This window comes from Saccharothrix syringae, assembly GCF_009498035.1.
Taxonomy (GTDB): Bacteria; Actinomycetota; Actinomycetes; order Mycobacteriales; family Pseudonocardiaceae; genus Actinosynnema; species Actinosynnema syringae.
Genome location: NZ_CP034550.1, coordinates 2,561,679 through 2,619,349 on the forward strand (window position 1 = coordinate 2,561,679; position 57,671 = coordinate 2,619,349).

Annotated in this window: 43 protein-coding genes (2 of these 43 cut by a window edge); 22 read left to right on the plus strand and 21 right to left on the minus strand. The window is 72.8% G+C overall.

Annotation, left to right across the window (positions count from 1 at the left end; all coding sequences use genetic code 11):
* Window positions 1-653 carry the 3' portion of a lytic polysaccharide monooxygenase gene (locus EKG83_RS12080; protein WP_033427190.1) on the plus strand. Its footprint begins 643 nt before the window's first position, so the window shows 653 of its 1,296 coding nt (coding positions 644-1,296); its start codon lies off the left edge, out of view; it ends in the stop codon at window positions 651-653.
* Entirely contained in the window at window positions 638-1,225 is a 588-nt protein-coding gene (locus EKG83_RS12085; RefSeq protein ID WP_033427191.1) for a hypothetical protein, read from the plus strand. Before EKG83_RS12080 ends, EKG83_RS12085 begins: the two co-directional genes overlap by 16 nt.
* 24 nt (window positions 1,226-1,249) lie before the next feature.
* Here EKG83_RS12085 and EKG83_RS12090 read toward each other — a convergent pair whose 3' ends face one another.
* From EKG83_RS12090 to EKG83_RS12105, 4 genes are all read right to left on the minus strand, one after another.
* The gene (locus EKG83_RS12090; protein ID WP_033427192.1) at window positions 1,250-2,290 is read right to left on the minus strand and encodes a LacI family DNA-binding transcriptional regulator; all 1,041 of its coding nucleotides are present in this window, start codon (window positions 2,288-2,290) and stop codon (window positions 1,250-1,252) included.
* 245 nt (window positions 2,291-2,535) lie between these two features.
* The gene (locus tag EKG83_RS12095) at window positions 2,536-3,354 is read right to left on the minus strand and encodes a carbohydrate ABC transporter permease (protein ID WP_033427193.1); all 819 of its coding nucleotides are present in this window, start codon (window positions 3,352-3,354) and stop codon (window positions 2,536-2,538) included.
* Window positions 3,351-4,205, minus strand: coding sequence for a carbohydrate ABC transporter permease (locus EKG83_RS12100; RefSeq protein ID WP_033427194.1), 855 nt, complete (start codon window positions 4,203-4,205; stop codon window positions 3,351-3,353). Before EKG83_RS12100 ends, EKG83_RS12095 begins: the two co-directional genes overlap by 4 nt.
* Entirely contained in the window at window positions 4,205-5,383 is a 1,179-nt protein-coding gene (locus EKG83_RS12105) for an extracellular solute-binding protein (RefSeq protein WP_211268968.1), read from the minus strand. The genes EKG83_RS12100 and EKG83_RS12105 overlap by 1 nt, the downstream gene beginning before the upstream one ends.
* Before the next feature lie 310 nt (window positions 5,384-5,693).
* On the opposite strand from EKG83_RS12105, the gene EKG83_RS12110 reads away from it, so the two are divergent.
* The gene (locus EKG83_RS12110) at window positions 5,694-6,683 is read left to right on the plus strand and encodes a LacI family DNA-binding transcriptional regulator (RefSeq protein ID WP_033427196.1); all 990 of its coding nucleotides are present in this window, start codon (window positions 5,694-5,696) and stop codon (window positions 6,681-6,683) included.
* Window positions 6,677-8,977, plus strand: a complete 2,301-nt coding sequence (locus tag EKG83_RS12115) for a beta-xylosidase/alpha-l-arabinosidase (RefSeq protein ID WP_033427197.1) — start codon at window positions 6,677-6,679, stop codon at window positions 8,975-8,977. Before EKG83_RS12110 ends, EKG83_RS12115 begins: the two co-directional genes overlap by 7 nt.
* A gap of 159 nt (window positions 8,978-9,136) precedes the next feature.
* Here EKG83_RS12115 and EKG83_RS12120 read toward each other — a convergent pair whose 3' ends face one another.
* Window positions 9,137-10,105 (minus strand): acetylxylan esterase, encoded by a 969-nt coding sequence (locus EKG83_RS12120; protein WP_033427198.1) that lies wholly within the window; start codon window positions 10,103-10,105, stop codon window positions 9,137-9,139.
* A gap of 104 nt (window positions 10,106-10,209) precedes the next feature.
* Between EKG83_RS12120 and EKG83_RS12125 the strand changes: the two genes are divergently transcribed.
* The 5 genes from EKG83_RS12125 to EKG83_RS12145 all read left to right on the plus strand — a co-directional run bounded on the left by EKG83_RS12125 (window position 10,210) and on the right by EKG83_RS12145 (window position 16,162).
* A complete protein-coding gene (locus EKG83_RS12125; protein WP_033427199.1) occupies window positions 10,210-11,229 on the plus strand; it encodes a LacI family DNA-binding transcriptional regulator in 1,020 nt (339 codons plus the stop codon).
* Window positions 11,230-11,684: 455 nt separating this feature from the next.
* Window positions 11,685-13,301, plus strand: coding sequence for a cellulase family glycosylhydrolase (locus tag EKG83_RS12130; protein ID WP_033427200.1), 1,617 nt, complete (start codon window positions 11,685-11,687; stop codon window positions 13,299-13,301).
* 9 nt (window positions 13,302-13,310) lie between these two features.
* Window positions 13,311-14,405, plus strand: a complete 1,095-nt coding sequence (locus tag EKG83_RS12135; RefSeq protein WP_033427201.1) for a cellulose binding domain-containing protein — start codon at window positions 13,311-13,313, stop codon at window positions 14,403-14,405.
* Between the two features lie 114 nt (window positions 14,406-14,519).
* The gene (locus EKG83_RS12140) at window positions 14,520-14,954 is read left to right on the plus strand and encodes a YciI family protein (RefSeq protein WP_228122583.1); all 435 of its coding nucleotides are present in this window, start codon (window positions 14,520-14,522) and stop codon (window positions 14,952-14,954) included.
* 5 nt (window positions 14,955-14,959) lie between these two features.
* Window positions 14,960-16,162, plus strand: a complete 1,203-nt coding sequence (locus EKG83_RS12145) for an RNA polymerase sigma factor (RefSeq protein ID WP_033427346.1) — start codon at window positions 14,960-14,962, stop codon at window positions 16,160-16,162.
* A gap of 212 nt (window positions 16,163-16,374) precedes the next feature.
* Here EKG83_RS12145 and EKG83_RS12150 read toward each other — a convergent pair whose 3' ends face one another.
* Window positions 16,375-19,803: a P-loop NTPase family protein gene (locus EKG83_RS12150; RefSeq protein ID WP_033427202.1), complete on the minus strand. Its 3,429-nt coding sequence runs from the start codon at window positions 19,801-19,803 to the stop codon at window positions 16,375-16,377.
* A gap of 217 nt (window positions 19,804-20,020) precedes the next feature.
* On the opposite strand from EKG83_RS12150, the gene EKG83_RS12155 reads away from it, so the two are divergent.
* The gene (locus tag EKG83_RS12155; protein ID WP_084715827.1) at window positions 20,021-20,479 is read left to right on the plus strand and encodes a cellulose binding domain-containing protein; all 459 of its coding nucleotides are present in this window, start codon (window positions 20,021-20,023) and stop codon (window positions 20,477-20,479) included.
* Between the two features lie 7 nt (window positions 20,480-20,486).
* Here EKG83_RS12155 and EKG83_RS12160 read toward each other — a convergent pair whose 3' ends face one another.
* The gene (locus EKG83_RS12160; RefSeq protein WP_037330294.1) at window positions 20,487-23,639 is read right to left on the minus strand and encodes an AfsR/SARP family transcriptional regulator; all 3,153 of its coding nucleotides are present in this window, start codon (window positions 23,637-23,639) and stop codon (window positions 20,487-20,489) included.
* Window positions 23,640-23,842: 203 nt separating this feature from the next.
* On the opposite strand from EKG83_RS12160, the gene EKG83_RS46815 reads away from it, so the two are divergent.
* Entirely contained in the window at window positions 23,843-24,160 is a 318-nt protein-coding gene (locus EKG83_RS46815; protein WP_051764199.1) for a hypothetical protein, read from the plus strand.
* 82 nt (window positions 24,161-24,242) lie between these two features.
* Here EKG83_RS46815 and EKG83_RS46820 read toward each other — a convergent pair whose 3' ends face one another.
* The 4 genes from EKG83_RS46820 to EKG83_RS12175 are packed head-to-tail and all read right to left on the minus strand — an operon-like array spanning window position 24,243 to window position 26,286.
* Window positions 24,243-24,908 carry a TetR/AcrR family transcriptional regulator gene (locus EKG83_RS46820; protein WP_051764200.1) on the minus strand — a complete coding sequence of 222 codons (666 nt, stop codon included), beginning with the start codon at window positions 24,906-24,908 and terminating at the stop codon, window positions 24,243-24,245.
* Window positions 24,909-24,967: 59 nt separating this feature from the next.
* Entirely contained in the window at window positions 24,968-25,546 is a 579-nt protein-coding gene (locus EKG83_RS46825; RefSeq protein WP_051764207.1) for a TetR/AcrR family transcriptional regulator, read from the minus strand.
* Window positions 25,543-25,806 carry a helix-turn-helix domain-containing protein gene (locus tag EKG83_RS46830; protein ID WP_033427204.1) on the minus strand — a complete coding sequence of 88 codons (264 nt, stop codon included), beginning with the start codon at window positions 25,804-25,806 and terminating at the stop codon, window positions 25,543-25,545. Before EKG83_RS46830 ends, EKG83_RS46825 begins: the two co-directional genes overlap by 4 nt.
* A gap of 54 nt (window positions 25,807-25,860) precedes the next feature.
* Window positions 25,861-26,286, minus strand: a complete 426-nt coding sequence (locus EKG83_RS12175; protein ID WP_170191730.1) for a nuclear transport factor 2 family protein — start codon at window positions 26,284-26,286, stop codon at window positions 25,861-25,863.
* A 354-nt stretch (window positions 26,287-26,640) separates the two neighbouring features.
* Between EKG83_RS12175 and EKG83_RS12180 the strand changes: the two genes are divergently transcribed.
* From EKG83_RS12180 to EKG83_RS12210, 7 genes are all read left to right on the plus strand, one after another.
* Entirely contained in the window at window positions 26,641-27,588 is a 948-nt protein-coding gene (locus tag EKG83_RS12180; RefSeq protein WP_033427206.1) for a hypothetical protein, read from the plus strand.
* 187 nt (window positions 27,589-27,775) lie between these two features.
* Window positions 27,776-29,938, plus strand: coding sequence for a pectinesterase family protein (locus tag EKG83_RS47650; RefSeq protein ID WP_063741225.1), 2,163 nt, complete (start codon window positions 27,776-27,778; stop codon window positions 29,936-29,938).
* A complete protein-coding gene (locus tag EKG83_RS12190) occupies window positions 29,935-30,810 on the plus strand; it encodes a carbohydrate ABC transporter permease (RefSeq protein WP_033427207.1) in 876 nt (291 codons plus the stop codon). The genes EKG83_RS47650 and EKG83_RS12190 overlap by 4 nt, the downstream gene beginning before the upstream one ends.
* Window positions 30,807-31,718: a carbohydrate ABC transporter permease gene (locus EKG83_RS12195; protein WP_033427208.1), complete on the plus strand. Its 912-nt coding sequence runs from the start codon at window positions 30,807-30,809 to the stop codon at window positions 31,716-31,718. Before EKG83_RS12190 ends, EKG83_RS12195 begins: the two co-directional genes overlap by 4 nt.
* An 8-nt stretch (window positions 31,719-31,726) precedes the next feature.
* Window positions 31,727-33,013: an ABC transporter substrate-binding protein gene (locus EKG83_RS12200; RefSeq protein ID WP_033427209.1), complete on the plus strand. Its 1,287-nt coding sequence runs from the start codon at window positions 31,727-31,729 to the stop codon at window positions 33,011-33,013.
* Window positions 33,010-34,161, plus strand: coding sequence for an enolase C-terminal domain-like protein (locus EKG83_RS12205; RefSeq protein WP_033427210.1), 1,152 nt, complete (start codon window positions 33,010-33,012; stop codon window positions 34,159-34,161). The genes EKG83_RS12200 and EKG83_RS12205 overlap by 4 nt, the downstream gene beginning before the upstream one ends.
* Before the next feature lie 81 nt (window positions 34,162-34,242).
* Complete coding sequence (locus EKG83_RS12210) at window positions 34,243-35,187, plus strand: pectate lyase family protein (protein ID WP_033427211.1); 945 nt, start codon at window positions 34,243-34,245, stop codon at window positions 35,185-35,187.
* A gap of 57 nt (window positions 35,188-35,244) precedes the next feature.
* Here EKG83_RS12210 and EKG83_RS12215 read toward each other — a convergent pair whose 3' ends face one another.
* The 6 genes from EKG83_RS12215 to EKG83_RS12240 form a co-directional block, all read right to left on the minus strand.
* Window positions 35,245-36,426, minus strand: a complete 1,182-nt coding sequence (locus tag EKG83_RS12215; RefSeq protein WP_033427212.1) for an alpha/beta hydrolase family protein — start codon at window positions 36,424-36,426, stop codon at window positions 35,245-35,247.
* 97 nt (window positions 36,427-36,523) lie between these two features.
* Window positions 36,524-37,069 (minus strand): hypothetical protein, encoded by a 546-nt coding sequence (locus EKG83_RS12220; protein WP_033427213.1) that lies wholly within the window; start codon window positions 37,067-37,069, stop codon window positions 36,524-36,526.
* 70 nt (window positions 37,070-37,139) lie between these two features.
* Entirely contained in the window at window positions 37,140-37,781 is a 642-nt protein-coding gene (locus EKG83_RS12225) for a hypothetical protein (protein ID WP_153278036.1), read from the minus strand.
* 177 nt (window positions 37,782-37,958) lie between these two features.
* A complete protein-coding gene (locus EKG83_RS12230; RefSeq protein ID WP_033427215.1) occupies window positions 37,959-39,434 on the minus strand; it encodes a ricin-type beta-trefoil lectin domain protein in 1,476 nt (491 codons plus the stop codon).
* Window positions 39,435-39,599: 165 nt separating this feature from the next.
* Window positions 39,600-40,214, minus strand: a complete 615-nt coding sequence (locus EKG83_RS12235) for a lamin tail domain-containing protein (RefSeq protein ID WP_033427216.1) — start codon at window positions 40,212-40,214, stop codon at window positions 39,600-39,602.
* A gap of 108 nt (window positions 40,215-40,322) precedes the next feature.
* Window positions 40,323-44,255, minus strand: coding sequence for a discoidin domain-containing protein (locus EKG83_RS12240; RefSeq protein ID WP_033427217.1), 3,933 nt, complete (start codon window positions 44,253-44,255; stop codon window positions 40,323-40,325).
* A gap of 247 nt (window positions 44,256-44,502) precedes the next feature.
* Between EKG83_RS12240 and EKG83_RS12245 the strand changes: the two genes are divergently transcribed.
* Window positions 44,503-47,097, plus strand: coding sequence for a tetratricopeptide repeat protein (locus EKG83_RS12245; protein ID WP_153278037.1), 2,595 nt, complete (start codon window positions 44,503-44,505; stop codon window positions 47,095-47,097).
* Here the strand turns inward: EKG83_RS12245 and yjfF are convergent.
* From yjfF to EKG83_RS12265, 4 genes are all read right to left on the minus strand, one after another.
* On the minus strand, window positions 47,078-48,094 hold the full coding sequence (yjfF, locus tag EKG83_RS12250) for a galactofuranose ABC transporter, permease protein YjfF (RefSeq protein ID WP_084715834.1): 1,017 nt from the start codon (window positions 48,092-48,094) through the stop codon (window positions 47,078-47,080). The two genes, EKG83_RS12245 and yjfF, sit on opposite strands and share 20 nt — an antisense overlap.
* A complete protein-coding gene (locus tag EKG83_RS12255) occupies window positions 48,091-49,080 on the minus strand; it encodes an ABC transporter permease (RefSeq protein ID WP_051764279.1) in 990 nt (329 codons plus the stop codon). Before EKG83_RS12255 ends, yjfF begins: the two co-directional genes overlap by 4 nt.
* A 110-nt stretch (window positions 49,081-49,190) precedes the next feature.
* Window positions 49,191-50,705 (minus strand): sugar ABC transporter ATP-binding protein, encoded by a 1,515-nt coding sequence (locus tag EKG83_RS12260; RefSeq protein WP_051764280.1) that lies wholly within the window; start codon window positions 50,703-50,705, stop codon window positions 49,191-49,193.
* Window positions 50,706-50,809: 104 nt separating this feature from the next.
* Window positions 50,810-51,790: an ABC transporter substrate-binding protein gene (locus EKG83_RS12265; RefSeq protein WP_033427219.1), complete on the minus strand. Its 981-nt coding sequence runs from the start codon at window positions 51,788-51,790 to the stop codon at window positions 50,810-50,812.
* Window positions 51,791-52,047: 257 nt separating this feature from the next.
* Here EKG83_RS12265 and EKG83_RS12270 point away from each other — a divergent pair, with 257 nt between their 5' ends.
* The 3 genes from EKG83_RS12270 to EKG83_RS12280 all read left to right on the plus strand — a co-directional run.
* The gene (locus tag EKG83_RS12270; RefSeq protein WP_033427220.1) at window positions 52,048-54,270 is read left to right on the plus strand and encodes an immunoglobulin-like domain-containing protein; all 2,223 of its coding nucleotides are present in this window, start codon (window positions 52,048-52,050) and stop codon (window positions 54,268-54,270) included.
* A gap of 426 nt (window positions 54,271-54,696) precedes the next feature.
* A complete protein-coding gene (locus EKG83_RS12275) occupies window positions 54,697-57,183 on the plus strand; it encodes an alpha-L-arabinofuranosidase C-terminal domain-containing protein (RefSeq protein ID WP_033427221.1) in 2,487 nt (828 codons plus the stop codon).
* A gap of 127 nt (window positions 57,184-57,310) precedes the next feature.
* A protein-coding gene (locus EKG83_RS12280; RefSeq protein ID WP_228122585.1) for a family 43 glycosylhydrolase crosses the window boundary here: on the plus strand, window positions 57,311-57,671 show its 5' end (the start). It continues 1,115 nt past the right edge of the window; only the first 361 of its 1,476 coding nucleotides appear in the window; it begins with the start codon at window positions 57,311-57,313; the stop codon falls past the right edge of the window.

Sequence of the window (57,671 nt, forward strand, 5' to 3'; positions counted from 1 at the left end):
ACGTCTTCTTCACCGGCGGCGGCTCCGGCGGCGACACCCAGGCGCCCACCGCGCCCGGCACGCCGACCGCGACCGCCACCGGCAGCTCGGTCTCGCTGAGCTGGACCGCGTCCTCGGACAACGTCGGCGTGTCGACCTACCAGGTGTTCCGCGAGGCGGGCGCGACCGACGTGCCGGTCGCCTCCGGCTCGGCCACCTCGGCCACGGTCACCGGCCTGAGCCCCGACACCGCCTACCAGTTCTACGTGGTGGCGCGGGACGCGGCGGGCAACACCTCGCCCCCGTCGGCGGTGGTCTCGGTGCGCACGACCGGCGGCGGCACCGGCACGCCGGGCGCCTGCTCGGTGAGCTACGCCGTGCCCAGCTCGTGGTCGGGCGGCTTCACCGCGAACGTCTCGGTGCGCAACACCGGCACGACCGCGGTCAACGCGTGGGAGCTCGCCTGGGACGTGCCCTCCGGTCAGGGGGTCGGCCAGGCGTGGTCGGCCCAGGTCACCGTGTCCGGCGGCCGGGCCACCGCGAAGGGCGCGAGCTGGAACCAGAACATCCAGCCGGGCCAGTCGGTGAGCTTCGGGTTCAACGGGACGTCGCAGGGAACGCCCGTCAACCCGACCTCGTTCACCCTCAACGGCGCCACGTGCGCCACGGCCTGATGAACGCCCGGTGCGCGGCCCTGGCCGCGCTGCTGGTGGGGTCGGTCGCCTGCTCGCCCGCGACGACCGGCCCCACCGGTTCGCCCGGTGCCGCGGGCGCCCCCGGCGTCGCGGCGAACGCCCTGGGCCCGCCGCTGGCCACCCCGGCCGACGTGGCCGAGTGGGTCCACGAGCAGACCGGGGAGTGCGACGACCCGCAGCCGCGGACGATGGACGAGTTCGCCGAGTTCGTGGGCCCGCTGCGGACGAGGCTCTACGCGCCCTACGTGGCCGAGTGGGCCACCTGCCGGGCCGGGCCGTACGAGCGGCTGGGGCTGGTGGTGTTCCACCGCGACCGGCTGGGCGACTTCCAGCGGGCCTGGCAGGGCGCGCTGAGCAGCGGCGAGGTCTCCGACGACCCCGACTTCGGGTTCGGCAACGGCTTCGCGCTCAGCGGCACGCTCGGCCTGGAGGTGCTGGGGCTGCACCAGCTCCGGTGCCGACCGCCGGGACCGCAGGACCAGGTGGGCCACACGGTGGCGGCCGAGGCGCCGGGGTGCGCCTACGTCCAGCAACCGGGCCACCACCACTGAGGGAGGGGATGAGGAGGCGGCTCGTCAGCGCGGCGGTGCGGTGCTCTGCCGCACCACAAGCGTGGTGGCAAGCTCGATTCGGCGGTGTTCGGGCTCTTCACCACGTGCCAGCGTGATGGCGAGACGGGTGCCCGCCGCGGCCATGTCCTGCAGCGGCTGCCGGACCGTGGTTAGCGGCGGGCCCACCCACTGGGCGACCGGGAGGTCGTCGAAACCGATGACGCTGAGGTCTTCGGGAACGCGCAGCCCGGCGGCGCGGGCGGCCTCGTAGATGCCCAGCGCCTGCAGGTCGGAGCCCGCGAACACGGCCGTGGGCGGGTCGGGCAGGTCCAGCAGCGGCGCGAACGCGGCCCGGCCGGACTCGACGTGGAAGTCGCCGTAGCGGACCAGGGCCGGGTCCACGGCCAGGCCCGCGGTCTCCAGCGCGGCGCGGTAGCCGTCCACCCGGGCGCGGCTGCACAGCACCCGCTCGGGGCCGCCGATCATGGCGATCCGGCGGTGCCCCAGCTCGATCAGGTGCCGGGTGGCGGTCAGGCCGCCGTTCCAGTTGGTCGCCCCTATGGACGGGGTCTCCAGCTGCGGCTCGCCGATCGGGTCGACCACCACCACCGGGATGTCCCGGGCGCGCAGCTTGGCCAGCTGCTGCGAGGTCAGGTCGGAGAACACCGAGATGACGGCGAGCGGCTTGCGCGCGATCACGCCCTCCAGCCAGCCGTGGCCCGGGGTGAGCCTGCCCTGCGACTCGCTGAGCACGAGCGCCAGGCCCTGCTCGGCGGCCACCTGCTCGGCACCGCGGATGATCTCCAGCGCCCAGGCGCTCTCCAGCTCGTGGAACATCAGTTCCACCAGGTTGGACCGGCGGGACCGCTCGTCCGACCGCCGCTGGTACCCGTGCCGCCGGATGATGGCTTCGACGCGCTCGCGGGTGTGCGGTGCGACGTCCGCGCGGCCGTTCATCACCTTCGAAACTGTCGGTACCGACACCCCCGCCTCGGCGGCGATGTCCGCGATGGTGATCTTGCTTGAGGCGGTCCCGTCCGAGGTGGGCTGGGCTTTGGTCGGCATGCGCCGCAGTCTACGGCAGCGCCGGCCGGATTCGGCTGGTCAATGTGGTGGTGGCGAAGCGGTGTGGCTCACTGTGCGGGACGCCCGCCCGCCGCTCGGGAGCCGAGCGGTCGAAAATGTCGAATGAATTATCGAAACTGTTCACCTCGCGCGTCAGGGGCGTGGCCGTTGGGAGAGGTTGGACGGCCACGCCCCTGGCGCGGGTGCTCCGCGCCGGGCGGAGCGGGCTGGGAAACCCGGTACTGCTACTTGCCGAAACCGGCGGTCAGGCCGCTGAGCAGGAACCGTCGCCCGATCAGGTACACCACGAAGATCGGCAGCACCGACAGCGTCACCGCCGCCAGCAGCGCCGGCACGTTGGTGGTGAACTGACCCCGGAAGTCGTACAAGCCGAGGGTCAGCACGCGCGACGACTCCGACTGCGTGAGCACCAGCGGGAACAGGAAGCCGTTCCACGCGTTGAGCGCCGTGTAGACGCCCACGGTCGTGATCGCCGGCCGGGCCAGCGGCAGCACCAGCGACACCAGCACCCGCAGGGGGCCGGCGCCGTCGATCGCCTGCGCCTCGTACAGCTCGCGGGGCACGTCCCGCAGGCTGTTGGTCAGCACCAGCATGGCCACCGGCAGCGCGAACGCCGCGGTGGGCAGGATGATCGCGGTGAGCGTGTCGTAGAGCCGCATCCGGGTGATCAGCAGGTAGATCGGGATGATCGTGGCCTGGGCCGGGATGGCCAGGCCGATCAGCAGCAGGGTGAACCCGCGCTGCACGAACTTCCCGGTGCTCCGCACCACCGCGTACGCGCACGGCACGGCGACGACCACCACGATCGCCACCGTCGCCACGGTCACGATCACGTTGTTGAGCAGGTACTGGCCGAAACCGCCGGTCAGCACCGTCCCGTAGTTCTCCAGGGTGAGCTTCTCGGGGATGGACCAGGCGCTCTTGCCCAGGTACTCCGACCGGGTGCGCAACGACACCGTGACCAGGTAGACCAGCGGTCCCAGGACGATGACCAGCCACGCCACGGCGAACAGCCCGGCGGGCCAGTTCGGGCGAGTTTTCACGACCCCTCCTGCTGGCTGCTCATCGAGCGGAACCCGCTCCACCGCATGACCGCCACCGACAGCGCCGTGCCCAGCACGACCAGCACGACGGCGATCGTGCTCGCGTAGCCCATCTCGAACCCGCTGAAGCCGGTGATGTACATGTGCAGCGGCAGGATGCGGGTCGCGGTGCCCGGTCCGCCGCCGGTCAGGATCAGCACCGTGTCGAACGTGGTCAGCGAGCCGACCAGCATCAGCACCGACGAGGTGACGATCGTGTACCGCAGCTGCGGCAGCGTGATGTTCCAGAACCGGCCCAGCCTGCCCGCGCCGTCGATGATCGACGCCTCGTACAGCGAGGCCGGGATGGCCCGCGCCGCACCCTGGTAGAGCAGGGTGTGGAACGGGATGTACTGCCACGAGATCACGAACACCACCGTGTAGATCGCGATGTCGGTGTCGCCCAGGAACAGCGGGCCACCGATGAACGCGCCGAAGTTCGGGTCGAGCAGCACCTGCCACAGCAGCGCGATGGCCGCCGTGGACAGCAGCAGGGGCAGGAAGAAGATCGAGCTGAGCACCGCGCGGGACCACTGCTTGCCGGCCGCCCAGACCCCGATCAGCAACGCGATCGGGGTCTGGACGAGCCAGGACACGACCATCAGCAGCAAGGTCCGCCCCACCGAGGCGTGGGCTTCGCCGTCCTGGATCAACCGGGTCCAGTTGTCGACCCCGTTGAACGCGGGCGTGCTCAGGCCGTCCCAGGTGGTGAAGCTCAGGTAGACCACGAGCACCATGGGCAGCGCCGCGAACACGCCGAAGAACGCGAACGCCGGCACGGCGTACCAGCCAGAAGGCCGCTGGGAGGACATCAGCGCGCGGCCACCGCATCGACGAACTGCTGCGGCGAGACCTTGCCCAGGAAGAACTCCTGGAGCTGGGTCAGCATGAAGGTCGCGTCGTCGGCCGGGAGGTCCTGGTCCCAGGAGAGCTGGAAGTTCTTGGAGTCCAGCACCATCTTGTAGACCGAGGTCGCGTACTCGGCGTTCGGGGTCTTCTTCAGCTTCTCCTCGGCGCCCACCACCGGCGGCACGTCGCCGGCGGCGACCAGCGCGTCGATGTAGGACTCCTCGTGCAGCGTGGTGGTGACGAACTTCTTGGCCGCGTCCACGTTCTTCGAGTCCGTGGTCACGGAGTAGAAGTTGCTGACGTTGCCGACCAGGTTCGACACGTCGCCCTTGCCGCCGGGGATCGACGGGAACGCCACCCAGCCCAGGTCGCCGCCCTTGACGAAGTCGGGGCTCTGGTCGAGCTGGTTGGTGTACTCCCACGAGCCCATCAGGTGCATCGCGGCCTTGCCCTGCGCCAGCAGCGTCGAGGCGCCGCCGACGTCGTAGCCGACGGAGGCGAAGTTGTTGCCGAAGCCGCCCCGGTCGATCAGGTCCTTGAGCTTCTGGAACGACTCGACCACCGCCGGGTCCTTCCAGCCCGCCGCGCCGTTGTCGCGGATGTTCTTGAACACCGCGTCGCCCGCGTAGCGGTCGAGCACGTACTCGGCCCACATCAGCTCGGTCCACGCCTGCGAGCCGGCCAGCGCGATGGGCGTGATGCCCTTGGCCTTGAAGGCGTCGACCGCGGCGAGCAGCTGGTCCCAGGTCGCCGGCGCCTGGACGCCCGCCTCGGTGAACAGCTTCTTGTTGTAGAACAGGATCACCGGCTGCATGCCGCGCATGGGCACGCCGTAGTACTTGCCGCCCAGCTTGGCGCCGTCGAGCACGCTCGGGATGAACGCGTCCTTGGCCGCCTTGTTCTCGTCCAGCGCGGCGGTCAGGTCGACGACCTTGCCGGCGTCGACGTACTCCTTGAGGTTGCCACCGCCCCAGTTGAAGAACAGGTCGGGCGCCTGCGGCGAGCCGATGGCGACCCGCAGCCGCTGCTTGTACGGGTCGTTGCCGAACGTCTCCAGCTTGGCCTTGCCACCTCCCGCCTTGAAGGAGTCGATCGACTTCTGCTCGATCGGGTTGAGGACCTGGTCCTCCAGCGCCCACACCCTCAGCTCACCTGCGCCGGACTCGGCCGGGCCGGACGAACCACATGCGGACGTCATTGCTGCCACGGCGACGAGCCCCATCGCGATGAGGGGACGCATCCATGATCGGCGGGACATGAAACCGCCACCCTTCTGCCACGCTGCGGAATTGTTCGTGGCATCGAAACATTTCGAAACATCCACGACTTGCGGAGAACCTAGACGTGTGTCGAACGCGTGTCAAGACTCACTCCGACCTGAGACGCAATCGCGTTTCTGCACGTCAAAGGGTCACTCTTGTGTTTCGATCGAGTTTCGATACTATCGGACCATGCGTCGAGCCACGTTGGCCACGATTGCCGCAGCAGCGGGGGTGTCGCTCCCGACGGTGTCCAAAGTCCTGAACGGGAAGGACGACGTCGGCGCGGAGACCAGGGCTCGCGTGCGGCAGTTGCTCGCCGAGTACGACTACGTGCCCGTGGGGTCCCGCCGGGCCTCCGGGCACATGCTGGTCGACCTCGTGTTCACCGCCCTGGACAGCCCCTGGGCGGTGGAGATCATCCGCGGTGTCGTCGACACCGGGCTGCACGTCGTGGTGTCGTCCACGGACAAGCCCCGCCACCACGCGTCGTGGGCGGCGTCGCTGGTCGAGGCCAGGCGCGCGGGCGCGCTCCTGGTGACCTCCCAGCTGACCGCCGCCGACCGGCGGGTGCTGGCCGACTCCCGCATCCCCGTCGTCGTCATCGACCCCGTCGACCTGCCCCAGCCCAACGTGCCCAGCGTCGGCGCGACCAACTGGGCGGGCGGCCTGTCGGCCACCGAGCACCTGCTGCGGCTGGGCCACCGCCGCGTCGGCGTGATCGGCGGGCCGGCCGGCATGCTGTGCAGCCGCGCCCGCGTCGACGGCTACCGCGCGGCCCTGGACCGGGCCGGGGTACCCTTCGACCCCGAGCTGGTCAAGCACGGCGACTTCAGGCACGAGGGCGGGTTCCGGCGCGCGGCCGAGCTGCTGGCCATGCCCGACCGGCCCACCGCGATCTTCGCGGGCAACGACGAGCAGGCGCTGGGCGTGATCGAGGCCGCCCGCGTCGCCGGGCTGTCGGTGCCCCAGGACCTGAGCGTGGTGGGGTTCGACGACTTACCGGTCGCCGTCTGGTCGTCACCCGCCCTCACGACGGTGCGCCAGCCCCTGACCGAGATGGGCCGCCACGCCGGCCGGATGCTCGCGGACCTCATCGCGGGCCGCCCGGTCGAGACCGAGCGCGTGGAGCTCGCCACCGAACTCGTCATCCGTTCGTCAACGAAGGAGCCACCGTGCTGAACCCCTGGGCCGATCCAGGAAGGCCGACCGGGGAGCGCGTAGCCGCCCTGCTGGCCGAGCTGACCCTGGAGGAGAAGCTGGCCCAGCTGGTGGGCGTGTGGGTCGGCATCTCCGACGGCGAGGAGGTCGCCCCCGCCCAGCACGACTTCGCCGAGCCGCTGCCGCCCTGGGACGAGCTCACCAAGCCGGGGCTGGGCCAGCTGACCCGCGTGTTCGGCACCGGGCCGGTCGAGCCGCTGGTGGGCGCGAAGGTGCTGGCCGAGACGCAGCGCAAGCTGGTGGCCAACAACCGGTTCGGCATCCCCGCCATGGCGCACGAGGAGTGCCTGGCGGGCTTCACCGCGTGGCAGGCCACCGTGTTCCCGGTCCCGCTGTCGTGGGGCGCGTCCTTCGACCCCGACACGGTCGAGACCATGGCCCGCGAGATCGGCCGCGTGATGCGCGACCTGGGCATCCACCAGGGCCTGGCGCCCGTGCTGGACGTGGCGCGCGACCCGCGCTGGGGCCGCACCGAGGAGACCATCGGCGAGGACCCGTACCTGGTGGGCCTGGTCGGCGCCGCCTACACCCGCGGCCTGGAGTCCAGCGGGATCGTGGCCACGCTCAAGCACTTCGCGGGCTACTCGGCCTCGCGCGGCGGCCGCAACCACGCGCCGGTCCACATGGGACCGCGCGAGTTCGCCGACGTGGTGCTGCCGCCGTTCGAGATGGCCCTGCGCCTGGGCGGCGCGCGTTCGGTGATGAACTCCTACGCCGAGGTCGACGGCGTGCCGCCGGCCGCGAACCCCGACCTGCTCACCGGCCTGCTGCGCGAGCGGTGGGGCTTCACCGGCGTGGTGGTCGCCGACTACTTCGCGGTGTCGTTCCTGGAGACCACGCACGGGGTGGCCGGCTCGCCCGGCGAGGCCGCCGCGCTGGCCCTGGCCGCGGGCATCGACGTGGAGCTGCCCAGCGTGCGCTGCTACGGCGAGCCGCTGGCGGAGCTGGTGCGCTCCGGCGAGGTGGACGAGGCGCTGGTCGACCTCGCGGTGACCCGCGTGCTGACCCAGAAGTGCGAACTCGGCCTGCTCGACGAGGACTGGCGGCCCGAGTCGCCCGCCGTGCTGCGCGGCGAACCGGTCGACCTGGACCCGCCCGCGCTGCGCGAGCTGGCCCGCACCATGGCCGAGCGGTCCGTGGTGCTGGTGGACAACGCCGCGGGCGTGCTGCCGCTGGCGGCGCCCGCGAAGGTGGCCGTGGTCGGGCCGTGCGCGGACGACCTGCTGTCGCTCATGGGCTGCTACTCGTTCCCCAACCACGTCGGCGTGCAGCACCCCGAGGTCGCGCTGGGCGTGGAGATGGACACGATGCTGGCGGCCGTGCGCAAGGAGTTCCCGGACGCCGAGGTCACCACCGCGCAGGGGTGCGAGGTGTCCGGTGACGACCGGTCCGGCATCGCCCAGGCGGTCGGCGTGGCGCGGGACGCGGACGTCGTGCTGGCCGTGCTGGGCGACCGGGCCGGGCTGTTCGGCCGCGGCACCTCCGGCGAGGGCTGCGACGCCGAGGACCTGTCCCTGCCCGGCGTGCAGGGCGAACTGCTCGACGCGCTGCTGGCGGTGGGCAAGCCGGTGGTGCTGGTGCTGCTGGCGGGCCGGCCCTACGCGCTGGGCTCCTACCGGCCGGCGGCCGTGGTGCAGGCGTTCTTCCCCGGCGAGGAGGGCGCGGGCGCGGTGGCCGGCGTCATCAGCGGGCGGGTCAACCCGTCGGCCAAGCTGCCGCTCCAGCTGCCCCGCACCCCCGGCGGGCAGCCGACCACCTACCTGCACCCCAAGCTCGGCGCGGCCAGCGGGATCACCTCCGTCGACCCGACGCCCGCCTACCCGTTCGGGCACGGCCTGTCCTACACCTCGTTCGAGCTGTCGGACTTCGCCTCGGGCGACGGGCTGCCCAGCGACGGCGAGGTCGAGGTGTCGTGCTCGGTGCGCAACACCGGCGACCGGCGCGGCGCCGAGGTCGTGCAGCTGTACCTGCACGACCCGGTCGCCTCCGTGACGCGGCCGGTGCGCGAGCTGGTCGGCTTCGCGCGGGTCGAGCTGGACGCGGGGGAGCGGCGGCGGGTGACGTTCCGGCTGCACGCCGACCGGACCTCGTTCACCGGGCGCGACGGGCGGCGGGTCGTGGAGACGGGCGAGATCGCCCTGCTGGTCGGCTGCTCCAGCGAGGACATCCGCTGGGAGCGGTCGTTGCGGGTCACCGGCGAGCCGCGCGTGGTGGGTCACGACCGGGTGCTGGTCACGCCGGTCGAGATCGCCTGAGCGCGCTCGCCGCGAAGAGCTGGTCGTGGACGCGGGACCCCGGTCGAGCCACCGGGGTCCCCGGAAGAGCCGCCGAGTCCACCGACCGGGTGGCCGCGAGGGGGCTATGGCGGTGGCCCCCTCGCGGTTCGCCGCGCCCCGGACCGGGGCGCGGCGTTCCTACAGGTGCGCGCGGAGGTGGCGCAGCTTGCGCTCGTCGTGCACCCTCGGCGTCGTGTGCCCGGTGAACGGGAACACCGCCAGCTCCTTCGGCGCGGTGATCTCGTTGTACGCGGCGTACACCGTGGACGGTGGGCAGATCTCGTCCATCAGCGCCACGCTCAGCAGCGAGGTGGCCGTGATCCGGCGGGACAGCAGCGCGCCGTCCACGTAGCGCAGCGTGTCCAGCGCCTGCGGGATCAGGTCCACGTGCTGGGCCAGGAACTGGGAGATCTCCCCGTACGGCTCGGCGTCGGTGATGGTGATCGCCCGCTGGAAGTCGCACAGGAAGGGGATGTCCGCGTGGCACACCTTGACCGCGTCGCCGTTGAGCGCCGCGGCCGCCAGCGCCAGCCCGCCGCCCTGGCTGCCGCCGGACACGGCCAGCCTGGTCGGGTCCACGCCGTCGAGCGAGGCGGCCACCTCGACCGCGCGGGCGGCGTCGACCATCAGCCGCGTCACGTAGTAGGTCTCCGGGGAGGCGATGCCCCGCGTCATCACGCCGGGGTGCTCGGGGCCGGCGAACCCGGAGTCCGGGGTGGCGCCGAGGGTCCAGCGCCCGCCCTGGCCGCGGGTGTCCATGACGAACACCGCGTAGCCCGCCGCGGGCAGCAGCACGTGCTCCGACGGCAGCCCGCGCCCGCCGCCGTAGCCGATGTAGCTCACCACGGTCGGCAGCGCGGCGACGCCGGAGCCCGCCGGCCGGATGTACCAGCCGCGCACCCGGTCGCCGCCGTAGCCGGAGAACTCCACGTCCCACACCGGCAGCGGGCCGTAGGCGTCGGCGGCGTACGGGGTCAGCACCGGCGGCAGCGCGGCGGCGCGGGCCTCGTCCAACCGCACCTTCCACCACGAGTCGAACTGCTCCGGCTCGGCGGTGGTGGTCCGGTACGTCGCCAGCTCCCGCTCGGAGAGGTCGAACCAGGGCACGGCGATCCCCCTTTCGCATGATCCGTTAAGCGCTTAACCACCCTACCGGGGCGGAGCGCCCCGCCGGCGGTCTAAAATCTTGATCACGGATCGAGGAGGCGCCGGTGCGAGCTAAGCGTCCGACCATCTCGGACATCGCCAAGGCGGCCGGTGTGTCCACGGGGGCGGTGTCCTACGCGCTCAACAACCGGCCGGGCGTCTCCGAGCCGACCAGGCGCCGGATCATGGACATCGCCGACCGCCTCGGCTGGGTGCCCAGCAGCGCCGCCCGCTCGCTCAGCGACGGCCGCGCCAACGCCATCGGCCTGGTCGTGGACCGGCCCGCGCGGGTGATCGGCGTCGAGCCGTACTTCATGCAGCTCATCTCCGGCATCCAGGGCGCGCTCGCGGGCGGGCCCACGTCGCTGCTGCTGCAGGTCACCGACAACGCCGCCGCCGAGCTGGCCGCCTACCGCCGGTGGTGGGGCGAGCGGCGGGTGGACGGCGTGCTGCTGGTCGACCTCGTGCAGAACGACCCGCGCGTCGAGCTGGTGCGCGAGCTGCGGCTGCCCGCGGTGGTGCTCGGCGAGCCGGTGGTGCCCGACGTGCCGTGCGTGTGGACCGACGACGAGACCGCCGTGGTGGAGGTGCTGGAGTACCTGGTCGCGCTGGGGCACCGGCGGATCGTGCGGGTGGCGGGGCCCACCAGGTTCGTGCACACGCAGACCAGGTCGCGCGCCTTCACCACCGCCGCCGCGCGGCTCGAGCTGGGGGAGGCGCGCGTGGTGCACGCCGACTACTCCGACGAGGCGGCGGCCCGGGTGACGCGCCGGGTGCTGACGAGCGGGACGCCGCCCACGGCGCTGGTGTTCGACAACGACGTGATGGCGGTGTCGGCGCTGGGGGTGGCGCACGAGCTGGGGCTGTCCGTGCCGGACCAGTTGTCGCTGGTCGCCTGGGACGACTCCGCGCTGTGCCGGCTGGTGCGGCCCGCGCTGTCCGCGGTGCGGCGGCCGATCGCCGAGCGGGGGGCGGCCGCGGTGCGGCTGCTGCTGGAGGTGATCGGGGGTGGGGCGGTGGTGCAGGTGAAGACCTCGGACCCGGAGCTGGTGCCCCGGTCCAGCACCGGGCAGGCGCCCGCTTAGGCGGAGGCCGGTTGGCGGGGGCCGGTTGGCGGGGGCCGGTTGGCGGGGGCGCTCGCCGGTCGGGGTGCGCGCTGTTCGAAGGACCCGCCTCGCGCTGTCCGCCCTGTCCCCCTGTTGCCTGAGGTCCGTTGTCCGTTGTCCGTCGCCTGTCCGCTTGTCGCCCGGTGCTTGTCGCCCGGTGCCTCTCGCCCGGTGCCCGCTGCTGAGGCGCGTCGCGCCTCCGAACTGGACGCGACCCACTCGTCCGTAGCACACTGGCCCCACTTCTGGGAACGCTCCCAGTTGCGCTGGAGGCTTGCCCGAATAAGCCTCGAATAGCCTCTGACCTGCGCTTTCTCCTCAACTTCCCCGTTGACACTTAAGCGGTTAATTGCTTGGGTGTGGATGCCTGCCCCGGGCAGGCGCGCTGCCCTGCGCTCGCAATGTCAGTGTCGACAACCACGCGAGGTACTCCCATGCGCAAGCGATTCGCCTTGGTCGGCGCAGCCGTCGCCGCCTTGGTCCTCTCACCGCTGACGGTGGTGCCGGCCCAAGCGGCCACCGGCTTCACCGTCGACAACGGCCGCCTCCTCGACGCCAACGGCAACGACTTCGTGATGCGCGGCGTCAACCACGCGCACACCTGGTACGCGGACCGCACCACCCAGGCGCTCAAGGACATCAAGGCCACCGGCGCCAACACCGTCCGCGTCGTGCTCTCCAGCGGCGACCGGTGGACCCGCAACGACGCCGCCGACGTCGCCAACGTCATCTCCCAGTGCAAGGCCAACCGCCTGATCTGCGTGCTGGAGGTGCACGACACCACCGGCTACCAGGAGCAGAGCGGCGCGGTCAGCCTCGACCGCGCGGTCGACTACTGGGTCGCCGTCAAGGGCGCGATGGCGGGCCAGGAGAAGTACGTCATCCTCAACATCGGCAACGAGCCGTGGGGCAACACCGGTTACACCGGCTGGACCCAGGCCACCAAGGACGCCATCACCCGGCTGCGCGCCAACGGCTTCGAGCACACCATCATGGTCGACGCGCCGACCTGGGGCCAGGACTGGGCGTTCACCATGCGCGACAACGCCGCGTCCGTGTTCGCCGCCGACCCGCAGCGCAACACCGTGTTCTCCATCCACATGTACGGCGTGTTCGACACGGCGGCGGAGATCAACGACTACCTGAACCGGTTCGTCACGGCGAAGCTGCCGATCGTGGTCGGCGAGTTCGGCCACGACCACAGCGACGGCAACCCCGACGAGGACACCATCTTCGCCACCACCCAGCAGCTCAAGCTGGGCTACCTGGCCTGGTCGTGGTCGGGCAACGGCGGCGGCGTCGAGTACCTGGACATGGTGACCAACTTCAACGCCGCCCAGCTGACCAGCTGGGGCCAGCGCGCGGTCAACGGCGCCAACGGCATCAAGGCCACCTCGCGCGAGGCCAGCGTCTACGGCGGTGGCGGCCCGGTCGACACCACCCCGCCCAGCGCGCCCGGCACCCCGACCGCCTCGGGCGTCACCTCGTCCTCGGTCACGCTGTCCTGGACCGCCTCCACCGACAACGTCGGCGTCACCGGCTACGACGTCGTCCGCGTCAGCGGCACCACCGAGACCCCGGTCGCCACCTCCGCGACCGCCAGCACGACGGTCACCGGCCTGACCGCGGGCACCACGTACGGCTTCGCGGTGTACGCGCGCGACGCGGCGGGCAACCGCTCCGCCCGCTCGAACGCGGTCAGCGTCACCACGCAGACCGGTGGCGGTGGCGGCGGGTGCTCGGTCACCTACAAGGTCACCGGCCAGTGGCAGGGCGGCTTCCAGGGCGACGTGAAGATCGCCAACACCGGGTCGACCGCGGTCAACGGCTGGACGCTGCGCTGGACCTGGGCCAACGGCCAGACCGTCAGCCAGTCCTGGGGCGCCACCACGAGCCAGTCCGGCGCCGCGCTGAGCGCGACCAACGTGTCCTACACCGCGAACATCCCGGTGAACGGCTCGGTCGGCTTCGGCTTCATCGGCACGTGGAACGGCAGCAACGGCGTGCCCACCGCGTTCACGCTCAACGGCGCGTCCTGCGCCACCGCCTAGGAGGCGTCGATGACCAGGAAACTCGCGGTGGCGGCGCTGTTCGCCGCACTGGCCACGCTGGTCGGCCTCCTGGTGGCCGCGCCGGGCCGGGCCGCCGTCCAGGTGGCCGCCCCGACCCGGATCATGGCGCTCGGCGACTCGATCACCGGGTCGCCGGGCTGCTGGCGCGCCCTGCTGGACCGGGACCTGCGGGCCGCCGGGCACACGAACATCGACTTCGTGGGCACCCGAGCCGGCGACGGCTGCGGGTTCGCCTACGACGGCGAGAACGAGGGGCACGGCGGCGCGCTGGTCACCACCGTGGCCGACCAGGACCAGCTCGTGGGCTGGCTGGGCGCCACCAACCCCGACGTCGTGATCATGCACTTCGGCACCAACGACGTGTGGAGCAACCGCTCCACGGCCACCGTCCTGGCCGCCTACGGCAAGCTGGTGGACCAGATGCGGGCCAACAACGCGTCGATGAAGGTCATCGTCGCGAAGATCATCCCGATGGCGGCGAGCGCGTGCGCCGAGTGCCCGCAGCGGGTGGTCGACCTGAACGCGGCCATCCCCGGCTGGGCGGCGGGCAAGTCCACCGCGCGGTCGCCGGTCACCGTGGTCGACCAGTGGACCGGGTTCGCCACCGGGACCGACACCTACGACGGCGTCCACCCGAACGCCTCCGGCGACCGCAAGATCGCCGACAGGTGGTTCCCGGCCGTGGTGGCCGCGCTGAACGGCACCACGCCCACGTCCACCACCAGCACGACCACGACGACCACCACTACGACGACGACCACGACCACCTCGACGCCCGGCGGGACGTGCGGCGCGGAGGTCCGGGTCGTCAACCGGTGGTCGGGCGGCTTCCAGGCGGAGGTCGTCTTCCGCAACCCGGGCACCACGGCCACCCGCGGCTGGGCGGTCCGGTTCGACCTGGGCGCCGGGCTGACCCTGACCCAGGGCTGGAACGGCTCGTTCACCCAGAGCGGCCGGACCGTGGCGGTGACCAACGCCGGGTGGAACGGCGCGGTCCCGCCCGCGGGCTCCACCACGGTCGGGTTCACCGGCTCGGGTGACCCGTCCGGCTGGACGCCCACGCCGACCTGCTCGGCGAGCTGACCGGGGTCCCGCGGTTGTGCCGGCCGCCAGGTACAACCGCGGGATGTGGCTCAGGTCACAAAAAAGCGCGTAGAGAACGCGGTGCCGGCTCCGTCCAGGGGTGCGAGCGCCAAGATGGGCGCGAACGAGACCGAGGAGCCCGACATGGCGAAGTTCCTGCTGCTGATGAACTACGGCCCGACCGCCAACTGCGACACCCCCATCTCCGAGTGGGACCCGTCGGACATCGCGCGGCACATCGCGTTCCAGCAGGATTTCGGGCGCGAGCTGGCCGACAACGGCGAGCTGGTCGACGCGCAGGGCCTGTCAGGGCCCGAGCTGGCCAAGCGGGTCGTCTCCACCGGCGAGGGCGCGACCGTGGTCACCGACGGCCCGTTCCCCGAGTCCAAGGAGCTGCTGGCCGGCTACTGGCTGGTCGACACCACGCCCGAGCGCGCCCTGGAGATCGCCGCGAAGGCGTCCGCGGCGCCCGGCCCGAACGGCGTGCCGCTCGGCCAGCCGATCGAGGTGCGCGAGCTGATGTCGGCGCCCGACACCTCCGACCTGTAGAGGTGGTGAGCGGCGTCGTCGAGGACCTGCTGCGCGAGTGCGCGCCGCAGGTCCTCGGCGTGCTCACCCGCCGGTGCGGTGACTTCGCCCTGGCCGAGGACGCGGTGCAGGAGGCGCTGCTGGCCGCCGCGCGGCACTGGCCGGTGGACGGCGTGCCGGACCACCCGCGGGCGTGGCTCGTGCGGACCGCCGGGAACCGGCTGACCGACCTGGTCCGCGCCGAGGCCGCGCGCCGCCGCCGCGAGCGGGAGGTGGTGCTGCGCGAACCGCCGCCCGGCGACGTGGCGGACCGCGACGACACGCTGGTCCTGCTGTTCATGTGCTGCCACCCGGACCTCACGCCCGCGTCGGCCATCGCGCTGACCCTGCGCGCGGTCGGCGGCCTGACCACGGCCGAGATCGCGCACGCGTTCCTGGTGCCCGAGGCCACCATGGCGCAGCGGATCAGCCGCGCCAAGCGCAAGCTGCGCGGCGCGGACTTCGCCGTGCCCGGCCCCGACGAGTGGGCACCGCGCCTGCGCTCCGTGCTGCACGTGCTCTACCTGGTCTTCAACGAGGGCTACACCAGCACCGCGGGCGGCTCGCTGCACCGCGTCGAGCTGTCGGGCGAGGCCATCCGCCTGGCCCGCGCCCTGCACGCCCGGCTGCCCGCGGACGGCGAGGTGGCGGGCCTGCTGGCGCTCATGCTGCTCACCGACGCCCGCCGCCCCGCCCGCACCCGCCCCGACGGCTCCCTGGTGCCGCTGGCCGAGCAGGACCGGTCGAAGTGGGACCAGGCGCTGATCGTCGAGGGCGTCGGCCTGATCACCGCGGCGGTCGAGCGCGGTGCCGTCGGCGAGTACCAGGTCCAGGCGGCGATCGCGGCCCTGCACGACGACGCGCGGCGCGCGGAGGACACCGACTGGCCGCAGATCCTGGGCATGTACGGGCTGCTGGAGCGCATGACCGGCAACCCCGTGGTGTCGCTCAACCGCGCGATCGCCGTGGCGATGGTCCACGGCCCGGCCGCGGGGCTCGCCCTGGTCGACGAGCTGGCGCCCCGGCTGCCCGGCCACCACCGGCTCGACGCCGTGCGCGCCCACCTGCACGAGATGGCCGGCGACCCGGAGGCGGCGGTCCGGCACTACCGGGCGGCCGCGGCCCGGACGACGAGCCTGCCGGAGCAGCGGTACCTGATCGACAAGGCCGCCCGCCTGACCCGTCGGTAACCCGGGGGCGGGGGTGCGCGTGACCGGGCGCAAGCCCGCCGGGGTGGGGTTCGACGGGCCGCACGACGAGCTGTGGTGGGTCGAGGAGAAGCCGCGCCGCGAGGAGGGCACCGCCCTGCCGCCCGCGCTGCTGCTGCGCAAGGAGGCGGCGCAGGCGCGGGAGGCCGCGGGGTGGCGGGGTGCGGCACGTCCCGGCGGCGGGCGGGGCGCGGTCAGGGCCACCACCTCAGGGTGTCCTCGATGGCCTTGGAGATGCGGACCAGTGCTTCCGGGCCGCCGATGCGGCGCAGGGTCGGGGCGGTCACGCCCAGCAGGTAGGTGAAGTGGTCCCGGCCGACCGTCCGGGACGCCGCGTCGAGCAGCGGCAGGAAGAGGTCCCGGGCCTCGGGCGTCTCGGCGGCCTTCGACACCAGCCCCAGGACGGGGTCGTGGTAGCCGTAGTGGGGTGGCGGGGTCATCTCGGAGAGGTCGTCCGGTGAGAAGGACACCTTGGACGAGGTGGCCCGGTGCCCGGAGGCGAAGTCCCCGGCCGCGGCGAGGCCGAGTGCCAGCAGTTCCCGCTGTTCGGTGTCGGTGAAGCGGTCCGCCAGGGTCAGCAGCACCCATGCGCGTGCGCAGTCGTCCTCGATGCGCTTGGCGCTCTCCGCGACCTTGGCCAGCCCGGCCGGGGTCGCCACGGTCGCCACGTCCAGCAACGCTTCCGGCAGTGGTCGGTCGGCGGTGGTCGCGGCGGCCACGGCCAGGTCCGCCAGTGCGGGGTCGTGGCGGCCCAGGCCGACCAGCACGCGGATCGACTCCGACGAGCGGGGGGCTCGCCCGACCAGCTCCGCCACGACGAGCCGTTGGTCCTCCGACAACACCGGCACCAGTACCGCGAGCACGCGCCAACGGCGGCGTTCGTTGAACCCGAGCGTCCTGTCCAGCACCGCGGCCACCAAGGGACCACGCCTGTCCTCGGGGATTCGCCGGAGCAGCGCGGCGGCCGTCCCCAACCCGCGGTAGTCGTCGGGATCGGCCAAGGCGCTGCGCAACGCCGCTTCGACCTGATCCGGGTTCAAGTCGTCGACCACGTGCACGGCGGCGAAAGCGTGGTCGGCCAACGCCTTCGCCACCCAGGGCGCCTTGTCCGCGGTCGGAATTCGGCGGCTGAGCCAAATCCGCGTCCTGAGCAGTACCAGTTCGTCATCGAGGGAGTCGACGGCAGCGAGGGCAGCCGACAGGGCCGGGTCGCGAGACGGTGCGGGCATGGCCAGCGCGAGGCGCACCAGGGCGCGGGCCTGGGCCTCGCCCCTCAGCGCGGTGGTCGCGTTCACCGCCCGGACCAGCAGTTCGGGACGGCGTTCGGCCGGGAAGTGCGGCAGGAGGTCGACCACCAGTTCCGCGCTGCCGCCCCGGCGGGCCGAGGACAGGACCGCGTCGAACGCGCGCACCGGCAGTTCCGGGTGCCGACCCGCGGAATCGGTCGAGCAGAGCCGGACGAGCAGGTAGGCCCGGAGGTAGGGGTTGCCGGCCGCCGCGGCGAACTCGACGCCTTCGGCCAGGAGGTCCGCCGGCAGTTCCCTGCTCAGGGCGAGCAGTTGCACCGCCCGCGTGGTGGGGTTCCCGATGGCCTGGACGGCCTGCCAGGCCAGTCGGACCAACCGGGACCGGCTGGGCTCGGCGGCCGGGTCGATCGCGGCGTTGAGCACCTGTGCCCTGGCCTCGGGCGAGGTCATGCCCTCGGCGATCTCCACGAGTTGGTCCGTCGTGATGCGGGTGCGTCGCGCCAGGTCGACCACCACGTCGGCGCGGCGGTGCTCGTCCGGTGTTCCCCCCACCAGGTCCGGTACGGCCGGTTCCCCCTCGGGCGACGGGTGGCCGGCGATCCCGTGCAGGGCATCGGCGCGCCCGGCGGCATCCGGCCTCGCGGCCGCGAGGTCGGAACTCCGCGCCAGGAGGGCGGACCTGCGCTCAGCCGGCAGGTGCGCCGCGATGTCCTGCCGGGCTCGCACGCGGTGGGCCGGGGCGTCGATCGCTTCCGCGACCTCCAGCGCGGCGTCCAGGAGCCGGGTGGGCAGGTGGGGGAGGAGCAGGCGCAGCGCCACGGGGATGTGGTTGGTCGGCAGGTGGCGAACGTGCGTGAGCGCGCGCTCCGGCGTCCAGACCTCGTACTCGACCAGCGCGGCGATCAACTTGGGCGACAACCTGGCGATGCGCCCGGTGACCGAGGAGGCCATGAGCTGGTAGCGGACGACGTCGGCCAGCGCGGGAGCCGGTCGGCCCCCCGCCACGGCCGCGTCCACCTCCCGCCGGGCTTCACCGCGCGCCGGCGCCAGGTCCGCCAGGTAGCTGTCGAGGCCGTCGGCCCGGTCGTGCGCGGCGAACCAGGTGTTGAGCCCGTCCTCCTCGGCCACGAGCAGGCGGTGCAGGTCGGCGACCCGACCCGCCCGCACCAGGTGGCCCGCCAGGTGCCGCAGGGCGTAGTCGTCGACGTGCGCCGAGCAGTGGTCGGCGATCCGGCCGTGCGCCGCGCGGGTGGCGGCGGCCAGGGTGTCGGCCCACGCGCGTTCGTCGTCGCCGCCGTCCGCGGGGACCACGCCGTCCAGCAGTTCGCGGAAGCTCGCGTGGTAGATCGCGTACTTCCGCGGCGACTCCTCGGTGGCCGTGAGGAACGGCCTCAGCTCGTACTGGCACCACTGCCGCACGTCCGCGCCGGTCAACCGGGCCAGGGTGTCGACGTCCAGCGGTTCGGCGGCCGCGTTCAGGGTGGCCAGCAGGGGGAGCAGGCCGGTTCGCCAGTCGGGGGAGCGGGACCACCTGGTCAGCTGGCCGGTGTAGTAGGCGCGCAGGTTCGACGGCAGGGACGTCAGGTCGTCGGGGCGGCGGGTGCCGAGCCTGAGCTCGTGCAGCAGGTACCGCAGGTAGATCCACACGCCACCGCAGCGGTCGGCCAGTGCCCGGGCGAGGTCGGGGTCGTCGACCACCGACGCCAGGTGGGCGGTCAGGTCGGCGCGGTTGCGCGGGTCGTCCGCCTCGATGCGCACCACCCGCGACGGCGAGTCGCACGCCGGGCGCGCCATCCCCGTCCGGTAGGTGCCGACGACGTGCACGCCCGGCGGCAGGGTGCGCGGCAGGCCCCACGGCAACCCGGGCCGCTCAGCCTCGTCCGCCCCGTCCACCACCAGCACCACGGGACCCCGCTCGGCCGCCGCGCCCAGCAGGGCCTCGAAGCCCTCGGGGGTGTGGGCCCACTCCGGCAGCGCGTCGCCCGGCACCAGGTCGGCCAGGTCGAACCGCCGCACCAGTTGGCCCGCCAGGTTCTGCAGGCCGACCCGGACCGCGCCGCCGTTGGCGTACCGGGCGAAGTGCGACAGCCAGCCCCGTTCGCGCACCAGGTGGGCCGCGAACGCGGTCTTGCCCAGGCCCGCCTCGGCCTCCACCCACAGGTAGCCGCAGGGACCGGCCAGGAACGCGTCCACCTCGCGCTCCAGCCACGCGCGACCGGTGAAGCCGTCGGACAGGACGTCGTGGAAGACCTTGGCCGGGTCGCGCACCGCCGCGCGCACCGGCACCGACGGCGCGCCGACGTGCACCGCGCCGATCGAGCCGGCCTGCACGACCGCACCGTGCACGAAGCCACCGACATCGTTGCGCACGTCCATCCCGACCCCCTCCCGCAGGCACGTCGATGATGCCGGCGCCCCGGGCCGGAGCCCGACATCACGAAGTGCGGGCGCGACGATCCGGCCCGCCGGACCGATCGCCGCAGTTGCCCGGCCCCGCATCAGAAGTCCTGATGATCGACCAAGAAAATCCCCGAACCCACCGCCCGCGGTGTCACTAGCCTCCTGCGGCAAAGTCCGCTCATGGGAGGTCGACATGTCACGTGAACGCGCGGGAGATCGGTTGCGCCGCAACGTCCGGGCCGGGGTCGCGGCGCTCGCGGTCGCGGTGCTGGGGATCACGACGGTGGGCGTCACCGAGGCCGCGGCCGCGGCCGCCCCGGTCGCCCGGTGCAGCTACGTGGTCACGGGCCAGTGGCAGGACGAGTTCTCGGCCGACGTCACCATCTTCAACGACGGGCCGCAGATCGACGGCTGGGTGGTGCGGTGGACGGTCAGCGTCCCGACGCGGCTGGGCAGCGTCTGGTCGGCGGTCATGGTCAACCGGAGGCGGACGATGATCGCGGTACCCGTGTCCAGGAACCGGGTGATCCCGGCGGGGGGCTCGACGACTTTCGGGTGGACCGCCTCGGCGCCCGTCGCGGAGGTGCCGACGGACCTGACGATCAACGGGGTGCCCTGCCCGGCCGACGGGGGCGTTCCCGACCAGGGGTGACCGCGGGTCAGGTGGCCAGGCGCGCGGGGATGTCCTCGGACTGCGGCACGCCCAGCTCCCGGTACAGCGCGGCCGCCTCCTCGCGGTGCCTGGCCGCCCGCGCGTGGTCGCCCGTCTCGGCCAGCACGGCGGCCAGCCCGGCCAGCGCCTCCGCCTGCTCGAACACATCACCGGTCTGCCGGGCCAGGGTCAGGGCGCCGCGGTGGCGGGCGGCCGCCTCGCGGCGCCTGCCCACCGCGCACAGGGTCAGCCCCAGCGCGTTCAGGGTCTCCGCCTCCAGGCTGCGCTCCCCGGTCTCCCGGCTCAGCGCCAGCGCCTGGTGCAGGTGCTCCAGCGCCTCCGCGTGCCGACCCATCCGCCGGTACGCCGACCCGGTGGTGAACAGGGCGCTGCCCTCGCCGCCGCGGTCGCCCGCCGCGCGGCAGCGGGCCAGGGAGCGCTCCAGGTGCTCCAGCGCCTCCTCGTGCCTGCCCACCAGGCTCAGCACCAGGCCGAGGTTGCCCAGGGCGTAGCCCTCCAGCCTCGCGTCGCCGACGTCGGCGAAGACCTCGGCCGCCCGCCGGTGGTGCTCGGCCGCCTCCTCGTACCGGCCCAGCCGCCGGTGGACGAAACCGATGTTGTGCAACTGCGAGCCGACGCCGTGCCGGTCGTCCGCGCGGCGGTGGATCTCCAGGGCCTCGCGCAGGTGCGCCAGCGCCGCGTCGTAGTCGCCCAGGCGGTCGTGGACCAGGCCCAGGCGGGACAGGGCGTGCGCCTCGCCCGCCCGGTCGCCCGCCTCGCGGTAGGCGGCCAGGGCCCGCTCGAAGTGCCGCCTGGCCTCGTGGTGCGCGCCGAGCCACAGGTGCACGCGCCCCAGGTTGGCCGACACGTCACCGCGGTCGCCCGCCACGTCGGCGGCCAGCGCGTGCACGGTCAACGCCTCCCGGTGGTGGCCGCCGACCTCGAAGTCCCGCCACAGCGTCCGGGAGAGGTCCACGCAGTACCCGTCGCGGCCGGTGCCCGCGGCGCGCCGGGCCAGGACGACCAGTCCGGCGCGCTCGCGGTCCAGCCACTCCCGCGCCGCGTCCGGCTCGTGCACCGGCGGCACCGGCGTGCCGGGCGGGTCGACCTCGGGCAGGCCGCCGCGGTCGTGCGGGAACAGGGTGCCCACCGCGACCACGGCGGTGTACCGGTAGTGGTCGAACAGCCGGGACACCGCCGGTGCCGCCTCGGCGTCGTCCCCGACCAGCTCCACGGCGTACGCGCGCAGCAGGTCGTGCACGGCGTAGCGGTCCGGTCCCTCCGACTCCACCAGGTGCGCCCGGACCAGTTCGTCCAGCAGCGCCCTGGCCTCGGCCAGGCCGGTGTCGGCGAGCGCGGCCACCGAGTGCGCCCCGAACGCCCGCGCCGGGTGCAGGCCGAGCAGCCGGAACGCCCGCGCGCCCGGCCCGCCCAACCGCCGGTACGACCAGGAGAACACCGAGCGCACGGCGGTCCGCGCGTCACCGCCCGCGTCGAGCAGGTCCAGCCGGCGCTGCTCGTCCCGCAGCTCGGCGGGCAGCGCGGACACCGGCAGCGCCGGGTGCGCGCACGCGTGCTCGGCGGCGATGCGCACCGCCAGCGGCAGCCGGTCGCAGTGCTCGACCACCTCGGCGGTGCTCTCCGGGTCGGCCCGGGCCCGGTCGCCCACCAGCGCCTCGAACAGGGCGACCGCCTCGGCCGGGCTCAGCGCGCGCAGGTCGACGCGCTGGGCGCCCTCGCGGGCCACCAGGCCGGCCAGGTCGGCGCGGCTGGTGACGACGGTGGCGCAGGACGGCGTGCCGGGCAGCAGCGGGCGCACCTGGTCGGCCTCGGCGGCGTTGTCCAGCACCACCAGCACGCGCCGGCCGGCGAGCATGCTCCGGTACAGGCCGCTCTGCGCGTCCGGGTCGGTCGGGACGCGGGACGGTGGCACGCCCAGCGCGTCGAGGAACAGCCGGACCGCCTCGGCGGGCGGCACCGGCGTGCCCGAGGGGTCGAAACCGCGCAGGTTCACGTAGAGCTGCCCGTCGGGGAAGCGGGGGGCGACCCGGTGCGCCCAGTGCACCGCGAGCGCGGTCTTGCCCACCCCGGCGGGACCGGTGACCACGGTGATCGCGGGCGCCGCCGGTGGATCGGCCACGACGTCGGAGAAGCCCGGGCCGTGCGGGGAATCCGGGCCGTCCGGGGAACCAGGGTCGTGCGGGGGACCGGAGCTGTCCGGGGAACCCGGGCCGTGCGCGGGTCCGGAGCCGTTCGGGAACTCCGCGGGCCCCGGGCCGACCGGGAACCCGGACCGGTCCGCGAGTGCCGCGTCGAGCCGGGCCCGTTCCTCGTGCCTGCCGGTGAAGGCGGTCACCGTCGCCGGCAGCAGGGCGGGCACCGGCAGCGGCACCCGGGCCACCGGGGTCCGCTCCGCCGCGGTGCGCACCGGCTCACCGCGCAGGATCGCCTCCTCCAGCGCGCGCAGCTCGGGACCCGGCTCCAGGCCGTGCTCCTCGGCCAGCAGGCGGCGGGTGTCCCGGTAGACCTCCAGCGCGTCGGCCTGGCGGCCCGACCGGTACAGCGCCAGCATCAGCTGGGCCCGCCACCGCTCGCGCAGCGGCTGCTCGGCCGCCAGCGCGGCCAGCTCGGCCACCAGCGCGCCGTGCCTGCCCAGCGCCAGGTCGGCGTCGAACCGGGCCTCCAGCGCGGCGGCCCGCCGCTCGTCGAGCCGGGTCGCCTCCTGCCGCAGCAGCTCGCTGTCCTCCAGGCCCGCGTAGGCCGGGCCCCGCCACAGCCGCTCGGCCTGCCGCAGCAGGTCCGCCGCCAGCGCCGGGTCGCCGTCGGCCAGCGCGTGCCCGCCCTGCTCGGCCAGCACGGCGAAGTGCTCGGCGTCGACCTCGCCGGGCCGGGTGAGGAGCATGTACCCGGACGCGGTCCGCGCGATCCGCTCGGGGTCGCCGAGGGCGCGGCGCAGGTGGAACACGTAGAGCTGCACGTTGCGCTTCGCGGTGCGCGGCGGGCGGTCGCCCCACAGCTCGTGCATCAGCCGGTCGGTGGAGACCCCGGTGTTGGCCAGGCAGAGCAGCACCGCGAGCGCGGTGCGCTGCTTGGCGGCGGACAGCTCGACCGCGCGTCCGCCGACGACCGCCTCGACCGGACCCAGGACCCTGAACCGCACGACCGCCCCCCGCCGAATCGGCACCGCCGCCGTGCGGGCAACGGCTCCCGGCGCGGTGCGCCCTCGCGGGCTGCCGATCGGTATGTCGCCACTATACCGCCGGTAAACAGGGGTCGGCCATGGTTGGCGCAGCGGCCCGGCGAGTGGGACCGCCGGATTGCGGAGAAGTCGGGGGGATCGGATGGGAGCAAGGGGAGCAGCCGATGAGGATCGACCAGATCGACCAGGGGGACGGGCGACCGGTCGTGGCGGGTGCGCACGAGAAGATCGGGCGGTACCTCGCGACCGTCCGACGGGTGGCGGCCGAGGGCGACGACGCGGCGGCGCTGGCCATCGCCCGGGGTGAGCTGCCGCTGATCGTCGAGGTGTTCGAGGACCTGGTGGCCGAGCACCGGCCGGACGCGGTCGGGCACTGCCGGGCCTGCGCGCGCACCGGCAGGTGGTGGTGGCGGCAGCGGACGCCGTGCCGGGCGGTGCGGCGGGTGCGGGCCGTGCTGCTCCGGTCCCCGGTGCCGGGCTGATCGTCTCCAATGGCCCGACAAGGGCGCATGTCCACCCGTGACAAGGTGAAGCGACTCACCGTCCGCTGAGGACGGTCAGGGCTCAGCCCCGTTCGGCCGGTTCGGTCAGGATCGCGCCGTGGCCGGACCCGCCCGACCGGCGGGCGGTATCGGGTGCCGACGGGGCGAGCGCCTGCGGGGTGGCCAGCCGGGCGAGCCTGCGCCGCCACGGCGCAGCCGGCCGGCCACCCCGTGCGGCGACCACCGACATGGCCTGCGCCCCGATCACGGCCGCGGTGAAGCCGTCGGCCTCCTCGGGCACGTCCGTGCCCGGCACGACCTCGCCCGCCGCCGCGGCGCGGACGAGCAGGTCGCGCACCACCGCCGACAGGCACGCGAAGTGCACGCCGGCCACCAGGTCGAACAGCTCGCTGGTGTAGAGCAGCCGCACGCCGACGCGCACGGTCCGGTCCTCGCGCACCAGCAGGCCCATCCGCTCGGTCAGGGCGACCAGCACCCGCATCGGCCCGGCACCGCCCTCCTCCAGCTCGGCGCGCACCTCGTGCCACCGGTCGAAGTACTCCTCGACCACGGCGACCGCCAGCGCCTGCTTGGACGGGAAGTGCCGGTACAGCGCGCCCTTCGTCACCGACACGTGCCGGCAGACCGCCTCCAGCGAGGTGGCCTCGTAGCCGTGCCGGTCGAACAGCTCGATGCTCGCGGCGACCAGGGCGGCCCTGGTGCGGGCTCCCCGGGCCGGATCGTTCACGGGTGTCCCCCCGCTCCGTCGCTCTCTGTAACCGAGAGTAGTGATCCGCGCACCCGAGGTCAACGAGGAGGACCGAGTCGCAACCGAGCCCACACCTCGGGCCGCACGATTGCGGGCAGCCACGAGCGCCAGACCCGGTCCAGGCCCCGCGCCGCCGCGTCGGCCGCGTCCACCGCCATCGCCACGAGGTGCACGCCGACCAGCTCGGAGACGATCCCCTCGGTCGACGCCGGCAGGTCGGCGTCCGCGCGCAGCTCGCCGCGGGCCGCCGCGCCGCGCAGCAGGTCGTGCACCGTCGAACGCCACTGCGCGACCTGCCGCTCGGCGACCTCGTCGCACACCGGGGACTGGAACAGCAGCCGCCGCACCGCCGCGTGCTCGGCCGCGTACCCGAGGTCCACCAGCACCTGGAGCGGGCTGCGGTGGACGCGCAGGAGCCGTTCCCGCGCCCGCGCCCAGTCCAGGGCGTGCGCCTCCACCAGGGCCACCGCGAGCGCCTTCTTCGAGCTGAAGTGGCCGTACAGCGCGCCCTTCGTGACGCCGACGCGCAGGCACACGTCGTCCACGGTGGCGCGCACGTAGCCGTCGCGCTCGAAGACCTCGGCCGCCGCCGCCAGCAGCTCGTCCCTGGTGGTCACCGCCGTCTGCGGGTCCAGCGGGCGACCGCGGCGGCCCGCTCCAGCTCGCGCGCCGGGGTGTCGAGCACCCGGCCGAGCCACGCCCGCCAGTACGGACCGGGGATGCGCTTGCCGCGCTCCCAGCGGGAGACCTCCTCGCGGGTGACGCTCGCATTGCCCGACGCCGCGTGCAGCCGGGTGGCGAGGTCGTGCTGGGTCAACCCGCGCCCGCGGCGCAGCTCCGGCAGGAGTTCGCTGATCGGTCGGGCTTCGTCCGGCACGGCGGCACCTCTCCTCGGCGGTCCCAGGCGGTCGTCGGCGGTCGCCGGCGATCGTCATCCTGGCACCGATCGGTGCGGCCAATCCGGTGATACCGGCGGAACACCGGTGGTGCCGAGGGCGCGCGCGAACGCCAACGTGTCGGCGTACCACCGGAAGTCGCTGATCAGGTCGTCCCGCACGGACACCGCGAGGGCGAAGTCGAAGGACCGGGATTCGCCGCTCACGTGCACCCGCGCGTGCAGCTGCCCGGTCAGCACGGCGTCCGCCCCGCCGGCGACCAGGCGGCCGGTGGTGATGCCGGTCAGCTCGAACGCGCCGAGGAAGGCCAGGAAGAACGCCTCCACCTCGCGCGGCGTGCGCACCGCCTCGGGCCACGGCGCGCCCGGGACCGGCGCGGTCCACCACCGCACCTGGTCGGCGAACAGCCTGCCCGCGCCCGCGGCGTCGGCGGCGGCCCACCGGGCGACGAGCTTCTCCACCGCCGCCGTGGCGGCGCCTACCACCGCGTCCGGTCCGGGTCGAGGGCGTCGTCGTCGGCGGTCAACGATGTCACGGGCGCCTCCCCGTCACGCGGCGGTCGTCCGAACAGTGTGGGCCGGTGCGCGACACGCGCGCACGGGGCCAAGTGGGGCATCCCCGGGGTCGCGACCACTCGGCGCGAAGTCGGTCCAGGATCGTTCCACGGCTGGTCGCCGGGTGCGCCCGGCGGGTGCGAGCGGGTGGTACCGGTGGACGGGGAGTTGCGGCGCGTGTCCCGAGGGGTACCCCTATGGACATCCCTTCCCGCCCTTCCGGGCACGCCCCGGGGCACGACGCGACTGCGAGGTGCGGCCATGGCTGATCGCGGACAGTACCCGGCGCGGATCGGTGCCGCCGACGTCGCGGAGCTGGAGGAGCGGACCCGGGGGTTGCGCGCGCGGGACTACCGGGGTGGCGGCGGCACGTGCCGGGGTGCCGCGATCGCCGCGGCCGCGGCCGGCGAACGGCTGCTGGGCGCCACCGCGAGCCCGCGGGTGCGGCGCCGGCTGCTGGTGGCGCTGGCCGACCTGCACAACCTGGCCGCGTGGACGTGCTTCGACACCGGCCTGGACGGGCCGGCGGTGCGGCACTGGACGAGGGCCGAGGAGCTGGCGGCGTCGGCGGACTCCCCGGAGCTGGTCGCCAACATCCACTACCGGGTGGGCCGGCTGCACCTGCACCGCGGCGACCCCGTCGCCGCGCTCGGCTGCTTCGGCCAGGGGCTGGTGGCCGCCCGGCGGGCCGGGTCGCCGCACGCCACCGCGATCCTGCGGGCCAACCAGGCGTGGGCGCTGGCCGGGCGGGGCGACCGCGCGGCGGCGCTGCGGCGGCTCGGGCAGGCGCACGAGGCGTTCGCCGCGTGCAGGCCCGCCGACGCGCCCGCGTGGGCGCGGTTCTTCGACGAGACGGACCTGACCGCGATCAACGGCATGGTGCACACCGAGCTGGCCCGCACGGTCGACCCGGTGCACGCCGCGACGGCCATCCCGGCGCTGACCTCCGCGGTGGCCGGCTACCCCGGCGACATGCACCGCAGCCGCACCCTCAGCCTCATCGCGCTCACCGCGAACCACCTGGTGGACAACGACTTCGCCGAGGCCGCGGCGGTGGGGGAGCGCGCGCTGGAGCTGGCCGCCGGGGTCGACTCCGCGCGGGTCGCCGACCGGCTGCGGCCCGTCGGCGAGCTGGCCGGGCGGTACCGCGGCGACGCCAGGGCCCGCGAGCTGGCCGGGCGGATCGCGGCATTCGCGGCCGCCGCCTGAAACAATCCAGGGATTCCTTCCCGCGTCGAATTCGATTCGATTTCGACGATCGGTCGAAATCGCCCGTCGAACGCGCGTCGAACCAACGCACGTCGTTGACGTGCGGCGAACGCGTTCGTAATACTCTGTTCGCACTTCTGGAAAGCGTTCACAAATATGAACGGACTCGCCGGGAAGGCCCCTCGACATGCGGATCGTCAGTTCTGCGCTCGCGCTCGCCTGCGCCCTCGGTGCGTTGGCGGCCGCCCCCGCGCACGCCGGTCAAGACCCGGGCAGGCAGGTGCTCCGGCCCGGTGACGGCTGGGCGTCGAGCGGTACCGGGACCACCGGTGGTTCGGCCGCGGCCACCGAGCACGTGGTGCGCACGGCCGCGGAGCTGCGGGCCGCCCTGGCGGCGCCCGCGCCCCGGCTGATCAGGGTGCGCGGCGTCATCGACGTGCGGCAGGACTGCTCCTCCTACGCGACCGACGGCTACGCGCTGCCCGCCTACCTGGCCGCGTACGACCCGGCCGTGTGGGGGCGCGACACCGAGCCCAGCGGTCCGCTGGAGGACGCCCGCGCCGCCTCCGCGCGCAACCAGCAGGCCGCGATCGGCTTCGCGGTGGGCGGCGACACCACGATCGTCGGCGAGGGCAGGGGTGCCGGCCTCACCGGTGCCAACCTGCGCGTGCACGGCGTGAGCAACGTGATCATCCGCAACCTCACCTTCCGCGACACCCGCGACTGCTTCCCGCAGTGGGACCCCACCGACGGCGCCGAGGGCAACTGGAACTCCGCCTACGACCAGGTCTCGCTCCAGCGCGCCACGAACGTGTGGGTGGACCACAACACCTTCACCGACCAGCCGTACCCGGACAGCACCTCGCCGGTCCACTTCGGACGCCCGTTCCAGCAGCACGACGGCTCCCTGGACATCACCAGCGGCTCCGACCTGGTCACCGCCTCGTACAACCTGTTCGAGGACCACGGCAAGACCATGCTGATCGGCTCGTCCAACACCTCCACCACGGACCCGGGCAAGCTGCGCGTCTCCGTGCACCACAACATCTTCCGCAACACCGAGGAGCGCCTGCCCCGCGTGCGGTTCGGCCAGGTGCACGTCTACAACAACCTCTACGAGCCCGGACCCACGTTCGTCTACGCCTGGGGCGTGGGCGTGCAGTCCGCCCTCTACGTGGAGAACAACTACGTCAAGCTCGCCGGCGGCGGCGCCGTGGAGGACCTCATCCACAACTGGGGCGGCACCGCCATCACCGAGGTCGGCACGCTCGTCGACGGCCGCCCGGTCGACGCGCTCGACGCCTTCAACGCGGCCAACCCGACCGCGCGGCTGTCCGGCGACGCCGGGTGGACGCCGACGCTGAAGCTGGGCCTCGAACCCGCCCAGCGGATCAAGAACCTCAAGGCGGGCGCCCCCCAGCGCGAGCGCTACCACGTCGCCAAGGGCACCGACTTCGACACCGTGCAGGCCGCCGTCGACGCCGCGCCCGCCGGCACCACCATCACCATCGGCAAGGGCGTCTACCGCGAGGTCCTGCGGGTGCCCGCCACCAAGCGCGACCTGACCCTCAAGGGCTCCACCGGCACCGCACGCGACGTCGTCATCGACTACGACAACGCCAGCGGCACCAAGAAGCCCGACGGCACCACGTACGGCACCACCGGTTCGGCCACCGCCACCGTCGAGGCCGACGGCTTCACCGCCCGCGACCTGACCTTCAGCAACTCCTTCGACCGGGCCGCCCACCCCGGGATCACCGCGACCCAGGCCGTCGCGGTCAAGGCCACCGGCGACCGCCAGTACTACGACCGGGTCCGCTTCCTCGGCCACCAGGACACCCTCTACGCCGACACCCGCTCGGCCACCACCCGGGCCCGGCAGTACTACCGGGGCTGCGAGGTCGTCGGCGACGTCGACTTCGTCTTCGGCCGCGCCACCGCCGTGTTCGACCAGACCACCATCCGGGCGCTGCCCCGCGACGGCGAACCCGCCGGGTACGTCACCGCCGCCAGCACCCGCCGCGACAACCCCCACGGCTTCCTCATCGTGAACTCCACCATCACCAGCGACGCACCCGCCGGCTCCTACTACCTCGGCCGCCCGTGGCACCCCGGCGGCGACCCCGACGCCGTCGCCTCGGTCGTCATCCGCGACACCAGGCTGCCCGCCGCGGTCAAGGCCGCGCCGTGGACCGACATGTCCGGCTTCCCGTGGCGCGAGGCCCGGTTCGCCGAGTACCGCAACTCCGGCCCGGGCGCCGGCACCGGCGCCGACCGGCCCGCGCTCACCGACGAGCAGGCCCGGCAGCACACCGTCCGCGCCTACCTGGGCGACTGGATCCCCGCATGAGGACCCGCACGTGGGCGCCCTACGCCCTCATCGCACCGACGCTGGTGCTGATGGCGATCTTCCTGGTCTACCCGATCGGGAGCGTCGTCTACTACAGCCTCCAGCGGTACAACGTGACCCAGCCGTGGAAGAACGGGTTCGCGGGGCTCGACAACTTCACCCGGATGCTGTTCGACGACCCGCTGTTCTGGCAGAGCCTCGCGTTCAGCGCCAAGTGGGTGGTCGTCGAGGTCGGGCTCCAGCTCCTGCTGGGCCTGGTCCTCGCGCTGATCGTCAACGAGACGTTCATCGGCCGCGGCGTGGCGCGGGCGCTGGTGTTCTCGCCGTGGGCGGTGTCCGGGGTGCTCACCACCGGCATCTGGATCCTGCTGCTCAACCCCTCCACGGGCATCTTCCAGGTGCTCTCCGAGTGGGGCGTCGGCTCGCCGGGCACCTCGGTGCTCGGCAACCCCGACACGGTGTTCGACGCCCTCGTGGTGACCGAGCTGTGGCGCGGCGTGCCGTTCTTCGCGATCCTGCTGCTCGCCGACCTCCAGAGCATCCCCAAGGACCTCTACGAGGCGGCGTCCGTCGACGGCGCGAGCCGGTGGCGGCGCTTCACCAGCGTCACCCTGCCGCACCTCAAGGACGCGATCATCCTGTCCACCCTGCTGCGCGCGGTGTGGGAGTTCAACAACGTGGACCTGATCTACACGCTGACCGGCGGCGGACCCGCCAACCAGACCACGACCCTGCCGCTGTACGTGGCGCGGCAGGCCGTCGACTCGCACAACTTCGGGTACGGCTCGGCGCTGACCGTCGCCGGGTTCCTGATCCTGCTGTTCTTCTCGATCGCCTACCTGCGGCTGTCGAAGTTCGGGAGCCGGGCATGACCGAGACGCTGGGCAAGACCGACACCCTGGTGCGCGAGATCGCCGGCACCACGCACGCGCCGCCGCCGACCGGGCGCCGCCGTCGCCGGGCGGTGGCCGAGGAGCCGGGCAAGCCGTGGATGATCCGCGTGCCGCTGGTGCTCTACCTGTTGTTCACCCTCGTCCCGTTCTACTGGATGCTGGTGTTCGCGGTGCGGCCCACCGGTTCGACGCAGCTCGTGCCGTGGCCCGTCTCGTTCGAGCACTTCGACACGGTGTGGAACGACATCGGGTTCGGCGTGTTCTTCTACAACAGCGTGGTCATGGGCCTCGGCGTGCTGGTGTTCGTGACCATCCTGTCGGTGATGGGCGGGTACGCGCTGGCCCGCTTCCGCTTCCGCGGCCAGCGGGTGTTCCTGCTGGCCATGCTGTGCAGCCAGTTCATCCCCGGCGCGATGATGCTGATCCCGCTGTTCGTCATCTTCAAGGGCCTCGGGCTGCTCAACAGCATCACCGGCCTGGTCATCGCGGAGGTGGCGTTCCAGCTCCCGCTGTCGCTGATCCTGATGAGCGGGTTCATCCGCAACATCTCCGTGGAGCTGGAGGAAGCCGCGATGGTCGACGGCTGCTCGCGCCCGCGCGCCTTCTTCGCGGTCGTCCTGCCCCAGCTCAAGCCCGCCCTGGTGGCGGTCGGGTCGTTCGCGTTCATCGGCGCCTGGAACAACTTCCTGTTCGCGCTGATGTTCGCGACCAGGCAGGACAAGTTCACCCTGCCGGTCGGCCTGAGCTACACGCTGGGTGAGTTCAACACCGACTTCGGGGCGCTCGCCGCCGGTGGCGTGGTCGCGGCCGTGCCGGTGGTCCTGGTTTTCGCCGTCGTGCAGCGGTTCCTGGTGCAGGGGCTCAGCGCCGGGGCTGTCAAGGGATAGGGAGCATCATGAGGAGATTGCTGGTCGCCGCGGCCGCCGCCGCGCTGGCGCTGTCCGCCTGCTCGTCCGGGGGAGGTGCGGGCAGCGACGGGAACGTCACCATCACGTTCTGGGACAACAACGGCGGCCCCGCCCGCGAGCCGATCTACAAGGAGCTGATCTCGCGCTTCGAGGCCGCGAACCCGACCATCAAGGTCGAGTACGTCGGCATCCCCAGCGCGTCGGTGCAGCAGAAGTACGACACCGCCATCGCCGGCGGCGAGACGCCCGACGTGGGCGGCGTGACCACCTCCTACCTCGCGCACCTGGTCGGCCAGCAGGCGCTGGCGCCGCTCGACGACCGCATCAACGGCGGCGCGCTCAAGGACAAGCTGCTGCCCTCCCTGGTGGAGACCGTCCGCCAGACCGCGCCCGACGGCAAGCTCTACATCGTCCCGTCGTCGGCCAACATGGACATCATCTGGTACCGCACCGACTGGTTCGAGGCCGCGGGCCTGGAGCCGCCGAAGACCTGGGACGAGTTCACCACCGCCGCCACCAGGCTCACCGACGCGGCCGCGAACAGGTACGGCTACACCATCCGCGGCGGCGCCGGCTCGGTGTTCCAGCTCATCACCGAGGCGTACGCGTACTCCGGCGTGGACAGCTTCTTCAAGGACGGCAAGAGCACGCTGGGCGACAGCGCCAACGCCGAGCTGGTCGACAAGATCGCCAAGCTCTACAAGAAGGCCACCCCCGAGGCCGACGTCAACAACAGCTTCACCCAGATGATCGCGCAGTTCACCGGCGGCTCGGTCGCGATGATGCACCACAACCTCGGCTCCTACAGCGACGTGACCAAGGCGCTCGGCGACAAGGTCGCCGCGATCCCGCTGCCGGTCGGCCCCGGCGGCAAGCGGACCGTCGTGCCCAACCCGACCGACGGGTTCGCGGTGTTCAACAACAGCGAGCACCAGGACGCGGCGTGGAAGTTCGCCGAGTTCCTGACCTCCGCCGAGTCCAACAGCTACTGGAACGAGAAGGTCGGCCAGATCCCGGCCAACACTGACGTGCGCAGCGCGGCGTGGATCGACGAGGCCGCCCACGTGAAGATGGCGCTCGGCGTCCTGGAGGACCCGGCCACGGTCCTCGTGCCCGCCCCGGTCTACCTGCCGCAGTACTCGTCGATCACCAAGGCCGACAACGAGCCGCAGTACCAGAAGGTGCTGCTCGGCGAGCTGTCCGCGCAGGACTTCCTCAACACCATGGCCGAGCAGCTGACCGCGGCGCAGAAGGAGTGGGAGGACCGCAAATGATCGAGCGCGTCGAGGTGTCGGTGTTCACGACCACCGCGTGGACCGCGGTGGACCCGCACGGGCACCGGCACCCGAGCGCCGAGCACGAGGTCCGCGAGGCCGTGCTGGAGATCACCGACTCCGACGGCGTGGTGGGGCGCGTGCAGGCGCACCCGGACCAGTTGCGCCCGGCCGTGCTGGAGTCGATCGTCAAGCCCGTGCTGCTCGGCGCGGACCCGTGGGACCGGGAGCTGCTGTGGCGGAAGATGGCCCGCAAGCAGCGCGGGTCGCACGGCCGGTTCACCGACCGCGCCCTGGGCTACGTGGACACCGCGCTGTGGGACCTGGTGGGCAAGCGCGCCGGGCTGCCGGTGTGGAAGCTCATCGGCGGCGCGCGGTCCCGCGTCCCGGCCTACGCCAGCACGATGTGCGGTGACGAGATCCCCGGCGGGCTGTCCACGCCCGGCGACTACGCGGAGTTCGCCAAGCAGCTCGTCGAGCGCGGCTACCGGGCCATCAAGCTGCACACGTGGATGCCGCCGGTGCCCGGCGCGCCGAGCGTGCGGGCCGACATCGCCGCCTGCGAGGCGGTGCGCGAGGCGGTCGGCCCGTCGGTGGCGCTGATGCTCGACGCCAACCACTGGTACTCGCGCACCGAGGCGCTGGAGCTGGGGCGCGCGCTGGAGGACCTGGACTACTACTGGTTCGAGGAGCCGATGGAGGAGGCGTCGATCAGCTCCTACCGGTGGTTGTCCGAGCAGCTGTCCGTCCCGGTCATCGGCCCCGAGGTGGCGTGGGGCAAGCACCTCAGCCGCGCCGAGTGGGTGACCTCCGGGGCGTGCGACATCCTGCGCGCCGGCCCGACCGACGTGGGCGGCATCTCGCCGACGCTCAAGGCGCTGCACCTGGCCGAGGCGTTCAACATGGACTGCGAGATCCACGGCGACGGCTCGGCGAGCCTGGCCGTGCTCGGCGGCACCGACAACGGCCGCTGGTACGAGCGCGGCCTGCTGCACCCGCACCACGACTTCGACCGCGTGCCGCCCCACCGGCTCGCGATCGCCGACCCGCTCGACGACGAGGGGTTCGTGACCATGCCGGCGGCTCCCGGCCTCGGTGACGAGTTCGACGTCGAGCACATCCGCCAGCACACCGTCGAGAGGTGGTGATCCCGGTGTAATGCCCGTGCCGCCGCCATGCCAACCGCCGCCGGTTCCCTTTTCCATCCACAGTCGTATGGAGGAAACCGCATGTCTCGCACGAAGTCCCGTGCGCTGCTCGCCGTGACCGCGCTCGCCGCGGCCGCGGCCATGGCTCCCACGGCCAACGCCGCCTCGTTCAACCTGGAGGGCTGGGCCACCCAGTGCGGTGGCACCACCGGTGGGGGCAGCGCCTCCCGGGTGACCGTCACCACCGCCTCCCAGTTCGCCTCCGCCGCGCAGTCGTCCTCGGCCTCGGTGATCCTGGTGTCCGGCACCATCAGCCTGTCGAGCATGACCAAGGTCGCGTCCAACAAGACGATCCTCGGCGTCGGCTCCGGCTCCGGGTTCACCGGGCAGGGCCTGAACGTGGCCAACGCGTCGAACGTCATCATCCGGAACCTGAACTTCAGCAACTGGGGTGACGACGCGATCAACGTCCAGTACTCGACGCGGGTCTGGATCGACCACAACAGCCTGCGCAACGGCTACGACGGCGCGATCGACATCAAGCGCGCGTCCGACTGCGTGACCGTGTCCTGGAACAAGATCAGCAGCCACGACAAGACCATGCTGCTGGGCCACAGCGACGACAACGGCGGCGAGGACCGCGGCAAGCTGCGGGTCAGCTACCACCACAACTGGTTCGACGGCACGAACCAGCGGCACCCGCGGGTCCGGTTCGGCAACCCGGTGCACGTCTACAACAACTACTACGGCGGCGTGACCTCCTACGGCGTCGCTTCGACCCAGGAGGCGGGCGTCCTCGTCGAGGGCAACTACTTCGAGAACACCCGGGACCCGTTCCACCGCGGTGAGGGCGACTCGGACCCGGCGAACCTGGTGGCGCGCAACAACCACTTCGTCAGCTCGGGCTCGGGCGACCAGGGCGGCAGCGTCAAGTCCATCCCCTACTCCTACGCGCTGGACTCGGCGAGCGGCGTGAAGTCGATCGTGCAGGGCGGCGCGGGCGTGGGCAGGATCAGCGTTCCGTGACGGTCCCGACGAGGTGAGCAGCGGCCCCCGGGTGCGTCCTCCCGGGGGCCGCCGCCGTCAGCCGGGGAACACCACGTCGGGGTGCGCGGGCGACGGGCCGTCGAACAGCCGCGTCGGCCGGTGGCGCAGGTGCAGGTCGAAGTGGGCACCGAGGTAGGCGCGCTGGGACGCGGTGCTCCGCAGCGGGTCCACGGTCCCGACCGCGCCCGCCCGCGCCTGCGCGGGCACGCCCGCGCGGTGCAGCAGCACCTGGTGGTCGGTGTAGGAGAAGTGCTCGCCGGCGGGCAGGTGCAGTTGGCGGACCCAGCTGCGGTGGTTGCCCAGGAACAGCCGCCACGACGGGTCGGTGGCCGCGCTGTGGTCACCGGCGCTCATCAGCAGGAAAGGCCGGTCCAGCCCCTCGTGCGCGACCCGGCCGAAGTCCAGCGCCGACCGGGAGTAGGTCATGCTGCCGTCCAGGTCGGCGCCCGCGTCGACGCGCCGGTCGGACCGCATCAGCTCGGCGGCGGTGAAGCCGCCGCCGGAGTGGCCGAACGCGCCGACCCGCGACAGGTCCAGCGACCGGCCCAGCAGGTGGGGCAGCTCCCGCCCGGCGGCGTCCGGGTTGCCGCCCCGGGTCAGGACCTCCAGCCGGTCCAGGACGAACTGCGCGTCCCGGACCCGGGTGTCGATCATCGCGCGCAGCACCTCGGCGGTCTGCCGCGGCACCGCGCGCCGCGCCACGCGCCCGTCGGGGAACTCCACCGCCGGCGCCTCGTGCGTGTGGTCGATCGCCACCACCACGTAGCCCTCGGAGGCCAGTTGCTCGGTCAGGGCCGTGCCGAACGCGCGCGACTCGCCGGCGCCGGGCGAGTAGAGCACCACGGGGTGCCTGCCCCCGAGCACGGGCGCGTTCGCGCGGGCGTGGGTGGGGAAGCCGTAGTCGAGCGAGGCGGGGTCGACGCCGAGCCGGGCGGCGTCCACCTCGGCCACCACCGCGGCCGCCCCCGGTGGCAGGAAGGCCGTCCGGGGGTGGTCGGTGCGCGGCGCCGGGTAGCGGAGGGTGACCACCAGCTCCCGGGTGGTGCCGGGCACCCACGGGTCCGGTCGGGTCTCGTCGACCAGGTGCAGGTCGACGCTGCCGACGCGGTGCGGGCCGGTCGGTGCGGGCAGGACCGGGTCGGGGGTCGCCGAGGCGGTGGTGGTCGTGGTCAGCAGGAGGGCGCCGGTGAGGACGCCGAGGGTTTTGATCGGGGGCACGGAGCCGACGCTAGGGGCGCGGTGGTGCCGCTGCCTCGGGGAGGTCACCGGTTTCGGCCCTGGTGCACGACCCCGGGACGGGAGGGTCACGAGGACCTCAACCCCACACCGGCCTGGCCCTCGCGGCCCCGGCGAGGACGTCGGCGCCGCTGATCTCGACCCGCCCCTCGACCAGTCCGAGGTCGTCCCACCTGGCCGCCAGCACGACGGGGCCGGCCGGTGGCAGGGGCGCCAGGTGGGCGGACTCGCGGCGGTGCCCCGGTCCACCGGACGACCTGCCCGGTGTCGCCCGCAACGCCGCGTCCCCCACGGGTGCGCCGTCGTAGCGGTCGAGGGTGGTGAACCGGCGGCCGTCGGCGTAGGAGACCGCCAGCACCGGGCCGGACGGCCCCGGACCGGAGCCGGTGGCCAGCGGGTGCCGGAACAGCGGCGGCACCCGCACCTCCGGGTCGCGCGCGAACACGGCGAGGTCCAGCGTCACGCAGTCGGGCCAGCACCAGGCGGCGACCAGGAAGACCTTGGCGGCGTCGTTGCCCGCCACCAGGAGTCCCGCCGGCAGGACGTGCGGGACGAAGCGGGTGAAGGGCGGCGGCGCCTGCTCGCGGCCCCGCCGCCCGACCTCGTCGAACGAACTCGTCGACATGACCCGATCCTCCCACCCGCGGCACCGCGGCGGGGCGCTCGCCGAGCACCCCGCCGCGGCGCCGCTCAACTCACGGCGTGTAGACGTACGGGATTTCCGCGGTGGTGGACTCCACGACGCAGAACGCCTCCGGCGGGCCGATCAGGGTGCAGCCCTCCCAGGGCGGGCCGGTGTAGATCCAACCGTCGGGCAGCAACGCCGTCACATTGGTGCGCGACTTGTACGTGCCGTAGCACTTCTGCACGAGGCTGAAACACCCGGCACGGCCGTCGGACCACATGCTGTTGCAGCCGGTGCAGGCATTCGTGTCGTCTTCCCACTGCACCACGTCGTCGATCAGGAGTTGGGCCTGCGCGGTCAGCTCCTGCATTTCCTGGCCGGGCGCGGTGGTGGTGCAGACGATGTCCCCGTAGTAGAGCGTCACCGTCTCGACCAGGTACCACTCCTCGTAGTACGCGGTGGTGCTGAACTGGGCTTTCATCTCACAGCCGCCCATGGGCGGGTCGGTGAGCGCGCCCACCCCGCCGTTCGTCGGAGCGGTCCGCGCCACCGACCCGACGGGCAGGACGACCTCGGACTTGTACTCCTTCACCTGGCGCGCGGGGACGTCGTCCGGGGCCGGGGCGGCGCCCGCGGTCGCGGTCGAGGTCACGAGCGCCAGGGCGGACGCCCCGAGCAGGCCGAACAACTTCCCGATTCGTCTTCCGGGCATGGTCGAAAGACCCCCAAACAAGGATTCGGAACTTGTTCGCGGCAGATCAGCCGCACGCACAAGGTGCCCGGTCCGTTCGGGGCGGCATACCGCCGTTCGAGTAACGGCATTTTCGACGCAATTCGGCCGCGGTAGTCGGTGGACCACCGCGGCCGAATTCGACTAACGTCGGGAGATTTATCCGCGGCGCCACTTCTGGTTGGCGCCGCCCGTGCACTCCCACTGCTGGAGCGGCGTGCCGCTGCCGCCCCACGACGTGACGTCCACGCACTTGTTCGCCTGGGGGTTGACCAGGTCGCCCGCCGCGCTCAGCACGAACTGCTGGGCCGGGTTGCCCGAGCAGGTGGCGAGCTGGATGGCGGCGCCGTTGTCGCGCGAGCCCCAGGCCACGTCCATGCACTTGCCGAAGGCGCGGACGGTGCCGTCGCCGGGGAACGTCCAGTTCTGCGCGTTGGTGCCGTTGCAGTCCCAGACCTGGAGGCGCTGGCCGTCGACGCCGTTGCTGTTGGGCACGTCGACGCACTTGTCCTGGTAGCCGATGATCCGGCTGGTGCCGCCGCCGCCCGTGGTGGTCAGCTGGAGGCCGTAGGCGCTCAGGATCTCGTTGACCGGCTGGAACAGCGACGTGCCGCCGCCGGCGCAGGTGCCCGCGGCGCCGGAGGCGACGCCCTGCGCCTGGTTGCCCGACAGGTACGCGCCACCGGAGTCGCCGGGTTCCGCGCACGCCGTGGTGGAGGTCAGGCCGTGGACGAGGCGGCCGGAGTAGTTGACCGTCACGTTCTTGGCCTGGACGGTGCCGCAGCGCCAGCCCGTGGTGCGGCCCGACCGGCACACCGACGCGCCGACGCCCGCCTCCTGCGACCCGGCCACCGCGGCGCTGCCGCCCGAGTAGTTGTTCACGTACGGGGTGGGCGCCCAGTTGCTGTTGGTGCGGACCCAGGCGTAGTCGTTGTCCGGGAACGAGGAACCGGCGAAGGTGCCCTGGCCGACGTTGTTGTAGCCGAGCGTCGGGCTGCCCGTGCCGCCGCAGTGGCCGGCCGTGACGAAGCCGCCGTTGTTGACGGGGAAGCCGACCGAGCACAGCGTGTTGCCGTTGATGACGTACTGGTCGCCACCGCGCAGGTCGTAGACCGGGCGTGGCGCGTTGGCCGACACGACCGGCTTGACCTCGACGCCGGCCCGGGACGCGAAGGCCCGCGCGGCCGCGTCCGTGCGCGCGTCGACCACCACCGCGTTGGACGCCGGGTCGACGTACCAGGAGTGGACGTCCGCCCCGGCGGGCGCGCGGTCCAGCTTCGCCTTGGCCTCGACCAGGGACTTCTCGGTCCGGGGTACGGGCACGGGGGTGGCGCCGGCGGCCCGGACCGCGGCGGCGTCGGCCGGGTCCACGACGCCGACCTTCAGGCCGCCGTCGTACCAGGCGCCGCCGAACCGGTCGCCCAGGCGCGCCCTCAGCGCCTTCTCGACCGGCGCGGCCGCCGCCTCGGCCGCCTGGTGCACGGCGGCGTCCGCGGGGCTCCACCCCAGGTCGCGCGCCAGGGCGGCGTGCAGGGGGTCCGCCGGGGACGAGGTTGGTAGTGCGGCCTGGGCGGTGGGCACGACGACGAACGCGGCGGCCACCACCGCCGCGCAGCACTGCGCGATGAGTCTCACGACAGCTCCTTGTGCAGGGAGGAGAGGTTGTGAGAGCGCTCTCGTGAGGAAGCTTCGCAGTTGGTCCAGACCTCGTCAACAGGGTCGGTGAGAGCGCTCTCCAAGACGGTTGACCGGTACGGGCGCCGTCGGGACGCGCGCCGTCACCTCGACCGGCGCGCCGGGTCAGTTCGGCGTGCCGGGGGTGGGGTCGCGCAGGCTGAAGTCGGTCCGGTTCCGGTCGGTGTCGGTGCTCACCGCGTCACGACCGGAGGAGAAGAGCGCGGGTCCCCCGGGAGGCGGGCTCGCCGGCGTGCCCTCGCGCCCCGCCGGGGGAACCGCGAACGAGAAGCCCACCGCGTCGACCTTCACGCCGGCCTCGGTGTAGACCGCCACACCACCGAGGTCCGGGATGTCGACTTGCGGGGAGAGGGACAGCACCTGCACCTCGGGAGGGACCGTGCCGCTGAAGGCCGAACCGGTGAGCACCAGCACGTCGCCCTGCCGCCCGTAGGGCTCCAGGGCCGCGGTCCCCACCGGGAAGGAGAAGCCCCAGTACATCCCGTTCGCGAGGTAGAGCCTGATCTCGAAGCGGTCGAGTTCGACCGGCCGCGGGCTGACGTTGCGGATCTCGACGAACTCGTCGGTGCTGCCGAAGGGGCCGCGGGTCATCACCTCGTTGACCACCAGCGACGACGAGGCCGGCAGGCCGACGGCAGCGGCCTCGCCCGCCCGGGCGAGGCCGGTGGTCGCGGTCGTGACCGCGGCGAGGGCGACGACGCCGGTCAGGGTTGCGCGCATGGCACTCCTCTCCCCGGAGGACGAGCATCGCGCACCCCGTGAGCGGCGGGAAGGGGCCAAAACCGGCCGGCGCCGCCCCGGAATCCGGGACGGCGCCGCCGGGTGGTGCTACGGGTTGACCGTGATGGTGAAGGTGGACGTGCGGTTGCGGATGTTCTCGTTGTTGTTGCTCAACCGCAGGTTGTTGAACGTCGCCGAGCCCACCGCCGGCCCCTGCCCGACCTCCGGCAGCTCGTTGGCCCACACGCCGATGCCGGACTTGGCCTGGAACTCGTCACCGCTGAGCCGCGCCCCCGAGATCGACACGTTGGTCAGCACCGTGTCCTGCACCGGGTTCTGCGGCTGACCGCCCACGTAGTTGGTCTGGAACATGATCCCGCTGTAGGTCGGGTCGACGATGTCCACGTCGTTGACCCGGATGCCCCGGAACGGCTTGGACGCGGAGAACATCCAGATCCCCGGGAACGTCTGCGCGCCCCAGAAGTGGCCACCGGTGCGCACCAGCGTGATCCCGCTGAACGTGGTCGGCTCGGGCCCGAACCCGTTCATCGGGTAGCCGAAGTCCAGCGAGCTGATGGTGACGCCCGCGTACGTCAGCGTGTCGGCCACGTAGATGTTGCGGAAGGTGTTGAGGAAGCCGCCGTAGACCGCCAGGCCGGCCGCGCGCCACGTGGTCAGGGACGTCAGGTTCTCGTAGACGTTGTTCTTCTCGTCCGCGCCGCCCGCGTCGATCGCCGAGAACAGCGCGAAGCTGTCGTCGCCGGTCGAGCGCGCCTCGATGTTCTGCACGAGGTTGTCCGTGCTGCCGTTGGTCATGTTGATGCCGTCGGCGAACATGTCCCGGATGCGCGAGTTCCTGATGGTCATGGAGTCGGTGTTCGCGCCCCAGTACAGGCACACCATGTGCTCGGCCCAGATGTTGTCGATGGTGATGTTCGAGACGTTGGCGAAGTCGAACACCTTGCCCGGGCCGTCGATGCGCGACACGTAGTTGCCGAAGAACGAGAACCCGCTGAACGTCGAGCCGTTCACCGAGGACTCGGCGCGGAAGCCCGCGTCGGTGTTCTCCTGCGTGGTGGGCACGACGAACCGGGTGAACCACGGGCCGGCGCCGATCACGCGGACCGGCTTGCCGTACACCTGGAACTTCTGCGCCGTGGTGTAGGTGCCCGCGGGCAGGTACACGCCGAGCAGGGTGCCGCTGGTGTCCATGCGGAACCGGTCGAGCGCGTTCTGCACGTCCTGGTGGCCGAACCCGGCCGGGGTGACGTAGCGGGCGGGGTCGGGGTTGGCCTGCGCCACCGCGTTCTCGAAGTTGACGAAGTCGATGGCGTAGCTGGTGGTGTTCGCGGCGTCCTTCTGGAGCTTGATCTTGGTGCCCGCCGGGAAAGTCCCGTCGAGCACCACGTTGGCCTCGTCGTAGATGTGCCGCGGGCCGCCGGCGCCCGGCGAGTTGCCGGGGTTGGCCTCGTTGCCGTAGAGCCAGATGTGGCGCGAGGTCAGGTCGATGGCCTTGTGGTAGGTGCCGTTGACGTAGACGTTGAGCGTGGCGCTGATGCCGCCGCCGCCCGGGGCGTCCGGGATGGAGAACCGGGTGACCAGGGTGTTGGTGGCGGTGCCGGTGGTGAACTCGACCGACGCGCCGGTGCTGTTCAGCGTCACCGCGCGGCGGCCGGACGCCTCGCCGGCGAGGTCGCCGATGGTGCGGTTCGGGCCGATCTTGGCGGCGCCGCCCGCGACCACGCCGTCCTCGGCCTCGACGTGCTGCCACGGCACGTTCGCGCCGCGGCCGACGAACAGCGGCTGGGTGGACAGGTTGTTGGCCTGCCGGGCCGCGATCTCGTTGGCGTCGACCGCGACCTGGGTGCGGACGGTGTAGTTGCCGTTGGCCGCGGTCCACGAGCCGAGGGTGACCTGCGGCGCGGACTGGCCCGGCTGGATCGTGCCGGTGTAGCCGCCGGTCAGGGTGCGGACGGCGGTGCCGGCGGAGTCGAGGACGGTCAGCGTGACGCCGTGCGCGCCGGCGGCGGTGGCGATGGTGCCCTCGTTGCGCAGGACGGCGCTGAAGGTGGTGCTCTGGTTGTTCGACGGGTTGCCCGGCGACCAGGAGACCGTCGCGACCAGGTCGGAGCTGGGCACCGGGGTGACCACGAGCGCCGACGGGTGCAGGCGGGCGTTGTTCGCCTCGTCCTGCTCGACGACCTTCTTCGTCTCGTCGACCTTGGCGGTGTACTGGTAGGAGCCGGAGCCGCGCGGGCCGATGTCGGCCGAGGCGGTCGCCGACGCGCCCGCCGCCAGCGCGCCCACCTGGGCGGTGCCGACGGGCTGGTCGCCCAGGAAGAAGGTCACGTCGGTGGCCGCGGAGGCGGCCGTGCCCGCGTTGCGCACGGTCGCGGACAGCGTGATCGGGTTCGTCTCCACCGGGCTCGCCGGGGTGAACGAGGTGCCGGTGACGGTCAGGTCCGGGTTGGGCGCCGACGTGCCGAACACCTGGAACTCGGCGACCTGGCCGCCGGGCGCGCCGGTGTTGGCGGTGATGCGCAGCTGCACGTCCGCGACGCGCGCGGTCAGCGGGATGGTCACCGAGTTGCCGGTGGCCGGGTCGAAGCGGTAGTCGCGGGCCGGGACCAGGCCGGTGAAGCCGGACGCGCTCTGCTCGCGGCCGAGGACCTGGATGTTCTGCGTGCGCGCGCCCCACGCCGACGACGGGTTGAGCCGCAGCGTGACCGACGTGAGGTCCGCGTTCGCGCCGAGCTGGGTGGTCAGCGTGTTCGGGTAGGTGGCGCCCTCCCAGTAGGTGTTCACGTCGTCGTCGTTGGCGTTGGCGGCGACGAAGGTGAACGTGTGGGAGCTGGCCGTGATCGGCTTGCCCTTGGCGAGGTTCGCGCCGCCGCTGCCGGGCCGGGTGACGCTGTTGCTCTGCGGCGACTGGTTGCCCGCCGCGTCCTTGGCGACCACGTAGTAGGTGACCGCGACGCCGTCGGGCTGGCTGTCGGTGTAGCTCAGGACGTTGCCCGCGACGCTGGTGCGCAACTGGCCGTTGGCGTACACGTCGTAGCCGGTCACGCCGACGTTGTCGGTGGCGGCGGACCAGGTCAGCCGGATCTGGCCGGACTGCGGCGTGCTGTAGGCGAGGTTGGTCGGCGCGGCGGGCGCCTGGGTGTCGCCGCCGGAGGTGCCGTGCACCTCGAACTCGGCGACCTGGCCGGCGGGCCAGCCGGTGTTGCCGGTGATCCACAGCCGCACGTACCGCGTGGTGGTGGCGGTGAACTGGATGGTCACCGTGTTGTTCGAGGCGGGGTTGAAGGTGTAGGGCGCCGACGGGACGAGGTCGCCGAACGTCGTGCCGTCCGTGCTGTGCTGCACGGCCAGCGTCTGCGTGCGCGCCCCCCAGTTCGCGGTGGGCAGCTTGAGCACCACGCGGTCGACCTTCAGGGCCGCGCCCAGGTCGGCCCGCAGCCACTGCGGGAACGCGTTGTTGGCGCTCTCCCAGTAGGTGGCCTGGTTGCCGTCGCCGGCGTTGGGCGCCTGGTAGACGTCGCTGTGGCTGCTCGCGGTGTAGGTGGCGGGCAGCACGGCCTGCGCGTCGACGACCCGGCGGACGTCGACCTCGGCGAGCTGCGCGCCCCGACCCGCGCTGTTGCCGGTCACCTCGACCCGCACGTAGCGCACCAGCGTCGGGTCGACGTCGAGGGTGACCTGGTTGCCCCGGTCGGGGGTGAAGGTGTGGGTGGCGGAGGGGACGAGCGTGGCCAGGCCCCCGCCGTCCAGGCCGGCCTGGACGCTCAGGGTCTGGGTCCGCTCGCCCCAGTGCTCGGGCACGGACAGCCGGACCTGGTCGATCCGGGTGGGCGCGCCGAGGTCGAGGTCGACCGACCGGGGGAGGGAGTCGGTCTGCCAGTAGGTGCCCCGGTCGCCGTCGTGGACCAGCGCGGCGGCGGGAGCGCCCTGGGCGGCAGGGGTGACCAGGGTCAACGCGGTGACGGACAGCGCGAGCAGCGCCGCGGCTAGGCGTGAACGAGCACGTGTCGTCGGTGACATCGTGGTGCCGGCCCTTCTCGTTGGGCGGGTGCAGGGGGGCGCAAGCAGGCGAAATCGTTGCTTGTCGCAAAGTTCCGTCTGCTTGTCGTTTTTTTGCGTGGTGCGCTCGCAGAGTTGCAGACGGTCTGTGTGAAAGTCAACACATCCCGGGAGTCGGGCGGCCGTGCTGCGGTAACGGCGCCCGCGGCGGCGGGTGCGTTCGGGGGAGGGGGTGGAGATCTAGACTCGACCCCTGGGGAGGTGGCGGTTGAGCGACCCGAAAGCGGCGTTGGCGCGGGAACTGGGACGGCTGCGGCGGCGGGTCCCGGACGTGTCGGACGAGGCGGTGGCCCGGCGCGCGAGCGCGGTGGTGCTGCCCTCGGGGCGGCGGGTGGCGGTGAACGCCCGGCGGCTGGGGGAGTGGGTCGGCGGGCGGTCCGTGCCGCGCGACTTCGACGCCGTGCTGGCCGTCGCGATGGCGACCGGTGGGGTGACCGGGGTGGAGCGGTTGCGCGGGTTGTGGCGGGCGGCGCGGCGGGAGCGGCGCGGTCCGGCCTCGGCGGAGACCCCGGTCGCACCCCCGGTCCCGGTCGCACCTCCGGTCCCGGTCGCACCGCCGCCTCCGGTTCCCGCCCGGTCCCGGACGGCCCCCGTCCCGGCTCCGGTGCCGACCGGGACGGGGCGCGGCGACCGGGTGGGCGGGGCCGTGGTGGGCCGGATCGCGGTGGGCCGACCGCCCAGCGACGCGGCGGCACTGCGGAGCAGGCCCGCGCTCACCGGGGCGATCGAGGCGGCGCTGGGGGACCCGGGCGTGCGCCGGGTGCTGCTCACCGGCGCGGGCGGCGTCGGCAAGTCGCAGTTGGCCACCGCCGTGTTCCACCGATCACCTGCCGACGTGCGGGTGTGGGTCGCCGCGCGCACCCGGCAGTCCGTGCTCACCGGCTACGCCCGCGCGTGGCGGGCGCTGGTCGCCTCCGAGGCCGGCACCGACGACGAGGCGCAGGCCGACCTGTTCCTCAACCGGCTGCGCACCACCACCACGTCCTGGCTGGTGGTGCTGGACGACGTGGACGACCCGGCCGAGCTCGCCGGCCTGTGGCCCGCGGGCGACGCCGGGCGCAGCGTGGTCACCACGCGCCGGCGCGACGCCGCGCTGCTCCGGCCGGACGTGCGGGTGGTGCCGGTGGGCACGTTCGACCCCGACGAGGCCGCGGCCTACCTGGCCGAGCGGCTGTCGGTCGACCCGCGGCACCGGCCGGAGGACCAGGCCGCGCTCGCCGCCGCGGTCGGGTGCTTCCCGCTCGCGCTCGCGCAGGCCGCCGCGTTCCTCATCGACACCGGCGTGGACGTGCCCGCCTACCTGGACCTGCTGGCCGACCGGCGGCAGCGGGTGGCCGACCTGTTCCCGCCCTCCTCGCCCGCGGACGCGCACGACGACACGGTGGCGGGCGCGGTGCGGCTGGCCGCGGAGCGGGCCGGGTCGCTGGCGGCCACCGCGCCCGACGTGCTGGGCCTGGTCTCGGTGCTCGCGCCGGACGGCATCCCCGAGGCGGTGCTGCTCGACGGCGGGCGCGGCCTGCTGGCCCTGCGCGCCCTGCACCGGCTCAACCTGGTCACCCACCACGACCGCCGCGTCGAGGCGCACGCCCTCGTGCAGCGCGCCGCCCGCGACCTCGTGCCCGACCTGGGCGCCGTGGCGGTGGCGGCGGCCGACGCGCTGGAGCGCGAGTGGGCCGGGGCCGACCCGGACACCGCCGCCGCGCTGCACCGCAACGCCGAGGTGCTGCGCGCGGTCGCCGGCGAGCACCTGTGGCGGGGCGGGATGCACCCGGTGCTCGACCGCGTCGTCCGCTACCTGGACAGCATCGGCCGGGCCGCGGCCGCCCGCGACGTGGCGGTCGGGCTGCTGGCGCGGGCGGTCGAACCGCGCGACGTGGTGGTGCTGCGCACCCGGGTCGCCAAGGCGACCGGTGACCTCGGCGACCCGGCGGCGGCGCTGGCGGCGCTGGGCGAGGTGCTGGAGCAGGCGGAGCGCGAGCTCGGGCCGACCGACACCGACACCCTGTGGGCCCGGCTGTACCAGGCGCGGTTCCGGATGGAGTCGGGCCTGGTGGCGGACGCGCTCGCCGGGTTCGACTCGCTGATCGCCGACTGCGGCCTGCCCGCCGGGCACCCGCTGGTGGTGGCCGCGCTGGACGACCGCGTGCTGACCCTGGGCCTGTCCGGCGACACCGAGGGCGCCCGGGAGGCCGCCGCCGCGCTGGTGGAGGTGCTGCGGGCGGAGCTGGGGCCGCGGCACCCGCAGACGCTGCGCGTCCTGCTGGGGCTCGCCCGCTGGGTGGGCGAGGGCGGCGACGCCCGGCGGTCCGTGGAGCTCCACCGGGAGGCGGTGGACGGCCTGGGGTCGGTGGGCGCCCGCGGCCTGCACGACGCGTTCATCGCCCGGCACAACCTGGCCTACTGGCGCGCCGTGGCCGGGGACCTGGCGGAGGCCGTCACCGAGTTCGGCGCGGCCGCCGCCGACGCCGAGCGGGTCCTGGGGCGACGGCACCCCACCACCCTGACCTGCCTGGCCAACCAGGCGTTCTGGTGCGGGGTGGCGGGTGACGCGTCGGCGGTGGAGCGGCTGGCCCGGCTGCGCGGGGAGGTCGAGGCGGTGTTCGGCCCGCGGCACCCGCGCGTGCTGCGGACCCGCCAGCAGCTGGCCGACCTCCTGCACCGGGGCGGCCGGCGGACCGAGGCGGTCGCCGAGCTGCGCGCGGTGCTGGCGGAGATGTCCCGGGTGCAGGGGGAGAACCACCCGCGCACCCGGGAGGCGGCGCAACTGCTGGCGGGGTGGGGGGTCAGGACCGCCGCACGATGAGCCGCTGCAGCGCGATGAACGCCAGCAGCAGGGCACCGACGACGATCTTGGTCCACCACGAGGACAGCGTGCCCTGGAACGAGACCAGCGTCTGGATCGTGCCCAGCACCAGCACGCCCGCCACCGAGCCGACCACGAACCCGACCCCGCCGGACAGCAGGCTGCCGCCCACCACCACGGCGGCGATCGCGTCCAGCTCCATGCCCACCGCGTGCAGGCTGTAGCCGGACAGCATGTAGAGGCTGTAGAGCAGGCCGCCCAGGGCCGAGCAGAAGCCGCTGACCACGTACACGCCGATCTTCGCGCGCGTGGTGGCCAGGCCCATCAGCCGCGCCGAGGACTCGCTGCCGCCCACGGCGTACACGGTGCGCCCGAACCGGGTCAGGTGCAGCACGTACGCCGCGGCCAGCACCACCACCAGGGCGATCACCACCGGGTAGGTGATGGTCACCTTGCCGGGCAGCTCGATCGACTCCGTGGCCAGGGTGCGGAAGGCCGGGTCCTTGATGGAGATCGACTCCACGCTGATCACGAAGCACAGGCCGCGGGCCAGGAACATGCCGGCCAGCGTCACGATGAACGGCTGCACGCCGAACCGGTGGATCACCCAGCCCATCGCCAGGCCCAGCCCGGAGCCCACCACGAGCACCGCGACCACCACCAGCAGCGGCGGCCAGCCCGCGCGCAGCCCGGCCGCCGCGATCATCGTGGACAGCGCCACCACCGAGCCCACCGACAGGTCGATGCCGCCGGTCAGGATCACGAACGTCATGCCGACCGCGAGCACGATCAGGAACGCGTTGTCGATGAACAGGTTCGCCACCACCTGGCCGGTCGCGAACCCCTCGTACCGCACCGAGCCGACGCCGAACGTCGCCACGAACACCACGAACGTGGCGATCACCGGCAGGAACCGCTTCGGGACGCTCACCGTCACCCCGGACGGCTTCCGGGACGCCGGGGTCACCTCCGGCTCGACGGCCACTGTCTGCTTCATGCGGGCACCCCTCGCCTCACCCGGAACTTGACCGGCGCCTGCACCAGGCACACCGCCATCACCACGACCGCCTTGAACACCAGCGTGATCTCCGGCGCGATGCCCGCGGTGTAGACCGTGGTGGTCAGCGTCTGGATGATCAGCGCGCCGAGCAGCGTGCCGGTCAGCGAGTACCGCCCGCCGGCCAGTGACGTGCCGCCGATGACCACCGCCAGGATCGCGTCCATCTCGATCCACAGGCCGGCGTTGTTGGCGTCCGCCGCGCTCACGTTGGAGCTGATCATCAGGCCGGCGATGCCCGCGCACAGCGCCGCGAACACGTACACGGTCCAGATGATCGTGCGCGACCGCACCCCCGCCAGCCTGCTGGCCTCGGGGTTCACCCCGACCGACTCGATCAGCAGGCCCAGCGCCGTGCGGCGGGTCGCCAGCGCGACCAGGCCCAGCGCGGCCAGGCTGATCAGGATCGCGATCGGCAGCACCAGGAAGCCCGCGCCCACCTGCCGGTAGGTGGGGGAGTCCACGGTGATGATCTGCCCCTCGGTGATCAGCATCGCCACCCCGCGCCCGGCCGTCATCAGCACCAGCGTGGCGATGATCGGCTGGATGCCCAGCACCGAGACCAGGAACCCGTTCCACAGCCCCAGCACCGCGCACAGCGCCAGCGCGATGCCCATGCCGACCCACGCGTTGCCGCCCGTGGCGATGTGCGTGCACGTCACCGCGCCCGCGATCGCCGCCACCGCGCCCACCGACAGGTCGATGCCGCGGGTGGCGATGACCAGCGTCATGCCCAGCGCGATCAGCAGGGTGGGCGCGCCGTTGCGCAGGATGTCGACCAGGCTGCCGAACAGCGCGCCGTCCTGGATGCGCAGCGAGAAGAACGAGGGCGTGACGACCACGTTCAGCAGCAGCAGGGCGACCAGCGCCAGCAGCGGCCACAGCAGCTTGTTGTCCTTGAGGTTGCGGCCCGACCTGCCGCGCACGAGGCCGCGGTTCGACCCGTTGCCCCTCACCCCGCCGCCCGGGGTGCCGGCGGTACCCGGCTCGTCCACCACGACGGCACCGCCCGGCCCGTCGCCCGGCTCGTTGCCCTTCACGACGCCACCGCCCGCTCCGGCCGCTGCTCCGCGCCACCCGCGATCAGCGCCATCACCTCGTCCACACCCACCGTGCCACCCGACTCGGCCGCGTCCAGCTCGGCCACCTTGTGCCGGTCGCGCATCACCACCACCCGGTCGGAGATGCGGACCACCTCCTCCAGTTCCGCGGAGATGAACAACACCGCCATGCCCTCGGCGGCCAGGTCCGCGACCAGCTTCTGGATCTGCGCCTTCGCGCCCACGTCGATGCCGCGCGTCGGCTCGTCCAGGATCAGCAGCCGCGGCTTGGTCACCAGCCACCGCGCCAGCAGCACCTTCTGCTGGTTGCCGCCGGACAGGTTGCCGACCAGCTTGTCCGGGTCGGCGGGCCGGATGTCCAGCACCTCGATGTACTTCGCGACCAGCTCGTCGGCGACCTTGCGCGGCACCGGGCGGGCCCAGCCGCGCGCCGCCTGCATCGCCAGGATCAGGTTGTCGCGCACGCTCAGGTCGGCCACGACGCCCTCGGCCTTGCGGTCCTCCGAGGAGAACGCGATGCCCGCCGCGATCGCCGACCGCGGGCCGCGCAGGTGCAGGGGCTTGCCGTCGACCAGCACCCGGCCCGAGTCGGCCTTGTCCGCGCCGAACAGCAGCCGCGCCACCTCGGTGCGGCCCGAGCCGAGCAGCCCGGCCAGGCCCACCACCTCGCCCGCCCGGATGGTCAGGTCGAACGGCGCCACCGAGCCCTTGCGGCCCAGGCCCTCGGCCACCAGCAGCGGCGCGCCCGGCGTGCCCGAGCGGCGCTCGATCTCCTCCAGCAGGCCCATCTCGCGGCCCAGCATCGCCGAGACCAGGTCGATCCGGCTCAGCGCGGTGGTGGCGTGCTCGCCGACCAGCCGGCCGTTGCGCAGGACCGTGATCCGGTCGGAGATCTCGTAGACCTGCTCCAGGAAGTGCGTCACGAACAGCACCGCGACGCCCTCGTCGCGCAGCACCCGGATGATCCGGAACAGCTCGGCCACCTCGTCGGTGTCGAGGCTGGAGGTCGGCTCGTCCAGCACGAGCACCCGCGCGTCGACGGCCACCGCCCGCGCGATGGCCACCAGTTGCTGCACGGCGATCGGGTGGCTCTCCAGCACCGACCCGGGGTCGATGCGCAGGCCGATGCGCGCCAGCAGCTCGGCGGCGCGCGCCCGCATCGCCTTGCCGTCGATCCGCCCGAACCGGCGCGGCTCACGACCCAGCAGGATGTTCTCCGCCACGGTCAGGTTCGCGCACAGGTTCACCTCCTGGTACACCGTGCTGATCCCGGCCGCCTGGGCCTGCGCGGGCCGGTCGAAGGAGACCGCCTCGCCCGCGTACCGGATCTCGCCCGCCGCGAGGCGGTGCACGCCGGTCAGCGCCTTGATGAGCGTGGACTTGCCCGCTCCGTTCTCGCCCATCAGGGCGTGGACCTCGCCGGGGAACAGCCGGAAGTCCACCTCCTGCAGGGCCTTCACACCGGGGAACTCCACCGAGATGCCCCGCATGTCGACGACCGGCTCGGTCACCGGCACTCCCCTCACACGACTGGGTGCGGCCCCCGCCACCACACCCGGAGGGTGGCGGGGGCCGCGGTCTGCGGACCTGCGGATCAGTACTGGCGCTCGGGGAGCGCGGCCTTGGCCTGCTCGGAGGTGAACGTCGTCTCCTCGGTCACCACCCGGGCCGGCACCTCCTCGCCGGCGACGACCTTCTTGGCCAGGTCCATCAGCTGGTCGCCCAGCAGCGGGTTGCACTCGACGATGAAGTTGATCTCACCGGCGGCCAGCGCGGTCATGCCGTCCTTCACCGCGTCCACGGTGATGATCTTGATGTCCTTGCCGGGCACCTTGCCCGCCGCCTTGATCGCCTCGATCGCGCCCAGGCCCATGTCGTCGTTGTGCGCGTACACCACGTCGATGTCCGGCACGGACTTCAGGAACGCCTCCATGACCTGCTTGCCGCCCGAGCGGGTGAAGTCACCGGTCTGCGAGGCCACGATCTTGAGGTTCGTGCCCGCGATGGCGTCCTCGAAGCCCTTCTTGCGGTCGAGGGCGGGTGCCGCGCCCGTGGTGCCCTGCAGCTCGACGACGTTGACCGCGTCGCCCGCGTTCTCCTTCAGCCACTGGCCGGCCTTCTTGCCCTCCTCCACGAAGTCCGAGCCGAGGAACGTCTTGTAGAGCGACGTGTCCTCTGAATCGATCGCGCGGTCGGTCAGGATCACCGGGATGTTGGCGCGCTTGGCCTCCAGCAGGACGGCGTCCCAGCCGGTCTCCACCACCGGGCTGAAGGCGATCACGTCCACCTTCTGCTGGACGTAGGACCGGATCGCCTTGATCTGGTTCTCCTGCTTCTGCTGCGCGTCGGTGAACTTCAGGTCGATGCCCGCCTTCGCGGCCGCCTCCTGGACCGACTTCGTGTTCGCGGTGCGCCAACCGCTCTCGGCGCCCACCTGGGCGAAGCCCATCGTGATCTTGCCGTCGTCGGCGCCCGTCGACCCCGCGTCCCCGGACCCGCCGGAGCCACCGGAGCCGCAAGCGGTCAACGCGGCCAACAAGACCGCGCTGGCGGCGGTCGCGAACTTCTTGAGCACTGGTCTTCCTCCGTGTGAACCCGAGACACTGGCGGGGACGGCGAACCGCGTGACCGTGGTCACCTGGGCCACAAGAGTGAACGTTCACAATGGCCACGTCAACCCCTTCGAAACGTCAACTTCGCACGCTTGACACGTTCGAAGGGGGAGACATATGTTAGCGCTCACTTTTGTGACTCAGCGCACGTCAACACCCGGACGTCCTGTTCACGACGCGCGGTGCACGCCGTGCTCACCGACGAGAGCGACGCCCCACCATGTTCTCCCTCCGCCATCGTCCGCGCACCATCACGACGGCCGTCGTCGCGGCACTGGCCGCCGCGACGACGAGCGGCATCCCCGCCACCGCCACCGCGGCCGACGGCCCGACCGACGGCCTGGTCGTGCACTACCCGCTCACCGAGACCGCGGGCGCGGTCGCCCGGGACGTCTCGGGCTCCCACCGGGACGCGGCGATCCTCGGCGACGCCACCCCGGCCGGCGAGGACGGCCTCCAGCTGGGCGGCCAGAACGGTCACGTGGACCTGCCCGACCACCTCCTGCGCGACCTGACCGAGGTCAGCGTCTCGCTGGAGGTGCGCATCGCACTCGACCAGCCCACGCCCTACTTCGTCTGGGGTCTCGGGAACTCCTCGGGCACCTCCGGCAACGGCTACCTGTTCACCACGGGCAACGCCTACCGCACTTCCATCGCCACGGGCAACTGGTCCACCGAACAGACCGCGACCGCGGGCCGCGACCTCGCCCGCGACGTGTGGAAGACGCTGACCTACACCCTCGCCGACGGCACCGCGGTGCTCTACGAGGACGGCGTCGAGGTCGGCCGCAAGACCGGCGTCACCACCACCCCGGCCATGATCGGCGGCGGCAGCACCACGGCCAACCACATCGGCCGCTCGGTCTACGGCGGCGACCACCACCTCAAGGGCGCCGTCCGCGACTTCCGCCTGTACGACCGGGCCCTCACCGCCGCCGAGGTCCACGACCTCGGCTTCGTCCCCGCCGAGGAGAAGGCCCGCCGCGACCTGGCCGCCATCGACCTCGGCGACCTGTCCGCGGTCACCGCGGACCTCACCCTGCCGACCACCGGACCGCACGGTTCGGCGATCACCTGGCACTCCGACGACCCGCGGTACGTGACCGATCAAGGCGTCGTCACCCGCCCCGCCGCCGGCCGCGCCCCGGCCACCGCGACGCTCACCGCGAGCGCCGCCGGCCAGACCCGCGCCTTCCGCGTGACCGTGCGACCGGAGCCGACCGACCGCGAGAAGGTCACCGAGGCCGCCGCCGCGCTGGCGGTGTGGGACGCCGACGACGTCCGCGGCAACCTCACCCTCCCCACCACCGGCCTGCACGGCACCAGGGTGTCGTGGAAGTCGACGAAGAAGAAGGTCGTCACCGAGACCGGCGAGGTCACCCGCCCCGCGCACGGCGAGCGCCCGCAGCGGGTCACCCTCACCGCGACCGTGGAGAGCGGCCACCAGCAGGTCAAGCGCCGCTTCGACGTCACGGTGACCCCGCTGCCCGAGCGGCAGACCTACGAGGGCTACCTCTTCGGCTACTTCACCGGCGAGGGCACCGCCACCGGCGAGCAGGTCTACTTCGCCGCCAGCCGCGGCAACGACGCGCTCAAGTGGGACGAGCTCAACGGCGGCCGGCCCGTGCTCACCTCCTCCCTGGGGGACCGGGGTGTTCGCGACCCGTTCGTCATCAGGTCGCCGGAGGGCGACAAGTTCTACCTCATCGCCACCGACCTGAAGATCCACGGCAACGGCAACTGGGACCTGGCGCAGCGCCGGGGCAGCCGCTACATCGAGGTGTGGGAGTCCACCGACCTGGTCAACTGGTCGGAGCAGCGCCACGTCCTGGTGTCACCGGAAACGGCCGGCAACACCTGGGCCCCCGAGGCGTACTACGACGAGTCGATCGGTGCGTACGTCGTCTTCTGGGCCTCCAAGGTCTACGCCGCGGACGACCCGCAGCACACGGGCGACACCTACAACAAGATGCTCTACGCGACCACGCGCGACTTCCGCACCTTCACCGAACCCCGGGTCTGGGTCGACCCCGGCTACTCGGTGATCGACTCGACCGTGATCAAGCACGGCGCGGAGTACTACCGCTTCACCAAGGACGAGCGGAACAACACGTCCAGCACCCCGTGCAGCAAGTTCATCGTGGCCGAGAAGTCCACCGAACTGCGCGACACCTCCTACGACTTCGTCGCCGACTGCATCGGCAAGGGCTCGATCAGCCGCGGCGAGGGGCCGACGGTGTTCAAGTCCAACACCGAGGACAAGTGGTACCTGTTCATCGACGAGTTCGGCGGTCGCGGCTACGTCCCCTTCGAGACCACCGACCTCGCCACCGGCCAGTGGCAGCTCGCCACCGGTTACGAGCTGCCCAGCCGCCCGCGGCACGGCACCGTGCTGCCGGTGACCAAGGCCGAGCTGGAACGGGTCCGCGCCGCCTTCCCCTGACGATCACCGCTTCACCGGCACCACTCCCCACCCGGACCAACGCCCGGCGAGGGCGAACGTCCGACCGCGCAACGGTGCGCGGGTGACGACTTGCGGCACGCGACCGTCGTGCCGCGAGGTCTGGCGGGCGCCTCTCAGGACTTCTGGCGGTGTCCTGAGGGGCGCCGCCGGCGCCCGGCGCGTTCGGCCGACCTTCTCGACCGCCTGACTGCCACCTGACCATCTGACTGCCGCCTGACCGCTTGACCGCTTGACCGCCGCTTGACCGCCGCCTGACCGCTGACTGCCGCCTGACCGCTGACCGCCGCCTGACCCCTGACTGCCTGACTGCCGACTGACTGCCAACCGCTCGGCTGCCCGACCTCCCGTCCCCCCGTTCCCCTGACTCCAGTACGCGTTGCTTTCCCTGATCTCCCTGGAGCACGCATGTCCCGCGCAGTGATGGCCGCGGCGCTCGTCGCGAGCCTGCTCGTCGCCGTGCCCGCATCGGGCGTGGCCGCCGACACCGACTACACGCTGACCATCGACCCGACCGGCAAGGGCGCCTCGATCGACGACACCATGTACGGCGTCTTCTTCGAGGACATCAACCGCGCCGCCGACGGTGGCCTGTACGCCGAGCTGGTGCAGAACCGGTCGTTCGAGTACGACCGGGCCGACAACGCCGCCTACACCCCGCTCACCGGGTGGGCCCCGACCGGCGGCACGCTCGACGTGGTCGACGACGACGCCCGGCTCAACGAGCGCAACCGCCGCTACCTCCGCCTCGGCCTGCCCGCCGGCGTCATCAACTCCGGCTACAACTCGGGCATCAACGTGGAGAAGGGCAAGCGCTACGACTTCTCCGCCTGGGCCCGCACGGACCAGGCCGCGGGCACCCCGCTGGAGGTCGGCCTGACCGACCCGGCGGGCAAGGACCTCGCGCCCCGCGTCAAGGTCCAGGTGCGCGGTGACGGCTGGACCAGGTACACCGGCACCTTCCAGGCCCGCGAGTCCTCCACCACCGGCCGCCTGCTGCTGACCGGCGGCGGCACGGGCACGCTGCGGCTGGACATGGTCTCGCTGTTCCCCCACGAGACCTTCAAGAACCGGCCCAACGGCCTGCGCAAGGACCTGGCCGAGAAGATCGCCGCGCTCAAGCCCGGTTTCGTGCGCTTCCCCGGCGGCTGCCTGGTCAACACCGGCAGCCACTACGGCTACGACGCCACCACCAACTGGGAGCGCCGCCGCTCCTACCAGTGGAAGGACACCATCGGCCCGGTCGAGGAGCGCGCCACCAACGCGAACTTCTGGGGCTACAACCAGTCCTACGGCCTCGGCTACTTCGAGTACTTCCAGTTCGCCGAGGACATCGGCGCGATGCCGCTGCCGGTGGTGCCCGCGCTGGTGACCGGCTGCGGCCAGAACCGCGCCACCGACGACCCGGCGCTGCTCCGGCGCCACATCCAGGACACGCTCGACCTGATCGAGTTCGCCAACGGCCCGGCCGACTCGACCTGGGGCCGCAAGCGCGCCGAGATGGGGCACCCGGAGCCGTTCAAGCTGACCCACATCGGGGTGGGCAACGAGGAGAACCTGCCCGACGCCTTCTTCGACCGCTTCACGCAGTTCCGCGCCGCGATCGAGGCGAGGTACCCGGACATCACGGTGGTCGGCAACTCCGGGCCCGACGACACCGGCGGCACCTTCGACCGGCTCTGGCAGCTCAACCGCGAGGCCGGCGTCGAGATGGTCGACGAGCACTACTACAACAGCCCGACCTGGTTCCTGCAGAACAACGACCGCTACGACCGCTACGACCGCAACGGCCCCAAGGTCTTCCTCGGCGAGTACGCCTCCCAGGACAACCGCTTCTCCAACGCCCTGGCCGAGGCCGCCTACATGACCGGCCTGGAGCGCAACGCCGACGTGGTCAAGCTCGCCTCCTACGCCCCGCTGCTGTCCAACGAGGACTACGTGCAGTGGCGCCCGGACATGATCTGGTTCAACAACCACGCCTCCTGGGGCTCGGCCTCCTACGAGGTGCAGAAGCTGTTCATGAACAACGTGGGCGACCACGTGGTGCCCAGCACGGCCACCGGAACCCCGGCCAACCTCGAACCGATCACCGGCGCCATCGGCCTGTCGACCTGGGCCACCGCGGCCGCCTACGACGACGTGAAGGTGACCTCGGCGAGCGGGCAGGCGCTGTTCGCCGACGACTTCTCCGCCGGCGCGAACAAGTGGACCGGGACCGGCAGCGGCACCTGGGCCGTGGTCGACGGCGCCTACGCGCAGTCCGACGCCACCGCCCAGAACACCCTCGTCACCGCGGGCGACCCGGCCTGGCGCGACTACACCCTGGAGCTCAAGGCCACCAAGCGCGCCGGCAGCGAGGGCTTCCTGGTCGCCTTCGGCGTCAAGGACACCGGCAACTACTACTGGTGGAACCTCGGCGGCTGGAACAACACCCAGTCCGCGGTGGAGAAGGCCGAGGGCGGCGGCAAGAGCACGCTGGTCTCCGACGGCACCCGCATCGAGACCGGCCGCACCTACGACCTCCGCGTCGAGGTGCGCGGCCGCAAGGTGCGGCTGTTCCTCGACGGGCGCCAGTGGGGCGAGTTCACCGACGACCGACTCGTCGAGCCCTTCCGCCAGGTGGTCACCCGCGACCGGCAGACCGGCGACCTGGTCGTCAAGGTGGTCAACGCCCAGGCGGACGCGGCCAAGACCAAGGTCGAGCTGGGCGGGAACACCTGGGTCCTGCCCGCTGCCGAGGCCACCGTGCTCGAAGGTCTGCCGGACGACGTGAACACCGAGCACACGCAGCCGGTCAAGGCGCGCAAGGCGCAGGTGCGGGTCTCGAACTCCTTCACGCACACCTTCCCGCCGAACTCCGTGACCTTCCTGCGCATCAAGGACAGAAGGCGATGACCAGGACCGGGGAAACGTCGAATTCCTCATGCCACGACGGTATCGAACAAGTGTTCGAAAGTCCGCGATCCGAGCCCATGATCACCCGATCCAGCGACCGACCGGGCCGTCCCCGATTGGAGTTCCCGTGAGCCTCGACCGCAGATCCCTGTTCCGCGCCGGCGGCGCGCTGGCCGTGGTCGGCGGCCTGTCCACCGCCGCGGCCGCCGCCTCCGGCCCGGCGGCGGCCGAAGGGGCCGGGCGCGGCCCGGCCGAGGACGGCCTGCCCACCCGCAACCCGCTGGTCGAGCAGCGCGCCGACCCGTTCATCACCCGCCCGGTCGACGGCATGTACTACCTCACCGGCTCCGTGCCGGAGTACGACCGGATCGTGGTGCGCGGCGCGTCCACCCTGGACGGTCTGGCCACCGCCCGCGAGCGCACCGTCTGGCGCCGCCCGGCCTCCGGGCCGATGGGCGGCTACATCTGGGCGCCGGAGCTGCACCGCA

Bases quoted from the DNA above. Each gene is read 5' to 3' on its own strand.
- EKG83_RS12090 (WP_033427192.1), bottom strand. From the start codon at position 2,290: ATGCCGACCAAAGCCCAGCCCACCTCGGACGGGACCGCCTCAAGCAAG.
- EKG83_RS12100 (WP_033427194.1), bottom strand. From the start codon at position 4,205: ATGTCCTCCCAGCGGCCTTCTGGCTGGTACGCCGTGCCGGCGTTCGCG.
- EKG83_RS12110 (WP_033427196.1), top strand. From the start codon at position 5,694: ATGCGTCGAGCCACGTTGGCCACGATTGCCGCAGCAGCGGGGGTGTCG.
- EKG83_RS12130 (WP_033427200.1), top strand. From the start codon at position 11,685: ATGCGCAAGCGATTCGCCTTGGTCGGCGCAGCCGTCGCCGCCTTGGTC.
- EKG83_RS12135 (WP_033427201.1), top strand. From the start codon at position 13,311: ATGACCAGGAAACTCGCGGTGGCGGCGCTGTTCGCCGCACTGGCCACG.
- EKG83_RS12140 (WP_228122583.1), top strand. From the start codon at position 14,520: ATGGGCGCGAACGAGACCGAGGAGCCCGACATGGCGAAGTTCCTGCTG.
- EKG83_RS12150 (WP_033427202.1), bottom strand. From the start codon at position 19,803: ATGGACGTGCGCAACGATGTCGGTGGCTTCGTGCACGGTGCGGTCGTG.
- EKG83_RS12155 (WP_084715827.1), top strand. From the start codon at position 20,021: ATGTCACGTGAACGCGCGGGAGATCGGTTGCGCCGCAACGTCCGGGCC.
- EKG83_RS46815 (WP_051764199.1), top strand. From the start codon at position 23,843: ATGAGGATCGACCAGATCGACCAGGGGGACGGGCGACCGGTCGTGGCG.
- EKG83_RS12180 (WP_033427206.1), top strand. From the start codon at position 26,641: ATGGCTGATCGCGGACAGTACCCGGCGCGGATCGGTGCCGCCGACGTC.
- EKG83_RS47650 (WP_063741225.1), top strand. From the start codon at position 27,776: ATGCGGATCGTCAGTTCTGCGCTCGCGCTCGCCTGCGCCCTCGGTGCG.
- EKG83_RS12190 (WP_033427207.1), top strand. From the start codon at position 29,935: ATGAGGACCCGCACGTGGGCGCCCTACGCCCTCATCGCACCGACGCTG.
- EKG83_RS12195 (WP_033427208.1), top strand. From the start codon at position 30,807: ATGACCGAGACGCTGGGCAAGACCGACACCCTGGTGCGCGAGATCGCC.
- EKG83_RS12200 (WP_033427209.1), top strand. From the start codon at position 31,727: ATGAGGAGATTGCTGGTCGCCGCGGCCGCCGCCGCGCTGGCGCTGTCC.
- EKG83_RS12205 (WP_033427210.1), top strand. From the start codon at position 33,010: ATGATCGAGCGCGTCGAGGTGTCGGTGTTCACGACCACCGCGTGGACC.
- EKG83_RS12210 (WP_033427211.1), top strand. From the start codon at position 34,243: ATGTCTCGCACGAAGTCCCGTGCGCTGCTCGCCGTGACCGCGCTCGCC.
- EKG83_RS12220 (WP_033427213.1), bottom strand. From the start codon at position 37,069: ATGTCGACGAGTTCGTTCGACGAGGTCGGGCGGCGGGGCCGCGAGCAG.
- EKG83_RS12225 (WP_153278036.1), bottom strand. From the start codon at position 37,781: ATGCCCGGAAGACGAATCGGGAAGTTGTTCGGCCTGCTCGGGGCGTCC.
- EKG83_RS12235 (WP_033427216.1), bottom strand. From the start codon at position 40,214: ATGCGCGCAACCCTGACCGGCGTCGTCGCCCTCGCCGCGGTCACGACC.
- EKG83_RS12240 (WP_033427217.1), bottom strand. From the start codon at position 44,255: ATGTCACCGACGACACGTGCTCGTTCACGCCTAGCCGCGGCGCTGCTC.
- yjfF (WP_084715834.1), bottom strand. From the start codon at position 48,094: ATGAAGCAGACAGTGGCCGTCGAGCCGGAGGTGACCCCGGCGTCCCGG.
- EKG83_RS12260 (WP_051764280.1), bottom strand. From the start codon at position 50,705: ATGCGGGGCATCTCGGTGGAGTTCCCCGGTGTGAAGGCCCTGCAGGAG.
- EKG83_RS12270 (WP_033427220.1), top strand. From the start codon at position 52,048: ATGTTCTCCCTCCGCCATCGTCCGCGCACCATCACGACGGCCGTCGTC.
- EKG83_RS12275 (WP_033427221.1), top strand. From the start codon at position 54,697: ATGTCCCGCGCAGTGATGGCCGCGGCGCTCGTCGCGAGCCTGCTCGTC.